Source organism: Nonomuraea sp. NPDC054003 (genome assembly GCF_055585125.1).
Genome location: NZ_JBVJKR010000013.1, coordinates 214,283 through 267,689 on the forward strand (window position 1 = coordinate 214,283; position 53,407 = coordinate 267,689).

Annotated in this window: 63 protein-coding genes, 1 tRNA gene and 1 pseudogene (2 of these 65 cut by a window edge); 41 read left to right on the forward strand and 24 right to left on the reverse strand. The window is 70.5% G+C overall.

What is annotated here, in order from left to right:
* Both ACZ6YG_RS31730 and ACZ6YG_RS31735 read left to right on the forward strand, forming a co-directional pair.
* Window positions 1-338 carry the 3' end of a sensor histidine kinase gene (locus ACZ6YG_RS31730; RefSeq protein WP_246640229.1) on the forward strand. It extends 841 nt beyond the left edge of the window, so only the last 338 of its 1,179 coding nucleotides appear in the window; its start codon lies beyond the left edge, outside the window; the stop codon is at window positions 336-338.
* The gene (locus tag ACZ6YG_RS31735) at window positions 335-1,027 is read left to right on the forward strand and encodes a response regulator transcription factor (RefSeq protein ID WP_148036687.1); all 693 of its coding nucleotides are present in this window, start codon (window positions 335-337) and stop codon (window positions 1,025-1,027) included. The genes ACZ6YG_RS31730 and ACZ6YG_RS31735 overlap by 4 nt, the downstream gene beginning before the upstream one ends.
* Window positions 1,028-1,090: 63 nt before the next feature.
* On the opposite strand, the gene ACZ6YG_RS31740 is transcribed toward ACZ6YG_RS31735, so the two are convergent.
* Window positions 1,091-1,672: a copper chaperone PCu(A)C domain-containing protein gene (locus tag ACZ6YG_RS31740; protein ID WP_261809065.1), complete on the reverse strand. Its 582-nt coding sequence runs from the start codon at window positions 1,670-1,672 to the stop codon at window positions 1,091-1,093.
* 238 nt (window positions 1,673-1,910) lie between these two features.
* Between ACZ6YG_RS31740 and ACZ6YG_RS31745 the strand changes: the two genes are divergently transcribed.
* From ACZ6YG_RS31745 to ACZ6YG_RS31760, 4 genes are all read left to right on the forward strand, one after another.
* On the forward strand, window positions 1,911-2,393 hold the full coding sequence (locus ACZ6YG_RS31745) for a CarD family transcriptional regulator (protein WP_043624891.1): 483 nt from the start codon (window positions 1,911-1,913) through the stop codon (window positions 2,391-2,393).
* A gap of 17 nt (window positions 2,394-2,410) precedes the next feature.
* Window positions 2,411-2,890, forward strand: a complete 480-nt coding sequence (gene ispF / locus ACZ6YG_RS31750; protein WP_466020030.1) for a 2-C-methyl-D-erythritol 2,4-cyclodiphosphate synthase — start codon at window positions 2,411-2,413, stop codon at window positions 2,888-2,890.
* Window positions 2,891-3,029: 139 nt separating this feature from the next.
* The gene (locus ACZ6YG_RS31755; protein WP_271279252.1) at window positions 3,030-3,317 is read left to right on the forward strand and encodes a GlsB/YeaQ/YmgE family stress response membrane protein; all 288 of its coding nucleotides are present in this window, start codon (window positions 3,030-3,032) and stop codon (window positions 3,315-3,317) included.
* 97 nt (window positions 3,318-3,414) lie between these two features.
* Complete coding sequence (locus tag ACZ6YG_RS31760; protein WP_271279251.1) at window positions 3,415-3,693, forward strand: GlsB/YeaQ/YmgE family stress response membrane protein; 279 nt, start codon at window positions 3,415-3,417, stop codon at window positions 3,691-3,693.
* A gap of 112 nt (window positions 3,694-3,805) precedes the next feature.
* Here ACZ6YG_RS31760 and ACZ6YG_RS31765 read toward each other — a convergent pair whose 3' ends face one another.
* On the reverse strand, window positions 3,806-4,927 hold the full coding sequence (locus tag ACZ6YG_RS31765) for a DUF2637 domain-containing protein (RefSeq protein WP_466020031.1): 1,122 nt from the start codon (window positions 4,925-4,927) through the stop codon (window positions 3,806-3,808).
* 115 nt (window positions 4,928-5,042) lie between these two features.
* Between ACZ6YG_RS31765 and cysS the strand changes: the two genes are divergently transcribed.
* A complete protein-coding gene (gene cysS / locus ACZ6YG_RS31770) occupies window positions 5,043-6,434 on the forward strand; it encodes a cysteine--tRNA ligase (protein WP_148036692.1) in 1,392 nt (463 codons plus the stop codon).
* Here cysS and ACZ6YG_RS31775 read toward each other — a convergent pair.
* Window positions 6,431-6,853, reverse strand: a complete 423-nt coding sequence (locus tag ACZ6YG_RS31775) for a DUF6157 family protein (protein WP_466020032.1) — start codon at window positions 6,851-6,853, stop codon at window positions 6,431-6,433. The genes cysS and ACZ6YG_RS31775 overlap by 4 nt on opposite strands.
* Window positions 6,854-6,907: 54 nt before the next feature.
* Between ACZ6YG_RS31775 and rlmB the strand changes: the two genes are divergently transcribed.
* From rlmB to ACZ6YG_RS31800, 5 genes and pseudogenes are all read left to right on the forward strand, one after another.
* Entirely contained in the window at window positions 6,908-7,867 is a 960-nt protein-coding gene (gene rlmB, locus ACZ6YG_RS31780) for a 23S rRNA (guanosine(2251)-2'-O)-methyltransferase RlmB (protein ID WP_271279248.1), read from the forward strand.
* A gap of 21 nt (window positions 7,868-7,888) precedes the next feature.
* Window positions 7,889-7,961: transfer RNA gene (locus ACZ6YG_RS31785), tRNA-Thr, on the forward strand.
* Window positions 7,962-8,051: 90 nt separating this feature from the next.
* Window positions 8,052-8,249, forward strand: coding sequence for a DUF2283 domain-containing protein (locus tag ACZ6YG_RS31790; protein ID WP_397199616.1), 198 nt, complete (start codon window positions 8,052-8,054; stop codon window positions 8,247-8,249).
* A 204-nt stretch (window positions 8,250-8,453) separates the two neighbouring features.
* Window positions 8,454-9,476: a hypothetical protein gene (locus ACZ6YG_RS31795; RefSeq protein WP_466020033.1), complete on the forward strand. Its 1,023-nt coding sequence runs from the start codon at window positions 8,454-8,456 to the stop codon at window positions 9,474-9,476.
* 175 nt (window positions 9,477-9,651) lie between these two features.
* Window positions 9,652-9,840: pseudogene (locus ACZ6YG_RS31800) on the forward strand (Imm8 family immunity protein); the annotation flags it as partial.
* 85 nt (window positions 9,841-9,925) lie between these two features.
* On the opposite strand, the gene ACZ6YG_RS31805 reads toward ACZ6YG_RS31800, so the two are convergent.
* Window positions 9,926-10,747, reverse strand: a complete 822-nt coding sequence (locus tag ACZ6YG_RS31805) for a class I SAM-dependent methyltransferase (protein ID WP_364233084.1) — start codon at window positions 10,745-10,747, stop codon at window positions 9,926-9,928.
* Between the two features lie 97 nt (window positions 10,748-10,844).
* Between ACZ6YG_RS31805 and ACZ6YG_RS31810 the strand changes: the two genes are divergently transcribed.
* Window positions 10,845-11,447, forward strand: coding sequence for a TetR/AcrR family transcriptional regulator (locus tag ACZ6YG_RS31810; protein WP_364233086.1), 603 nt, complete (start codon window positions 10,845-10,847; stop codon window positions 11,445-11,447).
* Between the two features lie 41 nt (window positions 11,448-11,488).
* On the opposite strand, the gene ACZ6YG_RS31815 is transcribed toward ACZ6YG_RS31810, so the two are convergent.
* Entirely contained in the window at window positions 11,489-12,460 is a 972-nt protein-coding gene (locus ACZ6YG_RS31815) for a hypothetical protein (RefSeq protein WP_397199610.1), read from the reverse strand.
* Window positions 12,461-12,555: 95 nt separating this feature from the next.
* Entirely contained in the window at window positions 12,556-12,966 is a 411-nt protein-coding gene (locus ACZ6YG_RS31820) for a DUF6463 family protein (RefSeq protein ID WP_345483093.1), read from the reverse strand.
* A gap of 123 nt (window positions 12,967-13,089) precedes the next feature.
* On the opposite strand from ACZ6YG_RS31820, the gene cpt reads away from it, so the two are divergent.
* The 4 genes from cpt to ACZ6YG_RS31840 all read left to right on the forward strand — a co-directional run bounded on the left by cpt (window position 13,090) and on the right by ACZ6YG_RS31840 (window position 16,534).
* On the forward strand, window positions 13,090-13,626 hold the full coding sequence (gene cpt / locus ACZ6YG_RS31825) for a chloramphenicol phosphotransferase CPT (RefSeq protein WP_466020034.1): 537 nt from the start codon (window positions 13,090-13,092) through the stop codon (window positions 13,624-13,626).
* A 38-nt stretch (window positions 13,627-13,664) separates the two neighbouring features.
* Window positions 13,665-13,946, forward strand: a complete 282-nt coding sequence (locus tag ACZ6YG_RS31830; RefSeq protein ID WP_397199608.1) for a hypothetical protein — start codon at window positions 13,665-13,667, stop codon at window positions 13,944-13,946.
* A gap of 500 nt (window positions 13,947-14,446) precedes the next feature.
* Complete coding sequence (locus ACZ6YG_RS31835; protein WP_466020035.1) at window positions 14,447-16,039, forward strand: hypothetical protein; 1,593 nt, start codon at window positions 14,447-14,449, stop codon at window positions 16,037-16,039.
* Window positions 16,040-16,129: 90 nt separating this feature from the next.
* On the forward strand, window positions 16,130-16,534 hold the full coding sequence (locus ACZ6YG_RS31840) for a VOC family protein (RefSeq protein ID WP_148036709.1): 405 nt from the start codon (window positions 16,130-16,132) through the stop codon (window positions 16,532-16,534).
* A gap of 118 nt (window positions 16,535-16,652) precedes the next feature.
* Here ACZ6YG_RS31840 and ACZ6YG_RS31845 read toward each other — a convergent pair whose 3' ends face one another.
* Entirely contained in the window at window positions 16,653-18,110 is a 1,458-nt protein-coding gene (locus tag ACZ6YG_RS31845) for a sigma-70 family RNA polymerase sigma factor (RefSeq protein WP_466020036.1), read from the reverse strand.
* On the reverse strand, window positions 18,111-19,844 hold the full coding sequence (locus ACZ6YG_RS31850) for an RICIN domain-containing protein (RefSeq protein ID WP_466020037.1): 1,734 nt from the start codon (window positions 19,842-19,844) through the stop codon (window positions 18,111-18,113).
* A 132-nt stretch (window positions 19,845-19,976) separates the two neighbouring features.
* Between ACZ6YG_RS31850 and ACZ6YG_RS31855 the strand changes: the two genes are divergently transcribed.
* Both ACZ6YG_RS31855 and ACZ6YG_RS31860 read left to right on the forward strand, forming a co-directional pair.
* A complete protein-coding gene (locus tag ACZ6YG_RS31855; RefSeq protein ID WP_271280038.1) occupies window positions 19,977-20,546 on the forward strand; it encodes an RNA polymerase sigma factor in 570 nt (189 codons plus the stop codon).
* A complete protein-coding gene (locus ACZ6YG_RS31860) occupies window positions 20,543-21,400 on the forward strand; it encodes a hypothetical protein (RefSeq protein ID WP_466020038.1) in 858 nt (285 codons plus the stop codon). Before ACZ6YG_RS31855 ends, ACZ6YG_RS31860 begins: the two co-directional genes overlap by 4 nt.
* Here ACZ6YG_RS31860 and ACZ6YG_RS31865 read toward each other — a convergent pair.
* Together ACZ6YG_RS31865 and ACZ6YG_RS31870 are read right to left on the reverse strand one after the other, a co-directional pair.
* Entirely contained in the window at window positions 21,373-22,416 is a 1,044-nt protein-coding gene (locus ACZ6YG_RS31865) for an alpha/beta hydrolase (RefSeq protein ID WP_466020039.1), read from the reverse strand. The two genes, ACZ6YG_RS31860 and ACZ6YG_RS31865, sit on opposite strands and share 28 nt — an antisense overlap.
* A gap of 83 nt (window positions 22,417-22,499) precedes the next feature.
* A complete protein-coding gene (locus ACZ6YG_RS31870; RefSeq protein ID WP_148036715.1) occupies window positions 22,500-23,252 on the reverse strand; it encodes a class I SAM-dependent methyltransferase in 753 nt (250 codons plus the stop codon).
* Between the two features lie 73 nt (window positions 23,253-23,325).
* Here ACZ6YG_RS31870 and ACZ6YG_RS31875 point away from each other — a divergent pair, with 73 nt between their 5' ends.
* Entirely contained in the window at window positions 23,326-23,895 is a 570-nt protein-coding gene (locus ACZ6YG_RS31875) for a CGNR zinc finger domain-containing protein (protein WP_148036716.1), read from the forward strand.
* Between the two features lie 71 nt (window positions 23,896-23,966).
* Window positions 23,967-24,158: a hypothetical protein gene (locus ACZ6YG_RS31880; RefSeq protein ID WP_148036717.1), complete on the forward strand. Its 192-nt coding sequence runs from the start codon at window positions 23,967-23,969 to the stop codon at window positions 24,156-24,158.
* 118 nt (window positions 24,159-24,276) lie between these two features.
* Here the strand turns inward: ACZ6YG_RS31880 and ACZ6YG_RS31885 are convergent, their stop codons facing one another.
* Complete coding sequence (locus ACZ6YG_RS31885; RefSeq protein WP_148036718.1) at window positions 24,277-24,594, reverse strand: hypothetical protein; 318 nt, start codon at window positions 24,592-24,594, stop codon at window positions 24,277-24,279.
* Window positions 24,595-24,965: 371 nt separating this feature from the next.
* Here ACZ6YG_RS31885 and ACZ6YG_RS31890 point away from each other — a divergent pair, with 371 nt between their 5' ends.
* The 4 genes from ACZ6YG_RS31890 (at window position 24,966) to ACZ6YG_RS31905 (ending at window position 29,384) form a co-directional block, all read left to right on the forward strand.
* Entirely contained in the window at window positions 24,966-26,774 is a 1,809-nt protein-coding gene (locus tag ACZ6YG_RS31890) for a glycosyltransferase (RefSeq protein ID WP_466020040.1), read from the forward strand.
* 73 nt (window positions 26,775-26,847) lie between these two features.
* The gene (locus tag ACZ6YG_RS31895) at window positions 26,848-27,867 is read left to right on the forward strand and encodes an energy-coupling factor ABC transporter permease (RefSeq protein WP_466020041.1); all 1,020 of its coding nucleotides are present in this window, start codon (window positions 26,848-26,850) and stop codon (window positions 27,865-27,867) included.
* Between the two features lie 9 nt (window positions 27,868-27,876).
* Window positions 27,877-28,635: a cobalt ECF transporter T component CbiQ gene (cbiQ, locus tag ACZ6YG_RS31900; RefSeq protein ID WP_466020042.1), complete on the forward strand. Its 759-nt coding sequence runs from the start codon at window positions 27,877-27,879 to the stop codon at window positions 28,633-28,635.
* The gene (locus ACZ6YG_RS31905; protein WP_271278941.1) at window positions 28,632-29,384 is read left to right on the forward strand and encodes an energy-coupling factor ABC transporter ATP-binding protein; all 753 of its coding nucleotides are present in this window, start codon (window positions 28,632-28,634) and stop codon (window positions 29,382-29,384) included. Before cbiQ ends, ACZ6YG_RS31905 begins: the two co-directional genes overlap by 4 nt.
* Here ACZ6YG_RS31905 and ACZ6YG_RS31910 read toward each other — a convergent pair.
* Window positions 29,356-30,378 (reverse strand): potassium channel family protein, encoded by a 1,023-nt coding sequence (locus ACZ6YG_RS31910; protein WP_466020043.1) that lies wholly within the window; start codon window positions 30,376-30,378, stop codon window positions 29,356-29,358. The genes ACZ6YG_RS31905 and ACZ6YG_RS31910 overlap by 29 nt on opposite strands.
* Window positions 30,379-30,451: 73 nt before the next feature.
* Here ACZ6YG_RS31910 and ACZ6YG_RS31915 point away from each other — a divergent pair, with 73 nt between their 5' ends.
* The 4 genes from ACZ6YG_RS31915 (at window position 30,452) to ACZ6YG_RS31930 (ending at window position 33,110) form a co-directional block, all read left to right on the forward strand.
* Window positions 30,452-30,790, forward strand: coding sequence for an STAS domain-containing protein (locus tag ACZ6YG_RS31915; protein ID WP_148036724.1), 339 nt, complete (start codon window positions 30,452-30,454; stop codon window positions 30,788-30,790).
* Between the two features lie 48 nt (window positions 30,791-30,838).
* Window positions 30,839-31,612, forward strand: a complete 774-nt coding sequence (locus ACZ6YG_RS31920; RefSeq protein WP_466020044.1) for an SDR family NAD(P)-dependent oxidoreductase — start codon at window positions 30,839-30,841, stop codon at window positions 31,610-31,612.
* A gap of 10 nt (window positions 31,613-31,622) precedes the next feature.
* Window positions 31,623-32,387 (forward strand): crotonase/enoyl-CoA hydratase family protein, encoded by a 765-nt coding sequence (locus ACZ6YG_RS31925; protein WP_148036726.1) that lies wholly within the window; start codon window positions 31,623-31,625, stop codon window positions 32,385-32,387.
* Between the two features lie 102 nt (window positions 32,388-32,489).
* On the forward strand, window positions 32,490-33,110 hold the full coding sequence (locus ACZ6YG_RS31930) for a rhomboid family intramembrane serine protease (RefSeq protein WP_466020045.1): 621 nt from the start codon (window positions 32,490-32,492) through the stop codon (window positions 33,108-33,110).
* Between the two features lie 19 nt (window positions 33,111-33,129).
* Here ACZ6YG_RS31930 and serC read toward each other — a convergent pair whose 3' ends face one another.
* Window positions 33,130-34,239: a phosphoserine transaminase gene (gene serC, locus ACZ6YG_RS31935; protein ID WP_148036728.1), complete on the reverse strand. Its 1,110-nt coding sequence runs from the start codon at window positions 34,237-34,239 to the stop codon at window positions 33,130-33,132.
* A 153-nt stretch (window positions 34,240-34,392) separates the two neighbouring features.
* Window positions 34,393-35,499 carry a citrate synthase 2 gene (locus tag ACZ6YG_RS31940; protein WP_148036729.1) on the reverse strand — a complete coding sequence of 369 codons (1,107 nt, stop codon included), beginning with the start codon at window positions 35,497-35,499 and terminating at the stop codon, window positions 34,393-34,395.
* A 175-nt stretch (window positions 35,500-35,674) separates the two neighbouring features.
* Here ACZ6YG_RS31940 and pdxH point away from each other — a divergent pair, with 175 nt between their 5' ends.
* Complete coding sequence (gene pdxH / locus ACZ6YG_RS31945) at window positions 35,675-36,328, forward strand: pyridoxamine 5'-phosphate oxidase (protein ID WP_148036730.1); 654 nt, start codon at window positions 35,675-35,677, stop codon at window positions 36,326-36,328.
* An 11-nt stretch (window positions 36,329-36,339) separates the two neighbouring features.
* A complete protein-coding gene (locus ACZ6YG_RS31950) occupies window positions 36,340-37,575 on the forward strand; it encodes an MFS transporter (RefSeq protein WP_219546192.1) in 1,236 nt (411 codons plus the stop codon).
* A gap of 14 nt (window positions 37,576-37,589) precedes the next feature.
* Here the strand turns inward: ACZ6YG_RS31950 and ACZ6YG_RS31955 are convergent, their stop codons facing one another.
* Window positions 37,590-38,219 carry a UdgX family uracil-DNA binding protein gene (locus tag ACZ6YG_RS31955; RefSeq protein ID WP_466020046.1) on the reverse strand — a complete coding sequence of 210 codons (630 nt, stop codon included), beginning with the start codon at window positions 38,217-38,219 and terminating at the stop codon, window positions 37,590-37,592.
* Between the two features lie 100 nt (window positions 38,220-38,319).
* On the opposite strand from ACZ6YG_RS31955, the gene ACZ6YG_RS31960 reads away from it, so the two are divergent.
* The 3 genes from ACZ6YG_RS31960 to ACZ6YG_RS31970 all read left to right on the forward strand — a co-directional run bounded on the left by ACZ6YG_RS31960 (window position 38,320) and on the right by ACZ6YG_RS31970 (window position 42,142).
* Complete coding sequence (locus tag ACZ6YG_RS31960) at window positions 38,320-39,024, forward strand: metal-dependent transcriptional regulator (protein ID WP_148036733.1); 705 nt, start codon at window positions 38,320-38,322, stop codon at window positions 39,022-39,024.
* A gap of 96 nt (window positions 39,025-39,120) precedes the next feature.
* Window positions 39,121-41,349, forward strand: a complete 2,229-nt coding sequence (locus ACZ6YG_RS31965; RefSeq protein WP_148036734.1) for an ATP-binding SpoIIE family protein phosphatase — start codon at window positions 39,121-39,123, stop codon at window positions 41,347-41,349.
* Window positions 41,350-41,365: 16 nt separating this feature from the next.
* Window positions 41,366-42,142, forward strand: coding sequence for an alpha/beta fold hydrolase (locus tag ACZ6YG_RS31970; protein ID WP_148036735.1), 777 nt, complete (start codon window positions 41,366-41,368; stop codon window positions 42,140-42,142).
* Here ACZ6YG_RS31970 and ACZ6YG_RS31975 read toward each other — a convergent pair.
* Together ACZ6YG_RS31975 and ACZ6YG_RS31980 are read right to left on the reverse strand one after the other, a co-directional pair.
* Window positions 42,139-42,300: a hypothetical protein gene (locus tag ACZ6YG_RS31975; RefSeq protein ID WP_187281611.1), complete on the reverse strand. Its 162-nt coding sequence runs from the start codon at window positions 42,298-42,300 to the stop codon at window positions 42,139-42,141. The genes ACZ6YG_RS31970 and ACZ6YG_RS31975 overlap by 4 nt on opposite strands.
* A gap of 39 nt (window positions 42,301-42,339) precedes the next feature.
* Entirely contained in the window at window positions 42,340-43,485 is a 1,146-nt protein-coding gene (locus tag ACZ6YG_RS31980) for an acyl-CoA dehydrogenase family protein (RefSeq protein ID WP_466020047.1), read from the reverse strand.
* A 221-nt stretch (window positions 43,486-43,706) separates the two neighbouring features.
* Between ACZ6YG_RS31980 and ACZ6YG_RS31985 the strand changes: the two genes are divergently transcribed.
* The 6 genes from ACZ6YG_RS31985 (at window position 43,707) to ACZ6YG_RS32010 (ending at window position 49,840) form a co-directional block, all read left to right on the forward strand.
* Complete coding sequence (locus ACZ6YG_RS31985) at window positions 43,707-45,002, forward strand: hypothetical protein (protein WP_397199602.1); 1,296 nt, start codon at window positions 43,707-43,709, stop codon at window positions 45,000-45,002.
* Window positions 44,999-45,784 (forward strand): class F sortase, encoded by a 786-nt coding sequence (locus ACZ6YG_RS31990; RefSeq protein WP_466020048.1) that lies wholly within the window; start codon window positions 44,999-45,001, stop codon window positions 45,782-45,784. Before ACZ6YG_RS31985 ends, ACZ6YG_RS31990 begins: the two co-directional genes overlap by 4 nt.
* Window positions 45,785-45,846: 62 nt before the next feature.
* The gene (locus ACZ6YG_RS31995) at window positions 45,847-47,166 is read left to right on the forward strand and encodes a hypothetical protein (protein WP_466020049.1); all 1,320 of its coding nucleotides are present in this window, start codon (window positions 45,847-45,849) and stop codon (window positions 47,164-47,166) included.
* Window positions 47,167-47,172: 6 nt separating this feature from the next.
* Window positions 47,173-47,934: a class F sortase gene (locus tag ACZ6YG_RS32000; RefSeq protein ID WP_364233130.1), complete on the forward strand. Its 762-nt coding sequence runs from the start codon at window positions 47,173-47,175 to the stop codon at window positions 47,932-47,934.
* Window positions 47,935-47,959: 25 nt separating this feature from the next.
* Window positions 47,960-48,625, forward strand: coding sequence for a hypothetical protein (locus tag ACZ6YG_RS32005; RefSeq protein WP_148036741.1), 666 nt, complete (start codon window positions 47,960-47,962; stop codon window positions 48,623-48,625).
* A gap of 69 nt (window positions 48,626-48,694) precedes the next feature.
* Entirely contained in the window at window positions 48,695-49,840 is a 1,146-nt protein-coding gene (locus ACZ6YG_RS32010) for an acetyl-CoA C-acetyltransferase (RefSeq protein ID WP_397199600.1), read from the forward strand.
* A gap of 105 nt (window positions 49,841-49,945) precedes the next feature.
* Here the strand turns inward: ACZ6YG_RS32010 and ACZ6YG_RS32015 are convergent, their stop codons facing one another.
* The 6 genes from ACZ6YG_RS32015 to ACZ6YG_RS32040 form a co-directional block, all read right to left on the reverse strand.
* A complete protein-coding gene (locus ACZ6YG_RS32015) occupies window positions 49,946-50,182 on the reverse strand; it encodes a hypothetical protein (protein WP_219552276.1) in 237 nt (78 codons plus the stop codon).
* A 2-nt stretch (window positions 50,183-50,184) separates the two neighbouring features.
* On the reverse strand, window positions 50,185-51,042 hold the full coding sequence (locus ACZ6YG_RS32020) for a hypothetical protein (protein ID WP_148036744.1): 858 nt from the start codon (window positions 51,040-51,042) through the stop codon (window positions 50,185-50,187).
* Complete coding sequence (locus tag ACZ6YG_RS32025) at window positions 51,033-51,338, reverse strand: hypothetical protein (RefSeq protein WP_148036745.1); 306 nt, start codon at window positions 51,336-51,338, stop codon at window positions 51,033-51,035. The genes ACZ6YG_RS32020 and ACZ6YG_RS32025 overlap by 10 nt, the downstream gene beginning before the upstream one ends.
* A 58-nt stretch (window positions 51,339-51,396) precedes the next feature.
* The gene (locus tag ACZ6YG_RS32030; protein WP_466020050.1) at window positions 51,397-51,774 is read right to left on the reverse strand and encodes a YbaB/EbfC family nucleoid-associated protein; all 378 of its coding nucleotides are present in this window, start codon (window positions 51,772-51,774) and stop codon (window positions 51,397-51,399) included.
* Complete coding sequence (locus ACZ6YG_RS32035) at window positions 51,774-52,178, reverse strand: YbaB/EbfC family nucleoid-associated protein (RefSeq protein ID WP_148036747.1); 405 nt, start codon at window positions 52,176-52,178, stop codon at window positions 51,774-51,776. The genes ACZ6YG_RS32030 and ACZ6YG_RS32035 overlap by 1 nt, the downstream gene beginning before the upstream one ends.
* A 111-nt stretch (window positions 52,179-52,289) precedes the next feature.
* Window positions 52,290-52,415: a hypothetical protein gene (locus tag ACZ6YG_RS32040; protein WP_271279655.1), complete on the reverse strand. Its 126-nt coding sequence runs from the start codon at window positions 52,413-52,415 to the stop codon at window positions 52,290-52,292.
* 145 nt (window positions 52,416-52,560) lie between these two features.
* Between ACZ6YG_RS32040 and ACZ6YG_RS32045 the strand changes: the two genes are divergently transcribed.
* A complete protein-coding gene (locus ACZ6YG_RS32045) occupies window positions 52,561-53,121 on the forward strand; it encodes an RNA 2'-phosphotransferase (protein WP_466020051.1) in 561 nt (186 codons plus the stop codon).
* Here ACZ6YG_RS32045 and ACZ6YG_RS32050 read toward each other — a convergent pair.
* On the reverse strand, window positions 53,098-53,407 hold the final stretch of the coding sequence (locus ACZ6YG_RS32050) for a response regulator transcription factor (RefSeq protein WP_466020052.1). It continues 365 nt past the right edge of the window; 310 of the gene's 675 nt are visible here — the last part of the coding sequence; the start codon falls outside the window, past its right edge; the stop codon is at window positions 53,098-53,100. The genes ACZ6YG_RS32045 and ACZ6YG_RS32050 overlap by 24 nt on opposite strands.

Genomic DNA, 53,407 nt, shown 5'->3' on the forward strand with positions numbered 1-53,407 from the left:
TCGCCTACAGCCCGGAGCACACCCGCGTGGTGGTCAGCACCCGCCCCGCCGGGGAGAGCGTCGAGATCAGCATCAGCGACCAGGGCATCGGCATCCCGGAGGAGGCGCAGGAGCGCATCTTCGAGCGCTTCTTCCGCGTCGACACCGCCCGCTCGCGCGCGACCGGCGGCACCGGTCTCGGCCTGGCCATCGTCAAGCACGTGGCCGCCTCGCACGCGGGCGAGGTCTCCGTCTGGAGCAAGGAAGGCTCCGGTTCGACCTTCACTTTGCGCCTGCCCGCCTTCGGTGGGACGGCCATTCCGGCACAACCTGCAATCCCTCTGGAGGCCGCCCCGTGACCCGTGTACTCGTCGTGGAAGACGAGGAGTCCTTCTCCGACGCCCTTTCCTACATGCTGCGCAAGGAGGGTTTCGAGGTCTCGGTCGCGGCGACCGGGCCCGAGGCCCTCGACACCTTCGACCGCAACGGCGCCGACCTGGTGCTGCTCGACCTGATGCTGCCGGGCCTGCCGGGCACCGAGGTCTGCCGCTCGCTGCGGCAGCGCTCCAAGGTCCCGGTGATCATGCTGACCGCTAAGGACAGCGAGGTCGACAAGGTCGTGGGCCTGGAGCTGGGCGCCGACGACTACGTGACCAAGCCGTTCTCCTCGCGCGAGCTGGTGGCGCGCATCCGCGCGGTGCTGCGCCGGCAGGGCGACGCCCCTGAGGAACTGGAGACCGCGGTGCTCGCCGTCGGCCCGGTGCGCATGGACGTCGACCGGCACGTGGTGGCGGTGCGCGGCGAGCCGGTGCAGCTCCCGCTGAAGGAGTTCGAGCTGCTGGAGGTGCTGCTGCGCAACGCCGGCCGGGTGCTCACCCGCGGCCAGCTCATCGACCGCGTGTGGGGCGCCGACTACGTCGGTGACACCAAGACCCTGGACGTGCACGTCAAGCGGCTGCGCGCGAAGATCGAGGCCGACCCGTCGAGCCCGCGCTGCATCCTGACCGTGCGCGGGCTCGGCTACAAGTTCGACACCGCCGAAGACTGACAGAACCCCTCCGTCCCGTACGAGTGCGCGTACGGGACGAAGGGGTTCTGGCGTGTCCTGGGGTCAGTGGGCCTCTTCCTCGGCCGCCTCGGTCGGCGTGGGCGAGGGGGTCGGCGCGGGGACGGCGCCCTCGACCGCCGGGTAGGACGCGTACTCGCGGCTGTGCGGCATCACGGGGACGTCCAGGGTGATCGTGCCGGCGTTGGCGAACTGGAGGTCCAGCCGGAGCGCCTCACCGCCTCTGAGGGCCTTGCTGAGGCCTTCCAGGGTGATCTGCGGCGTGGCGGCCTCCGCCTTGACGAGCTGGCCCACCGGGAGCTGCACGGGCGCGGCCAGCTTGGCGCTCGCGGCGTCACCGGCGCTGACGGACTGCAGCGTGTCGGGGGAGTCGCCGTTGTTGAGCATCGTCAGGTAGACGGGGACGGAGCCGCGCCACGGGATGCTGCCGCCGGGCTCGGGGCCGAGGATGAACGCCTGGGGCACGTGGATGCTCTGCTTGCCGTAGGCGCCCTGGTCGATCAGGGCCGCCGCCTCCACCGGAGCGTACGGCTTGGTGGTGTTGGCGTCGAAACCAACAGAACAGCCGGCGAGTACGGGGGCTGCCAGGAACGCGGCGGCGGCGACAATCCAGCGACGGCTGGTCACGAGCGGGTTCTCCTTGGTTCGCACATGGGGATGGGCAGCGCCTACCATATCCACCTGTTTCCAAGGTCATTTCCACACCCCCGCAGGTCATTCGGTATGTCCGGATATGCGATTCACAGAGTTGACCTCTTGTCAATCCCCAATATGCGGCTTTGACCTGCAGTTATGATGATTTCACTGTTCCGGGACCCTGTGGATGCGTGGTACTCTGGAGTACAGCGGAAGGGGTACTTGTCACATGACTTTCCAGGTCGGCGACACTGTCGTCTACCCCCACCATGGGGCTGCTCGGATCGAAGCAATCACGAAGCGATCCATCAAGGGTGAGGAAAAGACCTACCTGGTGCTCAAGGTCGACAAGGGCGACCTTACCGTCCAGGTGCCAGCTGAAAACGCAGAACTCGTCGGGGTGCGCGATGTTGTCGGCCAGGAGGGCCTGGAGCGCGTTTTCGACGTGCTGCGCATGCCGCACACCGAGGAGCCGACGAACTGGTCGCGGCGCTACAAGGCCAACTTGGAGAAGCTCGCGTCCGGTGATGTGAACAAGGTCGCCGAGGTCGTCCGCGACCTGTGGCGCCGAGACCGCGAGCGCGGCCTGTCCGCGGGCGAGAAGCGCATGCTCGCCAAGGCTCGCCAGATCCTCGTCAGCGAGCTCGCGCTCGCCGAGAAGACCAACGAGGACAAGGCGGAGGCCCTGCTCGACGAGGTCCTGAACTCCTGAGCGCGATCGTTCCACGGGTGGGCGTCGGAGTCGACGTCCACCCGTTCGCATCGGGCCGGGAGCTGCATCTCGCCGGCCTGCACTGGCCGGGCGAGACCGGCCTGACCGGCCACTCGGACGGCGACGCCGCCGCGCACGCGGCCTGCGACGCCTTGCTGTCCGCCGCGAGCCTGGGCGATCTGGGCGGCCTGTTCGGCACTGCCGACCCGCGCTGGGCGGGCGCGTCCGGCGCCGCATTGCTGGAGGAGACCGCGCGCAAGGTGCGGGCGGCCGGCTTCGAGATCGGCAACGTGGCCGTCCAGGTGATCGGTAACCGCCCGAAACTGGCTCCCCGGCGCCTGGAGGCGGAGAAGGCGCTCAGCGCCGCTCTGGGGGCTCCTGTGAGCCTCAGCGCCACCACCACCGACGGGCTCGGGCTGACCGGACGCGGCGAAGGGATCGCCGCGGTCGCGACCGCGCTCGTCGTCAACCTCACGCCGGGATCAGCCGTCCTTTAACCGGTGGGCAACCTGCCGCCCGCCTGTTCCATGGCCGACGGCGGTCCGCTCTGGCGCGGTGCGGATCGCCGTCTACCAGGGGTAACTTGCTGAAATGCCGGGTATGTCCCTCTGAAGACGCTTTCGGGGGGAGCTATACATGATCGGCGCGATCGTTTCCGCGGTAATCATCGGCGCCATCGTCGGCGCGCTGGCCCGGCTGATCCTGCCGGGAAAGCAGAACATGTCCATCGGCCTGACACTGATCGTCGGCATCGTGGCGGCTCTGCTCGGCACGCTGATCGCTCAGCTGTTCGGTTGGGCCGACACCAGGGGCATCGACTGGCTCGAACACATCCTCCAACTCGTGCTGGCGGTGATCGGAGTGTCGATCGTGGCCGGATCGGCCAGGGGGAAGGGTGGCGGAAGAGGGCGAACCACCACCTGAGCTGCAAATTTGTAAATCTCCGGCATAAAGGCTGGAGATCGGGTATCCCACTCCCCGTGCAGGATGAACCGCTCATCCTCACGGGGAGGTTTGTGTCATGACAATCCAGTCCATCCTGGGCGCCATCGTGATCGGCGCCGTCATCGGCGCCATCGGGCGTCTGCTGCTTCCGGGCCGGCAGGCCATCGGGTGGATCCTCACCATCGTCGTCGGCATCGTCGCCGCCCTCGTCGGCACGATGATCGCTCAGGTCATCGGCGTGGAGACGACCCCCGGCATCGATTGGATAGAACTGGTGCTGCAGGTCGTCCTGGCGGTCGTGGGCGTCGGCATCGTCGCCGGCCTACGCCGTGGACCTCGCGGTACAAGCATCTAGCCGGGGCCTGTGACCCCGGGAACCGTGCCTGATCCCGAGAGCACGGAGCAACACGCGCAAAGCCCGCCCGGCACTGATGCCGGGCGGGCTTCGCGCATGTCAGGCGGCGTTCTCAGTCCTCCGGCGGCAGGGGCGTGCTGCGCAGCCGCCCCGACGGCGCCTCCCCGGGGGACGGCCGGCCGTTCTCCTCGACGATGGGGTGAGGGGCGGTGTCCTCCAGGGCGTCCGCGGCCCGGCCGTCCTGCCCGCGCTCACCGGCGTCGGCGGCCTCCCGGCCGTGCCCCGGGTCCGGCTCGTCGTCCCGCACCACGGGCACGGGCTGCGTGTCGGCGCCCTTCTCGGCGCCCGTGGCCGCGCGGGGATGCACCAGGACGTCTCTCGGCTTGACCCGATCACCCCACCGCACGGGCCGCTCAGGCTCGGGCTCCGGTTCCGGCTCCGGGGCTCCCTCAGGGGCCGGTTCCGATAAGGACGCGGATCGTTCAGAAGCCGAATCCGGTACGGGCGAGGCCGCGGACGGTTCGGGGGCCGAATCCGGTGCGGGCGAGGGGGCCGTCTCCTCTTCGGGACGGTGGGCCGGCCAGCGGGTGACCTGCTCCGAGACCGGCGGGGTCTCCGGGGCGGGAGTGGGGCCGACGACCGGCGTCGTCTCCAGCGCGGCCGGGGCGGCGGCGGCCAGGGGCGGCGGCTCCTCGGACGGCCGCGGCCCGGCGGCCGGGCGCGGCAGCTCGACCGTCCTGTCCGCCTCGACGCCCCGGTGGAACGGCACGATGTCGTGCTCCCCCGTACCGTCGTGGTCGCGCGCGGACCCCCGGCCGTCCTGCACGTGCTTGATCAGCAGCATCCAGAGCCACAGCCCCAGGGCGAGCATCACCCACGGCGCGACGGCCACGCCGACGGCCGTCGGTGAGGCCGGGAACGCGTGGCCGAGCGCCGTGGCCACGTTCACCGCGGCGGCCGCCAGGATGAGCAGGACCAGCACCACCGCGGCCTGGGCGCGCACCAGCGCGCGGGCGGAGCGCAGCAGCAGCACGCAGATCAGCGTGACCGCGAGCAGCGCGTCGAACCCCGCCGGATAGAGGTAGGCGAGGTCGGGACGGGCGCCGCCGTGCACGGCCAGCGCCCGCAGATCGTCGAACGAGAGCACGCACGCGGCGCCCGTCAGCGCGGCGACGGCGAGTCCGGCCAGGGCGATGCCCAGGCGGCGGAGCGTAGAGGGGGGAGTCACGTCCATGGCGGTTCGAGCCTACAGAACAATGCACTCCCGGGCCGATCAACGCGACCGTCATCGCACATGGTGGCGCGGTAATCGCATCCACGACGGTGGCTGAGGCGTTAGCCTTGCTTTTGTGAGCCTGCGCCTTTACGACACCGCCACTCGCGACATTCGCGCATTCGTCCCGCTCGAAGCCGGCCGGGCGTCGATCTACCTGTGTGGCGCCACCGTGCAGGCCCCTCCGCACATCGGCCACATCCGCTCGGGCGTCAACTTCGACGTGCTGCGGCGCTGGCTCATGCGTTCCGGCTACGACGTGCTGTTCTGCCGCAACGTCACCGACATCGACGACAAGATCATCAGGGTGTCCGCCGAGGAGCGGGTGCCGTGGTTCGTCGTCGCCGAGCGCAACCAGCGCGCCTTCACCTGGGCCTACGACACGCTCGGCTGCCTGCCGCCGACCGTCGAGCCGCGCGCCACCGGCCATGTGCCGGAGATGATCGAGCTCATGCGGCGGCTCATCGACCGCGGCCACGCCTACGCCTCCGGCGGCGACGTCTACTTCGACGTGCGCTCCTGGGAGGACGAGTACGGCAAGCTCTCCAACCAGAAGCTGGACAACATGCGCGCGGCCGGCGACACCGACGACGAGTCGTGCAAGCGCGACCCGCGCGACTTCGCCCTGTGGAAGGGCGAGAAGCCCGGCGAGCCCACCTGGCCGACCCCGTGGGGCCCCGGCCGTCCCGGCTGGCACCTCGAGTGCTCGGCGATGGCCACCAAATACCTGGGCCCGACGTTCGACATCCACGGCGGCGGCCTCGACCTGATCTTCCCGCACCACGAGAACGAGATCGCCCAGTCCCAGGCGGCGGGCGACGGCTTCGCCCGCTACTGGATGCACAACGGCCTGGTCAAGATCGGCGCCGAGAAGATGGCCAAGTCGCGGGGCAACTCGCTGCTGGTCCCCGACATGGTGCAGAAGGTCCGCCCGGTCGAGCTGCGCTACTACCTCGCCGCGCCCCACTACCGCTCCTCCATCGACTACTCCGAAGAGGCGCTGCGGGAGGCCGCGACCGCCTACCAGCGGATCGAGGGGTTCGTGACCCGCGCCGCCGAGGTCATCCACGACGTCGACGCCGACGCGCCGCTCCCGCAGGCGTTCGCCGACGCGCTCGACGACGACCTCGGCACGCCTCAGGCGCTCGCGGTCGTGCACGAGGTGGTCCGCGAGGGCAACGTCGCGCTGTCCAAGGGCGACAAGGAGGCGGTGGCCCGGCTGCTCGCCGAGACCCAGAACATGCTCGACGTGCTGGGCCTCGACCCGCGCTCGCCGCAGTGGCGCACGGCGGGCTCCGACCTCAAGCCGGTGGTCGACGCGCTGGTCGTGGTCGCTCTGGAGCAGCGCAAGGCGGCCAGGGCCCGTAAGGACTACGCGGCCGCCGACGCGATCAGAGACCAGCTCGCCGAGGCGGGCGTCACCGTCGAGGACACCCCGCACGGCGCCCGCTGGGAGCTGCGCGGCTAACGGCGGCGGGTGCGCATCGCCTTCAGCACACGGACACCCGCCACCTCGCCGGCGACGATGCGCTGATACTCGTCCGACTCCATCGGACACAACGTGATGCGGCCCGCCCCGTCGAAGAGCAGGCCCCAGCCGTGCTTCTTCGGCAGGGGCGAGGCCCGCAGGCAGGCCTGCGACCTGCTGAAGAACCGGTCGCGCAGCTCGGCCCGCACGTCCTGCGGCGGCTCCGGGTCGTCCTGGCGCCGCAGCCAGCTCTCGAACAGCACGTCCTCCTGGGTGAGGGCGCCCGGATCGGCCGCGAGCAACTCGTACTGGACGCTCGCGACCGTCGGCTTGCCACCCCTCGGCAGCGGAACCTCGGCCCGGATGACCTGGGTGTCCTCGGCGACCGCGATGAGCGTGTCGTAGTAATTCAGATCCACGTCCGCCAACCTAGGCGGGCCAAGGGACTTGGCGGCGCAAGTACCCTTGATTCCATGGCAGCAGGGGGTAAGCCGGGCAGGCCCGCGAAGAAGAAGAGCCCGACCAAGGGCACCGGCGGCCAGCGTCGCCGCGGCCTCGAAGGCAGGGGCGCGACCCCGCCCGCCGAGATGCGCCACTGGTACAAGGACAAGGCCAGGGCAGAGCGCGTCGCCCGCGAGGAGCAGGGAGGCGGCACCCGCCGCGCCCCCGCGCGCACCAGGCGCTCCGACGACGCCCCCGAATACATCGGCGGCCGCAACCCCGTCCTGGAGGCCCTCCAGGCCGGCGTCCCGGCCAGTGCCCTCTACGTCGCCCACCGCGTCGACAACGACGACCGCGTACGAGACAGCGTCAAAATCGCCGCCGACCGCGGGATCGCCCTCATGGAGGTCACCCGCGACAAGCTCGACAGGCTGACCGAGGGCGCCGTCCACCAGGGCGTGGCCCTCCAGATCCCGGCCTACGACTACGCCCACCCGGCGGAGCTGGTCGAGCTGGCCCGCGACGCGGCCGAGACCCCGCTCATCGTCGCCCTCGACGGCGTCACCGACCCCCGCAACCTGGGCGCCATCGCCCGCTCCGCCACCGCCTTCGGCGCCCACGGCCTGCTCGTCCCGTCCCGCCGCTCAGCCGGCGTGACAGGCGGCGCCTGGAAGACCTCCGCCGGCACCCTGGCCACCCTCCGCGTCGCCCGCGCCGCCAACCTCACCGCCGCCCTCCGCGAATACCGCGACGAAGGGCTCTTCGTCATCGGTCTCGACGGCGCGGGCGACGCGGAGATCGGCGACGTCGACCTCCTGGCGGAGCCCCTGGTCGTGGTGGTCGGCTCCGAAGGGAAGGGGCTGTCGCGGCTGGTCCGCGAGCAGTGCGACGTGGTCGCCCGCATCCCGATGCGCGCGGCTGCGGAGTCGCTCAACGCGGGGGTGGCGGCAGGGGTGACCTTGTACGAAGTGGCTCGTCATCGACGGCGGTGACCGTCTACACTGATAGGCCGTGCCGACGTAGCTCAATCGGCAGAGCATCTGTCTTGTAAACAGAAGGTTTGGGGTTCGATTCCCCACGTCGGCTCTTCACGACGAAGCCTCTGAACTGGTGTCTCCGGTTCAGGGGCTTTGTGTTTGTCAGGACAATTCTCGCGATCTTGCTACAGGAGACTCCGTGACTCTGGAAGAGCATTCCGGTACGTGGACCTACGATCCCCAGGCGGAGGCCGCGTACATCTACCTGCGGGGTCCCATCACGCCCGGTGGCGTGGCGCGGACGGTCACGGTGGACGGTCCCATGGTGAACTTCGACCTGGACGAGAGCGGCCGGGTGATCGGTATCGAGATCCTGGCCGCGTGGCCAGGAGAATAGGAAAAGGGCCGTACCGAGCTGGGAGGGCTGCTTGACAGTGCCACTACCAGCGCAAATCCGACCCTATGATCGCGAACTGTCACCGGAGTATTAGGGTGGTCCCCGACCTAACGGGGGTTGCAGAGGACCACGGAAACGACGGGAGTCGCAGTGCAGCGCGTCAGCCGACGGGTCAGTACCATCGCCGGGGCGGGCGTTCTCGCTTTGCTCCTGACAGGCTGCGGAGGTTCCGATACCAGCAAGAACGTCAGCGGTGACAAGCCGGAGGCGGACCAGACCGCGTCCACGGGTACGCCGCTGACACTCGACACCGCACCGCGGCGAGCGCACTACACCGACCGCGGCAAGAAGGCGCACGAGCTGACGCTCCACCCGACCCTGCTCGAGCTCGGCTCGGCCGAAGACCTCAAGGACGTGCGGCTCGACGACGACGTACGTGGGATGGTGCCGCACTACCTCACCGTGTCGATCACCAACACCGGATCCGGTGAGGTCAAGAGCGCTCAGGTGGTCAACAACTTCCGTCTGGCGCTCGCGGACGGCACCGCCGGCGAGCGCGTCTCGTTCTTCAGCAGCAACCCCCTGGCCTCGCCCGGCAGCGGCCCGCTGGAGACGTGCAACGGCACGAAGGCTCCGAGTGCCTTGGCGGCAGGCCAGGCGGCGACCGAGTGCCGGGTCGTGATGCTTCCCAAGGACACCCAGCCCGCCACCGTCTCCTACAGCGACGAGTCCGGCATCCAGATGTGGAAGGTCGAGGGCGGCGACACCGGCAGCAGCGTGCTGCCCTCGGACAAGCCGGCCGAGGTGACGTGGAAGGACGCGCGGGACAAGGAGGTGCCGCTGACCGTCACGCCGAAGAGCGTGCGCAAGGCCGGTCCCGACGCGCTCGCCGATTACAACCTGAACGCCAGGCAGAAGGCCGCCACGGCGTACTTCGTCACGCTCCAGTACCGCAACAACGGCACCTCCAAGCTGTACCCGAGCATGGACAGGGCGGTTTTCCTGCGCACCGCGAGCGGCCAGACCCTGCGCCCGCTCACCCTCATCGCGATCGGCAGCAACGGCCCCAAGGGCTGCGAATCATCCGTGCCCTACGGCATGGTTCAGCCCGGCAAGAGTGTCCGGCAGTGCGGCGTCTACCTCGTCAGCAAGGGCGACAAGCCCGTCGCCGTCACCTTCTCCTCCACCGCCGACGGAGCCGAGCCCGTGACCTGGAAGGCCTCCTGACGTCGACGATCCGTGCTTCGTTCCTCAGCCGTAGGTCAAGGCCTCTTTGAGTCAAGATCCCTGCTACTCCCAAGGTGACGGCCCACTTGTTAGGCGATCATGGGACTGTGAGAGTACGACTAGGAGAGTTCCGTTGGGTAGATCTTGAGGCGGGGCGGAGGCCCCGTCGGCCCTCACAGAGCAACTCCGTCATCGCCCCTTTCTCATCAGTCGGCACCGGCTCTTCGTTGCCGAACTTCATCCCGACAAGGTGACCGAGTGGCTGAGCGATCGCACTGCCGCACTGGAGGCCCCTACATGGGGTGAGCTGGCAGAGAAGATCGCCCGGATCGGAGAGTGGGAGTACGAGAATTACACCGGCTGAGGAGTGGCGTTCCAGCTCAGTCTTGGGAGCCACCGGGGTCGCGTGTGCTGCTCCCGGCCCACGCGTCCTCGGAGTGGTGGGCGACTCAGGTGTTCAGTGACGCGGTGATCGCCATCGTGGTATAGGCCATGGTGAAGCTGCCACCGATCGCGTCGATGGCGGCCCCGACGCCCTCCAGCACCTCGGCCAGCTTGTCTGGCGGGAGTCGGGTGAGCGCGCCGGTGGTGGGCAGCAGGTCGAGCCAATCGTCGCGGCTGTAGTACTGCTCCCAGTCGAATCGCCACTGCTCCGGCTCGCCGAACCCGGCCGTCTTGCGGATGCCGTCGGCGAACGTGGCGAACATCGCCTGGTAGATGTCCTGGGCCGGCCTCGGCGATCCGGCGCTGAGCGGCGAGTCGGGCGCCACCTTCTGGAAGACGGTGGCGAACGCCTCCGCGACGAAGGGCGGCGGGTCGTACGCGTGCGCGAACACCGCCAGCAGGCCGCCGGGACGCAGCACCTGCGCCGCCTTGGCCGGGCCCGCGACGGGGTCCACCCAGTGCCAGGACTGCCCGGCGACCACCGCGTCGAAGGTGCGACCGGCGGCGTCCCAGTCCTCGAACGTCGCCGTCTCGACCTCGACCCCGGTGCGGCGGGCGAACTCGGCCATCCGGACGTCCGGCTCGACACCCAGCACCTTGCACCCGGCCGCCAGGAACTGGCGGGCTTCTATACCGGTGCCGCAGCCGACGTCGACGATGTCGGGGCCGGGGCTGGCGGTGATGATTCGCTGCACCAGGGCGTCGGGATAGTCGGGCCGGGCCCGGTCGTAGCGTTCGGTGTCGACCCCGAAGGACTCCGCCATCTGCCTGGCCTTATGGGGCTCGTTCCGCGGAGGCTCCGGTTGCTCCTGCGCTAGAGTGGGCATGTGCCCACAATAGTGGGCGCATGCCCACTCATCAACCCGCGCACGGTTCGCGGTGAGCGAAGGGCGGGCGGAGGCGGGTAAGAAGGAGGAACGGGCGATGCCGACTGGAGTGGCCCTCCGGGATGTGCGGCAGCAGTTGTTCGACGCCGCCGAACGCGTCCTGCTCCGGGACGGGGCGAACGACCTGACCAGCCGGGCGGTCACGGCGGAGGCGGGCGTCGCCAAGGGCGTCCTGCACCGGCACTTCGAGGACTTCGACGCCTTCCTTGCCGAACTCGTGCGGGACCGCATCGCCCGGCTCGAGAGCCAGGCCGACGCCCTTCGCGGCTCCGCCGGGACCGGCGACGTCGCCGGCAACCTGACCGGGGCGCTTGTCGACCTGTTCGACTCGGTCGCCGTGGCGATCGTCGCTCTCGTCATCTTCCGGGACGAGTTGCGTGCCCGGCTGCGTCAGGCCCGTTCGGCTCCCGGTGTTCCGGTCTTGACGGATGCTGCAGCCATGATCGCCGCCTACCTGAACGAGGAGTGCGAACTGGGCCGCATCGCGGCGGACGCCGATGTGGAGGCGCTGGCGCTTTCCCTGATCGGGGCAGGGCACATGTTGTTCGCCGGCCGGGAGGGGGTCCCGCCGGAGCCTGAGGAAGTCGGCAAGGTCGTGAACGCCGTCATCGCCGATGTCGTGCAAAGACGACTGCTATGAGCTGATGTCCTGCGAAGACGGACTTCACGTTGGCTCCGGTGTTAGATCCTCCGATCAGGGCCTGGCCGCGTTGCCAGGACCGTGGCGGTGGCCAGGGCGGTGAGCGCTGCCAGGAGGGCGGCGGCGGTCAGGGTCAGGGCGTCGGGGTGGATCAGGGGCTGGGCGCGTAGGGCCTGCCAGGTGACCAGGGCGATCAGGCCGGTGTAGCTCGTGGCGAGCACGGCGATCAGGCGGGCGCGGGTCCGGTCGTCGCGTAAGCGGGGATAGCGAGCCGCCAGTGCCGCCAGGAGCAGGGCGGCGATCAGCATGACCTGCAGGCCGTGCATGCCGACGAAATGAGGGACCCGCAGGTCGCCGCCGGTGGTGCTCCACTGCGTCAGGGGGAGGCCGGGGCCGCCGTCGGGGACGCCCACGCTGTGACCGCTGCTCAGGGATACTCGCTGGCCGCTGGTGGTCAGGGCGGTCTCCGCCTTGCCCTGGATGGGGATGAGGAAGCCCAGGGCCATGCCGGCGACGGCCAGGGCCAGGCCTGTGTGGATCGCCCGGCTCATGGCGCGGTCGGCGTGGACGCGCTGGAAGGCCAGGATGATCGCGAGCGCGAGGTTGGCCAGCATGATGAGGAGCACGGCATTGCCGAAGACGACCAGCATGATCTTCTCGGCCGGTGCGGTGGACTTGTGGAAGTGGCTGAAGGTGCCGCGGGCGGCCTGGACGGCGACGATGACGGTGTCGACGAACCCGGTGACGGCGAAGACGGTGGCCAGGCCGGAGGTCCACTTCCTGCCCCGGTGAGGCAGGGACAGCATCCAGGCCAGGGTGGTTCCGTAGACGGCCATCGACACGGCGAACTTGAACGGCTTGAGCCAGACGGGGGCGCCGAGAAGCACCCGGTCGTCGAGCACGAGCCCGATCGTCGAGACGACCAGCAGAAGCAGCATCGAGGCGACCATCAGCATCAGCGGTCGATGCCACTGCATCACCCGGCGAAGCGGCGTACCAAGGACCGTGGACACGGAACCTCCTGGGGGGCGACGGATTCATGGCCAGAGTCCCGGTCGCCGGCCGCGGCCACATTGCCGCGCACCCCCGTCTTGCGGTAGGGCCGGCCCTACCGCCTGGCGGTGAGGTTCGCCGTGATGAGCAGGCCGGCGGGGACGGCCGTGAGCAGGAAACCGCTCGGTCCGATCAGGGTGACGGCCAGGGCTCCCCAGGCGAGGCTCGCCCAGCCGACATATCCGGGTACGTGTTGTCCCTGCCGTCCCAGCCGTGCCACCAGGAGTCCCAGCAGGGCGAGGACCACGACGAATCCGCCCGGCAGTGCCCAGAAGATCGCCAGGGAGTCGGCGTCGGCGACCCCGTCGCGGAGGTCTCCGGCGAGCCAGCTGGACCAGGGGGCGAGGAGGGCGAAGACGGCGGTGTGCGCCACGGCGATCATGATCATGCTTCGGCCGGCCCAGATGGTGAGCCGGCTGGGGGGTGCGGACAACGCGGGCTGGTAGGTCGCAGGTGTGGTGCTCATGGGTACGAGCTTTCCGGGGACGAGGTCCGGCGCCCTCCCCCGTGCGAGGGAGGCGGCTCCCTCGCCAGTGGGGGAACGGGAAAACCGGTTGGGGCGTGCGGGGCGGGCCCCTAGGGTGGCGCGATGACAACTCAGGTGATCGTGCTGAACGGTGGCTCCAGTTCGGGAAAGTCCGGGATCGCCCGGTGCTTGCAGGCGGTGCTGCCGGATCCTTGGCTCGCTTTCTCGGTGGACGACCTGGTCGACGCGATGCCCGCGGCCATGCGGGCGTCGGAGGAGGGGATCGAGTTCGCTCCCGACGGCCAGGTGATCGTGGGGCCGGAGTTCCGGGCGCTGGACGAGGCGTGGACCGCGGGGATCGCGGCGATGGCCCGCGCGGGTGCCCGGATCGTCGTGGATGACGTGTTCCTCGGCGGGGCGGGGTCCCAGCAGCGGTGGGAGAAGGCTCTCGCCGGGCTGGACGTGCTGTGGGTCGGGGTGCGGTGCGACAGCGAGGTCGCCGCGGGGCGCGAGATCGCCCGGGGCGACCGGACCGAGGGGATGGCCGCGTTGCAGGCTGAGGTGGTTCACGAGGGCGTGGTCTACGACCTGGTGGTGGACACCACGCATACCGAGTCGCTGGAGTGCGCGCGGCGGATCGCCGGGCGGGTGCGCCAGTAAGACCGACGTTGTACGGTGCGGTTGGAGGTGGGGAGCCCATGGCGGACGAGCAGATCAGGACGATCGGCGGATGCCACATGTGCAAGCGCACCTTCGGCTTCGTTCCCGCGCAGGTCATGACGGTCATGATGGATCCCGAGACCCGCCTGCCGCTGGGCATGACGGTGTCGGGCGCCTTCCGTGAGCCGACGCCGGAGGCGACCGCGAGAGCGGTCGAGGCGTACGTCTGCCCCGACTGCGTCGACAAGGTGAAGCAGCTGAAGGAGTTCATGGACAGGCCCGTCCCTCCCTTCGGCACCTGGCAGAGGGGCAATCCCTGATCACACCAGGGTGATGCGCTGGTCGGCGGAGTCGGTGTGAGCGCCGCAGAGGAGGTTGCCATCCTGTCCGTTCAATTCCAGGACATGACCACCGGTTCGGATGGGACCTCTCCAGTCAGTAGGCATTCCAGCAGCAGGGAGCACGCATTCATCCGTGGCGCGCAGGTCGGTCAACGTCCACCAGGTGACGGACCCAGTCGCCGACGCTGGTGTAGCAGGACGCGGGCCGAGGAACGCAGGATCGGGTGAGGAACGGGCACGATGACGGCCGTAGAGTCACTGGGCGCGGGCGCGGGCGCGATCGATGCGGACTTGCGTGATCGGAGTAGGTGCGGAAGGACCGCCGCGGTCGGCGATCAACTACAGGGCTGCACCGGGTCCGCGTTCACGACCTTCCGGGCAGTGAGCACGTACTACGATCAAGCCTCATCGTGCCCCTATACCGTTTGGCGGCTTGTGCCTCTTTAGTCCTCACCATTGGTTCGATCATTCTCGGCCTGGTGATCGGCACCGCGACGCCCGCATGGCTGGTCACCATGTGGTATCCACCCGACGAGATCGTCGGGAGGTCTCCTCTGGTGCCGGTGCTGGCCTGGTTGCTGCTGCTCGGGCTGGTGAACGCGTGGATGCTGTGGCAGGTGCTGCGGGTGCCCGCGCCGATGGCTCTGCCGATGCGCTCGGCGGCCACGTGGCTGAGGCTGCTGCTGTACGCCAACGTGGTGTGGTTGCTGATCCCCTCGTTCCTTCCGGATCTGGTCGAGACGGTCGTCGGAGTGGCGCTCCGGTTGTCCTTGCTCGTGCTGTTCACGGTGGTGTTCACCCGCTCAGGTCTGCCCTTCCGGCTGGCTCTGCTCCTCTTCGGGCTGGTGGAACCCGTCGCGTTGCTCGCGAGCGGCCTGGTGAGCGATGCGAGGCCCCAGCTCTTCCTGGGGCCGGCCGCGAAAGCGACCGTCATGGCCGTGGGTGCGGCGGCGCTCGTCGTGATGGCGCTGCTCCTGCTCGCCCAGTGGCGCGATGGACGCTGGAGCCGGGTGACGCTCCTCATCGGGTGGGGCACGTTCGTGAGCCCGTTCCTGGTGGAGCTCGTGGACAGCCTGACGAGCGGCAGCGCGATCGAGTCGATCGCCGAGGCGATGGATGTGCTCCACATCGTCTGGATGGCGCGTACGGCACATGAACTGAACCATGAGCCGAGGCGGAGGGCGCCCCTGCGCGTGCCCGCGGCGGTCGCGCCCGTGGCCGCGGTCCTCCTGCTGATGGTCGTCGGACCCGAGGGCGCTCCGCGTCTCACCTACGCCTGGCGGAACGGTGACCTCACGGACTGTTGGGTCAGGCAGCCGCCACGTGTCGCCGATGTCCCGGCCCACCAGCGTGATCGAGCCTACCTGTGCGCCGTGCGGAAGCCTGATCGGGAGGTTTCGGACCAGGAACTGCTCAGCAGGGGCAGAGGCGCGTGCGTCAGGTTCGCGGCAGGGGAGCCGGTCAAGGCTCGTCCTGCGCTGCTGGCGCTGATCTGCCCGGACGTGATTGGAGGGAAATATCCTGACCTGTTGCTGTCGTCCGCTCAGATCGAACAGCAGCAGGCCGAGAAGGAGAAGCTCCGGCGCGAACAGTCGGCGCGCGAGGCGCGCGAGGAGGACGCCCTGTGCCGCGACCCGTGGCCCGCGCTACGCACCCGCTTCCAGGCGACCGCGTCCTATTACGACTGGGACAGTCAGCCGTACGGGATCTACGACGCGGAAGCGGACACCGGAGAAGATATCGAGGCGATGTGGAGTGCGGGGTCGTCCAGCCCTCTGGTGACTCATGGCCAGCTGGCACTGATCTTCACGCCCGCTCAGGACTGGGCGACCTGCGTCACGGCGAAGGCGTTGCGCTCGGCCCCGCCGCCCCTGCGACGCAAGGGCTGGGACAAGGTGGTCGAGGCGGACATCCTTAGCGAATCTGGTCGCTTGGTGATGCAGACACTGTCGGCGAGCAAGGTGCGCTTCCCCAACCTCGCGCGCAGTGGTCCCGGCCGTTACCGGTTGCGCCTGTACACACGCCCAGGAGTGGATCTCATTCTCGTCTATCCGGCGGGGAAAGCGTCGTAGCGAGAGTCGGCCGCTCCTGGCACCAGGCGCCGTCCTCGATCGTCCCGGCCGTCCCCCCCGGACCCGCGGCCGGCCACTAATCTGCCGGGCATGCGGATGTTGCACCTCGGGTTGCGGGTGACCGACCTGGAGCGCTCGCTCGCCTTCTACACCGCGCTCGGGTACGCCAAGCTCGGGTTCGTCCCCGAGACGGACTTCGGCAGCCTGACCATGCTGCAGTTGCCCGACGATCCGTTCGTCAGCCTTGAGCTCGTGTACGACCCCGCGCGGCCGGTCGAGGACACCGGGGCCGTCAACCACCTCGTGGTGCAGGTGGACGATCTGGACGCGACGGTCGCCGATCTCGCGGCCAAGGGCGTCACGGCCGAGCCGCCCGCGGAGCTCGGGCCGGGGTTCCGGACGTCCTGGCTGACCGACCCCGACGGTTACAGGATCGAGCTCGTGCAGTGGCCGCCGGGCCATCCGCCCGGGATGACGGCGGCCGATTTCGTCTGACGGGTCCGTACGTCGGTCGACCCCGACGCCATGGTGAGCGGGTCGCCGCCGGAGACACCGAGGAGGCACGCACGTGGCTGCGGAGCGTCCGCGTCACCGGTGGGGAGCCGGTCCAGGATCATGAGCCGGTGCGGAAGATGATCCGCTGGTCGGCGGAGTCGGTGTACGCGCCGTAGAGGATGAACGCGGTGGGCGGGCGTCTGCCGCCGAACTCCTTGCCGATCGACAGGGCCATGCCGGTGGAGACGTTGACCAGGCGGGGCACGCCGTCGCTGAAGGTGGGTCTGTTCCAGCGCTGGGCCGGGGCGGCCGAGCAGGGGGTGAGCTGGACGGTACGGATGCCGCCGCCGTTGAAGGAGACCGTGTCGTACTTGGCGCCGGCTGTCAGGCATCGCCCGGTCACGGCGTTGACGAGCTGGAACCGGGACGCGTCGCCCTTGACCCGCCAGGCCGTCCCCGGGTCGGTGCAGCTCAGTGCCGCGACCTGGGTCCCTTTCGTGCCGACGCACCGGCCCACGTAGCTGATCCGGGTGCCGGCGACCGCTGCCGGGGTGGGCTTACGGGTCTTCGAAGGCGAAGGCGAAGGTGAAGGCGAAAGCGAGGACGAAGGCGAGGGCGAACGCGAAGGCGAAGGGGAGCCGGAGGGCGAGGCAGAGGGGGAGCCGGAGGGCGAGCGCGTGGGAGTGGAGGAGGTGGGCGGGGCGGCCGCGGGCGGGGGTGCGGGCTCCGGTGGCAGGGTGAAGACGATCGCGGCGGTGATCACGGTCGCCGCCGTCGCCGGGATCGCCCACCCCAGCATCCCCACGGAGGCGCTCTTCGAGGCGGCGGCCTTGCCCAGCCCTTCCACGGCGAACGGCAGCAGCGCGATGGGCAGCGCGGCCCGCAGCGTGGCGTTGAGGTCGAGCAACCGGCTGTGGGCACGCGCGCAGCTCGGGCAGGAGTCGAGGTGCGCGCGCAGGGCCCGGGGGAGGCGGCCGCTCTTCTTGCGTACGGCCGCCGCCAGCGGGTCGGCGTACTTGCGGCAGTCGCCCGAGGCACCCGCGACGTGGGCGGCCAGGTACGCCTTGCGCAGGCCCTCGCGGGCGCGGAAGGCGAGCACGCCTACGTTGCCGGGGGTGGTGCCGAGGATCTCCGCGACCTGCTCGGGCCGCTCGTCCTCGATCACGGTGTGCCACAGCACGGTCTGCCAGCGCGGCGGCAGCGACCGGTACGCGCGGGTGACGAGATCGTCGGGCGGCTCGGGCTCGGCCACGGTCAGCTCGTCGTCCCGGAACTCGGGGGTGAGGACGCGCCGCTGATCGGTGCGCGCCCATTCGGCCGCGGTGTTGCGGGCGACCGCGTACAGGTAGGGACGCCACGCGCCGGACGGGCCGGCCTCGCCGCCGCGGACGGTCCGCAGAGTGCGGGTGAACGCCTCGCTGGCCAGGTCCTCGGCGATGTGGGGGTCCTGGCACAGGCGGCGGGCGAAGGCGAGGACGGCGGCGTGGTGCCGCTCGTACAGCTCGGCCACGGCACGGCTGTCTCCGGCCCTGACCAACTTGGTCAGGGCCGCGTCCTCGCGCTGCGAATCTTCCACTTACCTGATCGTGAACGTGAGCGACCTGCTCGGGTGCGCGGTCTTGGCGTGCACGCGGGTGTGCCCGGCGCCGACGAGCCGGGTGGCCCTGGTGGCGGCGATCTTCAGGGTAATGGTCCCGTTCTGCTGGGTTTCAACCACCCACTGCTGCCTCGTGCTCGTCTTGCCGCACCTGGTCAGGACGACCGAGCGCAGGCCCCTGCGGGCCGAGCCGAGGGTCAGGCAACGGCCCTGGCTACGGATCTGCACGGCCTCGCCGGTGGTCGGTACCAGCCGCCAGTTCGCCGCCCGGCACGAGCCCAGGCGCACGTTCGTACGGAAGGAGGTCAGGCAGCGACCCGACGCGCTCTCGATGCGGATGTTGCGCGACACCGGCAGCGACGTCCGCGTCGGGTGAGGGGTGGGGTTCGCGGTCGCGCTCTTGGTCGGGGTCGGGGTCGGGGTCGCGGTCGGGGCAGCCGTCTTGGTCGGGGCCGGGGCGGGTGAGGAGCCGGTGCGCAGGTACTCGGCCACCATCGGGGTGCCGCCGCCGCGGACCACCTTCGCTCCGGCGCCGTCCTTCACACCCTGGACGGTGAGCTTCGCGCCCGACTTCCCGCCGGAGCGGTTGAAGAAGTTGGTCTTGTCCTGGTCGGCGTCCGGGATCCACTGCTGCGACTTCTGCATCGCCACGCACGGCGCGGTGATCACCGGGACGGCGTCCTTGTCCTTGGCGGTGAGCTGCAGGCAGCGGCCGGTTCCGGCGTTGCGGATCGTCAGGTAGCCCTGGGTGTCGATGCTGCGCCGCCAGACCTGCTTGTCACTGTTCGAGCACTCCGCCTGCGTCACCTGCTGGGCGCCGCCGTCGAGGCACAGCCCGCTCTCCACGACGCGCATCCGGAAGTCCGCCGCCGGGGTCGGCTGGTCCTTGATCAGGTACGGGCTGAACGCGACGTTCCTGTTCTCGGCCAGCGGCTCCCCGGCCGGCTGAGAGGCCCTGGTCGGCTCGAAGTAGCGGAACTTGTCCGTACGGCACGAGTCGAGGTGGTAGTTGGACGCGGTGTCGGCGGTGCACTCGGGCCTGCTGCCCATGTTGCGGCAGACCGGGTCGTCGCCGTTGCCTTCTGACGTGCCGTCCACGTTGCAGTGGCCGAGCCCGAAGCCGTGGATCATCTCGTGGGTGAACCCGGCCTCGCTCCAGCACCAGCGCGGCAGGATGACGCCGCCGGTGCTGAGCCCGGCGTCCGCGCCGCCGCCGGTGCAGGAGTTGGTGATCTCGTTGTCGCGGACGAAGAACATGAGCTTCACCCGCTTGGTCGCCACGAGCTCACGCACCCGCGCGGGCTGGCCGTCGAGGTTCTCCGAGAACGCCGTGCCCAGTTCGGCCCGGTTGCGGCCCTTCACGAAGGGGATCTGGGCCACGATCGGACGGCAGTCGCCGTCCTGGACGTACCTGATCCGCAGCGAGCCCCCGAACCGGCGGGCGCTCGCGTCGAAGGTCTGGTCGGTCTCCCACAGCGTCCGCTCGACCGATGCGAGCTCGGTGGCGTACTGGCTCTGGCCCGGCTGGTGGGCGTAGACCGGAAGCACCCATCCCTTCCCCGCGGCGTCCGTGGCATCACAGGCGAACCCGGGCGTGGCGGCCTTGGGCGCCGCCTGCGTGGTCGCGGACGCGACCGGCGCCGTCCCGACCAGGACGCTCGCGGCCACCGTGGCTATGAGTGACAACGCGAGCGTCAGTCTGTTCCTGCTCATAAGAGCTCCTCTCGTTCACTAGAGAGGAGTGGGTGCACCGCTGTGGATTACGCGGTTTCGGAAATCCCGATGTAATGCCGGGCGGCCCTCATGCACAAGAAGGGGAAAACCCCGACAAGAAGGCGCACCTGGATGGCAGGCACTACCGATGACCTCCGGCGGATCGCGCGTGATCCGGCCGCGTTCGAGGTCTTCTACCGAAGACACGCCGAGTCCGTCAGCCGGTTCGTGGCCAGGAGAGTCACGGATCCGCACACGGTGGACGACGTGACGACCGAGGTCTTCCTGGCGGCGATCGACACGGCGGGCAGCTACCGGCCGGATCGGGGCAGCGAGGTGGCCTGGCTGTTCGGGATCGCCAGGAACGTGGTGGCGATCGAGCAGCGCAGGGCCGCGCGCGAGCTGCACAAGACCGGGCGGGCGGCGGGCCGGAGGGACCTGGACGCCGACGACATCGCCAGGCTGGAGGAGCGGATCGACGCGGAGCGGGCCGCGCGCCCGCTGGTGGCGGCCATCGCGGCCCTGCCGAAGAGCCTGCGGGCCATCGCCGAGCTGGTGGACGCCGACGGGATCCCGGTGGCCGACGCCGCCGCCGCGCTGGGCATCCGGCCCGGCACGGCGCGGGTCCGGCTGCATCGCGCGCGCCGCCTGCTCAGGGACGCCACCCTCCCGGATCTCGCCACGAGCATGGAAGGATCATGATGAGCGCACCACTCGCCGGTTTCGAGGAGCGGCGGCTCGCCGAGCTCAAGGAGTACGTGGCGGCGCGGGCGAGGCGGCGGCCACGCCCACGCCTCCTGCTGGCGGCGGCCGCCGCGGTGACCATGATGACGGCCGGCGGTGTCGCGGTGATGACGGCGGGCGGCGGCGACCCCGCGTACGCCGTCACCATGGGCTCCGACGGCGTCGTGGACGTGGTGGTCCGGGATTTCCGGGACACCGGCGGCCTGACCGAGCAGCTGCACGAGCTCGGGGTGCCGGCCATCGTGGACTATGTCCCGTACGGGATGATGTGCCGCGAGCCGCGGGCGCAGGTCGTCGAGCAGGTCCCCCCAGGGCTGTATCACGCGCCGACCACCATCCCGGGCGAGCGCGAGGGCTGGCAGATGCGGATCGACACCAAGCGGTTCGAGCCCGGCCAGACCTTCGTGTGGACGATGACCGTAAACCCGCGCGGTGCCAGCAGCACCAGCACCATCCTCATGCGCGATCCGGTCGCTCCGTGCGAGCTCGTCCCCGACGACAGGCGGGTCGAGCTCGACCCCGGGAAGCCGGCGACGGGGAAGGGCGGGCCGCTGGAGGGCGTGCGGGTCGAGGGGAGGACCGTGGCCGAACTCGATCGTGAGCTGTGGAAGCACGGGCTGCCCGTGATGGTCAACGTCATCCGGCCCGACCCCGACGCCCCGGAGGGCTTCGTCGTGTACGCGTACGAGCAGTCGGCGTACGAGGAGGACTACGTGGTCTGGGCGGCGGACGTGGTCCGTCACGGTGACGAGCAGGTGATCCGGCTGCTCGTCACCGAGAAGCGTTATCCGGAGAATCCGGTCAGACGGTGACACAGCCAGGCGAGGGCGAGCGGGTAGCGGTACTCGATGGCCATGTGGCCGGCGTCGAACAGCTCGAAGCGCACCCGGTCGTCGGGCACCCCCGCCGCCGCCACCGCCTCGCGGAAGGCGGTCGCGCCCAGGTCCAGGTACCACTCATCGCGGGTGCCCGCGTCGATCCAGACGGCCCGCATCGAGCGCAGCGCCTCGGCGTACTCGGGGCGCCGCGCCATCCGGACCGGGTCCAGGGCCAGCCAGCGCTCCCACACCTCGGGGACGAGCGCGCCGTTGGCGTCGAACGGGATGCGCACCGTGCCGTCGTCGTCCGCCGAGTAGGCGCTCGCGTACGCGTAGATCTCCATGAGCTGCATGTCGCTGCTCCTGGTGCCGGGGATCCGGCCGCGGAAGTCGGCGAGGAACCGGTCGTACGAGCCCTCGTACAGGTCGCGCAGCTCGCGGGCGCGGGCCGGGAACGTGGGCTGGTGGGCGGCCTCGAACAGGGCGTCGCCCGCGTGGGTGGCGAGCGCGCCGAACACGTCGGGCCGCAGCATGGCGTTGACCATGGCGCCATAGCCGCCGCTGGACTTGCCGGTGATGGCCCGCGCGTCGCGTGCGGGGATCGTGCGGTAGCGGGCGTCGACCCAGCCGACCACGTCCTCGCACAGGTAGGTGTGGTAGCGGCCGGTGCCGGGCGAGTCCAGATACTGGCTGCCGCCGACGGACGTCCACGCGTCCACGTACACGACGATCGCGGGCGGCGCCTCGCCGCGCGCGAACATGGCGTCCGCCATCTCCGGGTACGGCCGGCGGAACGGGGTCCGGCCGGCCCACATCGTGAGCTGGCCGGTGTAGCCCTGGATCACGTAGACGGACGGGTAGCGCCTGTCGGTGTCGTCGTCGTACCCCGGAGGCAGGTAGACCCAGATCGGTCGTTCGTGCGGGTCGCCGAGCGGGTTGCCGCGCAGCGCCGGGCTGTCGATGACGGCGTGGTCCATCCGGCCGGCGAAATCGGGTGACCAGGGCAGCATGTGCGTCCTTCCGTGGGTGTCACAGAGTGAGCTCCACGAGGCCGGGATCGGACCCGGCCCCGGCCGTGCGGACTTCCGAGAGGTCAACGCACCGCGCAGAGCAGGCGGTTGTGGCCGCGCTGCCAGAGGGTGCCGACCTCGGCGAAGCCGGCCGCGCGCAGGGCGTCGGCGTGATGGGACAGCAGGTGGGACTCCGAGCCGCGGTGGTCTGGCCCGGCGGTGGCGCGGGCGGTGTTCAGCTCCGCCAGGGCGGGGTCGGCGGCCACGGCGTCCCACCAGGTGCGCCAGTCCTCCGGCCGGTCGTCGCCGAAGACGCGGGCGGTCTGCTTGTCGTGCACGGCGCGCTCCAGGGCGGCCAGCGCGGGGGTGGCGTCGTCGGTGTCGAGGTGGTCGCCGTTGAGCAGCAGGCCGCCCGGGCGCAGGATGGACGCGACGTCCGCGTACATCGCCTTCAGCTCTTCCGGGTCGATCCAGTGCAGGGCGGTCGTGCTGACCGCGGCGTCGGCGGGGCCGTCCAGGCCGAGCGCGGCCGTCCAGCCGGGCTTGCGCAGGTCGGCGGAGACGAGGGTGAGGTGCGGGTAGGCGGCCCGGCCGAGGCCGAGCAGCAGCGGGTCGGCGTCCACACCGACCACCCGCGCGCCGGGCAGACGCTCGACCAGGCGGGCCGCCAGCGAGCCGGGGCCGCAGCCGAGGTCGACGACCAGCGGGTCGGGGCGGCCCAGCGCCTCGACGGCGTCGATCATCGCGGTGAAGCGCTCCTCGCGGTCGGGCAGGTAGCCCTCCTGCTGGCGATCCCAGCGCGCCATCCAGGCGAGTGCGGCATCGTGGTCCAACACGACGATCCCCCTTGTGACTGTCTTGTAAGCTTTGGGCAGTTACAAACTAGAACGTAAAGGCGTAACTGGTCAAGTGGACTTCAACAGTCACGGCGATGCGGTGATCCGCGTGGCGGTGGGGCTGGTCAACAGCCTCACGCCGGGCGAGCGGCGCGGGCGGCCGGCCCCGCCGCCCGCCGGCCTGGCCGAGGCCGCGACCGAGGGCCTGCGTACGGGCTATCCGGGCCACAAGCCGGTCACCGAGGCCGAGGGGTCGGAACTGGCCGAGGTCGCGCAGCGGCTGCGCGCGGTGTTCGAGGCCGTGGCGGCCGGCGACGTCGACGCCGCCGCGGAGCGGATCAACGCCCTGCTGGCGGAGACCGGCGCGCGGCCGATGCTGATGCGTCACGACGGCGAGCCGTGGCACCTGCACTACCACGGCCCCGGCGGCACCCTCGCGGGCGACTGGGCCGCGAGCTGCGCCACCGGGCTCGCGCACGTGCTCGGCAGCGAGTTCCACGACCGGCTCGGGGTCTGCACCGCGCCGCACTGCGATCGGGTGTACGTGGACGTCTCGCGCAACGGGACCCGGCGGTTCTGTTCCACGGCGTGCCAGAACCGGGTGAAGACGGCGGCCTTCAGAGCGCGGAGCAAGACCCCATAAGTCGGTAAATGTCGCCCTGACCTGCAAGATCTCCGGGAGTACCAGGATGCGAACCCAGCTCGCGGAGCCCGATGACGTGCCAGAATGTCAGCACTGTGATCTCCTCCCCGTCATTCCCCGTCGAGTTCGTCGGCCTCTCCAACGGCGACGTGCTGATGCTGCCCGCGGTCTGGCCCGTGCGCCTCACCCCGGAGCAGCAGGGTCAGCTCGTCGAGCGTCTGCAAGAGGCCGCCCGCCCCGACCTGCCCCGCGTCGAGGCATGAAAGCGCCCCCTACTCCAGCTCCCCGGGAGAGAACACCGGGGAGCTGGAGCCCGTTCATGCGGCGGCTAGCCGTTATGTCCTTTTGACGTCTCTCATCCCAGGAAAGTTCACAAGAAAATCAGGCCACACCGGTGAGGCCGGCGTGCCGGTCGGCTTCCATCTGCGCCTGGAGGATCGCCTGGCGCTCGGTGGTGATCCGGCGGCTGATGACCATGTACGCGTTCAGCACCTGGCAGTAGGAGCGGCGCGCCTGGTCGAGCTGCACGGTCAGCTCCAGCACCCGCTCGCCGTCGCCCGCCTGCTCGGCCTCCGACAGCAGCGTGCGCGCCTCGTCCACGATCTCCTCCGCCCGTTGCCGGGTGTGGCGGAGCAGCGCCGAGCATTCGTGGAGCTCCGTCAGCCTTGCCGAGGAGACGATGAATTCCGCTGTGTGCACGATCGACCCCTTGCCTGCCGTCCGCCTGCGCAGATCCGATCCCATCCCCGCCACCTCCACGTCAAGATTGCCTCACTGTAGACGCGCGCTCGGGCCCCGCCGATCATCCGGGAGGACCTGGAGGTACGGCACTGCTCCTCCGGGGAAGTTCTCTTCTCCCGCGGGGGATAACTGCGTCCCTGAAGCTGATTCGGTGCGGGTTATATGCCGTAATCGGTGACCTTACCTGCACAATTCTCAGAATGTGTCGGAATAGGCGCACTCTGCAAAAGGAAGGCATGAAGACCGCCGAATCCACCCACCCGCACCGCGCGATGGTCACATACTGATACCGGTCAGGAGCACACGGTGACGACCCGCGGGAGGTTTCCATGGAGGTCGGAGGCGAAGTTCCGGTCGACGTCAGCATCGTGATCCCGGCCCGCGACTGCCGGCCCTATCTCGACCGGTGCCTCACGTCCGTGCTCGTCCAGCGGGTCGCCAAGGAGATCGTGGTCGTCGACGACGGCTCCACCGACGGCACCGCCGAGCTGCTCGGCCTCTACGCCGCCCACCACCGGGGCACGGTCAAGGTGGTCCGGGTGGAGAGCTCCGGCGGCGCCGGACGGCCGCGCAACGTCGGCCTCGGCCACGCGACCGGCCGTTACGTCTTCTTCTGCGACGCCGACGACTATCTAGGGCCCGGCGCGCTGGAGCACATGCTGTCCGCGGCCGACAGGAACGACGCCGACATCGTGCTCGGCAAGATCGTCGGACACGGGCGGCGGGTCCCGGAGTCGATGTTCCAGCGCAACGCCGATCGGGCCGAGCTGGGCGAGAGCGCCGTCTACAACAGCCTGAGCTGTTTCAAGCTGTTCCGCCGGGACATGCTGGAGCGCCACCGCATCCGGTTCCGCGAGGGCGTGTTCGTCGGCGAGGACATCTACTTCACCGTGCACGCCTACTGCCACGCAGGGACGATCTCGGTGGTCGCCGACCACGACTGCTACCACCTGGTCGCCAGGCCCGACGGCAGCAGCGTCATGCAGCGTCCCGCCAGCCGCGACCCGCTCGCCTGGCTGGCCATGATCCACGAGCCGATCCGGCTCATGACCGACCACGTCCCGCCCGGCCCGCTCCGCGACCACCTGCTGGCCCGTCACTTCAAGCTCGACATCCTCGCCCAGCTCGGCCGGCCCTTCCTGGAGGCCGACGAGGTCAAGCGCAAGGATGTCGCCGTGGCGGTGGCCGCCCTGTGCGACCGGTGGCTCACGGACGGCGTGCGCGAGCGTCTGGGGAGCGCCGACCGGCAGCGGCTGGCCGCGCTCGGCGACGTGGAGCGGCTGGCCCTGCTGGCCGTCATCGAGGCGGCGCCCGTCGAGCGCCGGCTGACCGGGCTGTGCTGGGACGGCCGGACGCTGGTGGTGGCCTGCGAGGCCGCGCTGACGGGATGCGCCGAGCCCGACGGCGTCGCGCTGGTGCTGCGCACCCGGCACGAACCCCGGCGGGAGCTGGTCGTGCCGGCCGTCCGGTCCGGCGGCCGGTGGGTCGCCAGGGTCGACCCGGCGCTGCTGGATTCGGGCATCTGGGACCTGCGCGTGTCGGTCGAGCTGGCCGGGGTGACCCGCACGGCCAGGCTGGGCGCCGACCGCGACACCGCCCTGGCCCGCCCGCCTGCCCGGCTGGTCGGCGAGGTCGCCGTGCTGCCGTACTTCACCCGCGATCACGACAACCTCAGCCTGGACGTCGGCGGGCACGCGGTCGGCGTGCCAGGCAGCGCACGCCTGGTCGGCACCCGCTGGTCGCTCGGGCGGCGGCTGGTGCTCGACGGCGAGATCGCGGTGGCCGGGGCCGCGCCGCCGCCCGAGGCCGTGCGGCGGCTGGTGTGGCGCGAGCGCGGCAGCGGGAGCGAGCGGGCCGACCGGGTGGTCGGGCTGGCGGGCGGCGGCTTCGTGGCCAGGCCGGCGGTGGGGCGGTTCGGCCCCGGGGTCTGGGACGCCTATCTGGAGCTCGACCTGGGCGGGCCGCCCGCCAGGTTCAGGATCGAGGCCGGCGCGGAGTCGGTCGCCGGGCCCCGTCGCTGGCTGCTGGGCACCGAGCCGTGCGTCGCGCGCCCGTACGCGACCTCGAACAGGGGGCGGCTCAGCGCGGTCGTGCGGCGGCTGTCCGCGCGGGCACTCCTGAAAAGAATCATGCGCTAATGCAATCCATATGCAACTGCACATCGATGACCTAAAGTGGGGGGTGTCCGGCCCCTCTGCTTGGAGGCTCGTCGTGCACGTACCCGATGGCTTTTTCACCGCCGCGGTGTCCGTCTCCGCGGGCGTGGTCGCGGCGGCCGGAGTGGCGGTCTGCCTGCGCGGCGCCCGCCGGGAGCTCGACGACCGGACGGCCCCGATGGCCGGGCTGGTCGCCGCCTTCGTCTTCGCCGTCCAGATGCTGAACTTCCCGGTCGCCGGCGGCACCAGCGGCCACCTGCTGGGCGGGGCGCTGGCGGCCATCCTGGCCGGGCCCTTCACCGGGGTGCTCGCCATAGCCGTGGTCCTGCTGGTGCAGGCGCTGTTCTTCGCCGACGGCGGGCTGACCGCGCTGGGGGTCAACATCATCCTGATGGGCCTGGTCACGGTGCTGGTCGGCTGGGGAGTCTTCCGGCTGGTCACGCGGGTCGTGCCGGGGCGGGGCGGGGTGACCGCGGCGTCCTTCGCGGCGGCGCTGCTGTCGGTGCCCGCCTCCGCGCTGGTGTTCACGCTGCTGTTCTGGATCGGCGGCACCGCGCCGATCGACCTGGCGACCGTGGCCGCCGCGATGACCGGCGTGCACGTGCTGATCGGCGTCGGCGAGGGCCTGATCACCGCGCTGACCGTGGCCGCGGTGCTGTCCGTCCGTCCCGACCTGGTGTACGGGGCGCGCGAGCTGGCCGCGCCGCTGGTGCTGCGCGGCGCCGACGGGACTAGCACGGTCACCGGACGGGCGCCGGAGCCCGCGGCAGGGGTCGGAAGGCTGCCGTTCCTGCTCGGCGGGCTCGGGGTGTCGCTGCTGCTGGCCGGGATCGTGTCGTTCTTCGCCTCGCCGCACCCCGACGGGCTGGAGTCGGTCGCCGAGGAACAGGGCTTCCTGGGGCAGGCGACCGACCACGTGTTCGGCGGGTTCGCGCTGGCCGACTACGGCGAGGTGGGCGGCATCCCGGTGGGCGTCGCGGGCATCGTCGGCGTCGCGCTGACGCTGATCGTGGCGGGCGTGATCGCCTACGCGGCACGGGCGCGCGGCCGGGCCTCGTCCGGCGAGAGGGTCTGAGCGGCCCCGATGGGCGTGGGGCGCCGGCTCTATCTCCCGGGCGGCTCGCCGGTCCACCGGCTGCCGCCGCAGTGCAAGCTGCTCGCCGTCCTGGCGTTCGCGATCGTGATGGTGGCCACGCCGCGCGAGTGGTTCTGGGCCTTCGGGCTGTACGCGGGCATGCTCGCGGCGGTGGCGGCCGTGGCCCGGATCCCGCCGGGGCACATCCTGCGGCGCATGGTCGTCGAGCTGCCGTTCGTGCTGTTCGCGTTCCTCATCCCGGTCATCGGGCTGGGGGAGCGGACGGAGGTGCTCGGGCTGTCGCTGAGCGTCCCAGGGCTCTGGGCGGCCTGGAACATCCTGGCCAAGGCGACGCTCGGGGTCACGGCCTCGATCCTGCTGGCGTCCACCACCGAGCCGCGTGACGTGCTCGTGGGGGCCCGGCGGCTGCGGGTGCCCGACCTGCTGGTGCAGATCGCCATGTTCATGCTCCGCTACCTGGACGTGATCCTGGACGAGATGCGGCGGATGCGCGTCGCCAGGGAGTCGCGGGGTTTCCAGGCGCGCGACCTCCGGCACGCGCCGGTGATCGCGCGCTCGGCGGGGGCGCTGTTCATCCGTTCGTACGAGCGCGGTGAGCGGGTTCACCTGGCCATGCTCAGCCGCGGATATTCAGGCCAGATGCCGATGATTCATGATTTGTCGGCCACGGCGCGACAATGGGGGACAGCGCTCGCTCTCCCGCTCGCGGCTCTGGCCGTGCTCCTGCTGGGGGGACTCGCCGTATGATCCCGAACTCGCTCGAAGTCAGCCGGCTCGCCTACGCCTACCCCGACGGGACGCAGGCGCTGTTCGGCGTCGACCTGACCATCCGGCGCGGCGAGCGGGTGGCGCTGCTCGGCCCCAACGGCGCCGGCAAGACCACGCTCGTCATGCATCTCAACGGCATACTCACCCCCGGCCACGGCACCGTGACGGTGGCCGGCACCCCGGTGCGCCGCGACACGCTCAAGGAGATCAGGCAGCGCGTCGGCCTGGTCTTCCAGGACCCCGACGACCAGCTCTTCATGCCCACCGTCCGCGACGACGTGGCCTTCGGCCCGGCCAACGCGGGCGTGCGCGGCGAGGAGCTCGCGGCCGTGGTCAAGAACGCGCTGGACCGGGTCGGCATGCTCGACGTCGCCGACCGCCCGCCGCACCACCTGTCGTTCGGCCAGCGCCGCCGGGTGGCGGTGGCCACCGTGCTGGCGATGGAGCCGGAGATCCTGGTGCTCGACGAGCCCTCGTCCAACCTGGATCCGGCGGCCCGCAGGGAGCTGGCGGAGATCCTGCGCTCCCTGGACGTGACGGTGCTCATGGTCACCCACGACCTGCCGTACGCGCTGGAGCTGTGCGAGCGGGCGATGATCCTGTCGGACGGGGTCGTCGTGGCCGACGGGCCGACGCGGGAGCTGCTCGGCGACGCCGAGCTGCTCGCCAGACACCGGCTGGAACTGCCCTACGGGTTCGCTATCCCGGCTGCGGCGGAACGTGGATGACCACCAGTTTGTCGCCCTGGCGCAGCTCGGCGGCGCGCGGGTCGGCGTAGGTGAACATGTGGCCGTCCCTGACGACCGCGACGGGCAGCTCCTCGCCCTTGACCGGCGGGCCGCCCACCTCCTCGGGACGTACGAGACGCTCGCGCAGGTCGACGCCCTTGCCGTAGGTGAGCAGATCCTGGATCAGGGCGCTGACCGCGGGGCTCTGCGTGGCCACGCCCAGCATCCGCCCGGCCGCCTCGGCCGAGGTGATGACCACGTCGGCGCCGCTCTGGCGGACCAGCGGGTCGTTCTCCGCCTCGCGGACCGCGGCCACGATCGTCGCTCCCGGGTTGAGGCTGCGCGCGGTGAGCGTGACCAGGGCGGTGGTGTCGTCGCGCCGGGTGGCGATGATGACCTGGCCCGCGGTCCTGATCCGGGCCCGGCCCAGGACGTGGCTGCGGGTGCCGTCGCCCAGGACGCCGGCGAAGCCGTCGGACGCGGCCTCGTCCACCACCGCCGGGTCCGGGTCCACCACCACGATGGACTCCTTGGGGCTGCCGTTGTCGAGCAGCGTGCGGGCGGCGGCCCTGCCCTTGGTGCCGTAGCCGACGATCACGGTGTGGTCCTGCAACCTGGCCCTCCAGCGTTCGGTCAGGATGGCGTCCCTGGTGCGCCGGGTGAGCACCTCCAGCGTGGTGCCCACGAGCACGACCAGGAAGGCGATGCGCAGCGGCGTCACGGCCACGATGTTGACGACCCTGGCCGCCGTGGTGACGGGGGTGATGTCGCCGTACCCGGTGGTGGAGATGGAGACGGTCACGTAGTAGAGCGCGTCGAGCAGCGACACGCGGCCGTCGACGTTGTCGCGGTAGCCGTCGAGATCCATGGCGACCAGCGCGAACATGGCCAGCAGCATCGCCAGCGCGATGGCCATCCTCCGCAACACCGCGCGCAGCGGGCTCAGACGGACGGACGGCAGGCGAACGCCCAGCGCCGTCTCGTCCTCATTCATACTGCTGATCGTAGTTTGTGGGTGCCCTCTACCCGGGCAAGTCGAAGTACAGTGGCTCATCGAGGAGGGGCCAATGAAGCTGCGGCTTGCGCGACATTCCCTCGGTGACGCCGTGGTGGTGGCCGTTGCGGGAGAGCTGGATCTGTTCACCGCGCCGGTCCTCCGCGACGAGGTACGTGATGCCATCAAGCAAGACGGCGCCCGGCTCGTCCTCGACCTCCAGCAACTCTCGTTCATGGACTCCAGCGGCCTGTCGGTGCTGATCGAGGCCTGGCGGCTGGCCACCGGCGAGGGCGGCGGGGTGTCGCTGGCGGCGCCCCAGGCCCCGGTGGCGCGCATCCTGCGGACCACCGGTCTCGACCGGCGCATCAAGGTCTACTCCGACGTCGACAGCGCCGTGGGGGGAATTTGACCCCACCCCGAGTAGAACTTCATTCGGTTGGGGGTTAGGGTCCGTGCTATGGACGTGAACGGATCCTCAGCAATCATTTCCGGCGGCGCCAGCGGCCTCGGTGAGGCCACGGCCCGCGAGCTGGCCCGCGCCGGCGCCACCGTGGTCATCGCCGACCTCAACGAGGAGCGCGGCAAGGCCGTCGCCGACGAGCTCGGCGGTGTCTTCGCCAGGACGGACGTGTCGGACGACGCCCAGGTGCAGGCCGCCGTGGACGCCGCCGTCGCCACCGGCAAGCCGCTCCGGGTGCTGGTCAACAGCGCCGGCATCGGCTGGGCCGAGCGCACCGTCAACCGCAACGGCGAGCCGCACAACCCGGCCACCTACCGCAAGGTCATCGAGGTCAACCTGATCGGCACGTTCAACCTCATGCGCATCGGCGCGGCGGCCATCGCCAAGACCGAGCCGGTCGACGACGACGGGCAGCGCGGCGTGGTGATCAACACCGCGTCCGTGGCCGCGCTGGAGGGCCAGACCGGGCAGCTCGCCTACAGCGCCTCCAAGGGCGGCATCGTCGGCATGACCGTCCCGGCCGCCCGCGACCTGGCCGCCGTGGGCATCCGGGTGAACACGATCTGCCCGGGCATCATCGACACCCCCATCTACGGCTTCTCGGCCAACGCCGACGAGTTCAAGGCCAAGCTGGTGGCGCCGGTGGTGTTCCCCAAGCGGATGGGCCGTGCCGACGAGTTCGCCCACCTGGTTCACTCGCTGATCCAGAACGACTACATGAACGCCGAGGTCATCCGCTTCGACGGCGGCATCCGATTCCAGCCCAAGTAAATGAGGTCCCGTGTCTGACGAAGTGCTCGTCGAGGAGTCCGACGGCGTCGCCGTGATCACCATCAACCGTCCGAAGGCCCGCAACGCGGTCAACGGGGCGGTGGCCAGGGGCGTCGCCGAGGCGCTGGACGCGCTCGACGCCCGCCCGGAGGTCTCCGCCTACGTGCTGACCGGCGCCGGCGGCACGTTCTGCGCGGGCATGGACCTCAAGGGGTTCCTGTCCGGCGACTTCCCTGTCGTGGAAGGACGCGGGTTCGGGGGCATGACCGAGGCGCCGCCCAAGAAGCCGATCGTGGCCGCCGTCGAGGGGTACGCGCTGGCGGGCGGCTTCGAGCTGGCCCTGTCCTGCGACCTCATCGTGGCCTCCTCGGAGTCCAAGTTCGGCCTGCCGGAGCCCAAGCGGGGCCTGGTGGCCGGCGCGGGCGGCATCATGCGGCTGCCGCGGCGCATCCCGTACCACGTGGCCATGGAGATCGCCCTCACCGGCGACCACTACCCGGCCGCGCGCCTGTACGAGCTGGGCCTGGTCAACCGGGTCACCGAGCCCGGCGAGGCGCTGGCGGGGGCGATCGAGCTGGCCCGCAGGATCGCCGCGAACGCGCCGCTCGCGCTGGCCGCGACCAAGCGGGTGGTCATCGAGTCGCAGGACTGGTCGCTGGAGGAGATGTTCCGCAAGCAGGGGGCGATCGTCCAGCCGGTGTTCGGCTCCAAGGACGCCATGGAGGGCGCCGCGGCCTTCGCCGAGAAGCGCGCGCCCCAGTGGAAGGGCGAATAACCCGACTCCGCACCCCCTCCCGGACACCGGGAGGGGGTTCTTTTATGCGCGCTTGCGGTAGTTCCTGCGTACGGTAAAAGGACGACGTCATCTGGGAGAGGCATGAGCGACTACTCGCGGCCGCGTTTCGAGTCAGCCAAGAGCGGGCTGGCCTCGCTGCTCTCTGGCGCCCTGGCTTCGCTGCTGACGATGCTCGCGATCGTGGGCGTCATGTGGGCCGTCGAGATCTTCGACTACCTGACACCGGGCACTCCCGACCTCGCCTACGGCATCAGGGGCTGGGACCCGCAAGGGCTGATCGGCATCTTCACGGCGCCGTTCCTGCACGGCGGCTTCGGCCACCTGATGGCCAACTCGCTGCCGCTGCTCGTGCTCGGGTTCCTGGCAGGGCTGCGCGGCATCGGCAAGTTTCTGGCGGCGAGCCTGCTGATCATCGTCATCGGCGGCATCGGCACCTGGTTCGCCAGCGGCCCCGGCACCGTCACGGTGGGGGCCAGCGGGCTGGTGTTCGGCTACTTCGGGTACGTCGTCGCGCGCGGCCTGTTCGACCGGCGGGCGCTCGACATCGTCATCGGCATCGGCGTGGTCATCGCGTACTGGTCGATCCTGGCCGGCGTGCTGCCGAGCGACCCGTACATCTCCTGGCAGGGCCACCTGTTCGGGCTCATCGGCGGCCTGGTGGCCGCGTGGGTCCTGCGCCGGCCGGCCGGGGCCATCCGCTAGCGGACGGCCCCGGGGCGGGTCAGAGGCGTCCGACCACGTGGTCGACGCAGGCCGTCAGCGCCTCGACGTCGGCCGGGTCGATGGCCGGGAACATCGCGATGCGCAGCTGGTTGCGGCCGAGCTTGCGGTAGGGCTCGGTGTCGACGATGCCGTTGGCGCGCAGCACCTTGGCCACCGCCGCCGCGTCGACGTCGTCGGAGAAGTCGATCGTGCCGACCACCTGGGAGCGGAACTCCGGGGCGGCGAACGGGGTGGCGAAGGACGACTTCTCGGCCCAGGTGTAGAGCCGCTGCGCCGAGTCGGCGGTGCGGGCCGTGGTCCAGGCCAGGCCGCCGTTGCCGTTCATCCAGTCGAGCTGGTCGGCCAGCAGGAACAGCGTGGCCACCGCCGGGGTGTTGTAGGTCTGGTCCTTGGCGGAGTTGTCGATCGCGACCGGCAGGCTGAAGAACTCCGGCACGAACCGGCCGCTCGCCGCGATCTCCTCGACGCGGGCCAGGGCGCGCGGCGACATCAGCGCGATCCACAGGCCGCCGTCGGAGGCGAAGCTCTTCTGCGGGGCGAAGTAGTAGACGTCGGTCTCGGACACGTCGACGGGCAGGCCGCCCGCGCCGGAGGTGGCGTCGACCAGCACCAGCGCGTCGTCGCCGCCGACCCGCCTGATCGGCATGGCGACGCCGGTCGAGGTCTCGTTGTGGGTGAGCGCGTAGACGTCGACGCCGTCCTCGGCGACCGCCTCGGGGTGGGTGCCGACCTCGGACTTGATCACCGAGGGGTCGGAGAGCCACGGCGCCTTCTTGGCGACCGTCGCGAACTTCGAGGAGAACTCGCCGAACGACAGGTGCTGTGACCGGTCGCGGATGAGCCCGAAGGCGGCGATGTCCCAGAACGCGGTGGTGCCGCCGTTGCCGAGCACGACCTGGTAGCCCTCGGGCAGCGAGAACAGGTCGGCCAGGCCGGAGCGGACGCGGCCGACCAGGCTCTTGACCGGCTTCTGGCGGTGGGAGGTGCCCATGACGCTCGCGCCGGACGAGGCGAGCGCGGCCAGCTGCTCGGTACGAACCTTCGAGGGCCCGCAGCCGAAGCGGCCGTCGGCGGGCTTGATGTCAGCGGGAATCACGATGTCAGCCACCTCACCAGGTTACTGACGTGCGAGGACTGGCTCGTCCAGGGTCCGGATTGTGAGACGTCGGGCGCGGCGCGCGTGAAAGTGCCCGGTCACCCGGGTCGTACGGCCGTACGAGAACGGCCCGCCGGGGGCCGGCGGGCCGTTGTCGTCATCAGGTCAGATCGTGCCGGCGACCTCGGAGGCGCCGGGGACGTCGGACAGCGGGCGGGACGTCGGGCCGGTGTAGTTGGCGCTCGGGCGGACCAGCCTGCCGGTGCGCTTCTGCTCCAGGACGTGCGCGGCCCAGCCGGCCGTGCGGGCGCAGGTGAACATCGAGGTGAACATGTGCGAGGGAACCTCGGCGAAGTCGAGCACCACAGCGGCCCAGTACTCGACGTTGGTGGCGAGCACCCGGTCGGGCTTGCGGGCGTGCAGCTCCTCCAGGGCCGCCTTCTCCAGGGCCGCCGCGACCTCGTACCGCGGCGCGTCCAGCTCCTTGGCCGTGCGGCGCAGCACCCTGGCGCGCGGGTCCTCCGCGCGGTAGACGCGGTGGCCGAAGCCCATCAGCCGCTGGCCCTTGTCGAGCTCGCTCTGCACGTACTTCTTGGCGTCGCCCATCTGCTCCACACCTTCGATCATGTGGAGCACCCGGGCGGGAGCGCCGCCGTGGAGCGGGCCGGACATGGCGCCGACCGCTCCGGACAGCGCCGCCGCCACGTCGGCGCCGGTGGAGGCGATGACGCGGGCGGTGAACGTGGAAGCGTTCATGCCGTGCTCGGCCGCGGAGGTCCAATAGGCGTCGATGGCCTTGACGTGCTTGGGGTCGGGCTCACCGCGCCAGCGGATCATGAAACGCTCGACGATGGTCTTGGCCTCGTCGACGCGCTGCTCCGGCACCATCGGCAGGCCGAGGCCGCGCGCCGACTGGGCCACGAAGGACAGCGCCATCACCGAGGCGCGGGCGAGCTGGTCACGCGCCTCCTCGTCGGAGATGTCGAGCAGCGGCTTGAAGCCGTAGGCGGGGGCCAGCATGGCCAGCGCGCTCTGCACGTCTACGCGGATGTCGCCGGAGTGAACAGGAATGGGGTAAGGCTCCGCCGGGGGGAGGCCCGGTTGGAACTTGTTGTCGACCAGCAGGCCCCAAACGTGCCCGAAGGGGACACGGCCGACCAGCTCTTCGATGTCGACGCCCCGGTATCGAAGGGCGCCCCCTTCTTTGTCCGGTTCCGCGATCTCCGTCTCGAAAGCTACGACGCCCTCGAGGCCGGGTTTGAAGTCGGACACGTCGGCCGCCTCCCTTTCCTGCCATGTTCCGGCAATTGCTTGATGTCGAGATACCGGCGGGTCAATTTAACCCTCTCCCCTCTCGTGGCCGGTCGCCGGACCCGCCGATAGACCGAAACCGCAGGTAGGGGGCCTAGTATGGGCTTCTCCACCAAGCGCGCAAGAATACCTTCTCGTGGATGCCACCTCGCGACCGCCCTCACTGGCGGGGCTTCGCCGCTCGTACGTGGGCGAACCGCTGCTCGAAACCGCTGTCGCCGCCGATCCCATAGCCCAGTTCACCACGTGGTTCCAGGAGGCCCTCGACGCCGGCCTGCCGGAGCCGAACGCCATGGTGCTCGCCACCGCCTCCGCCGGCGCCCGGCCGAGCGCCAGGACCGTCCTGCTCAAGGAGTACGACCAGCGCGGGTTCGTCTTCTACACCAACTACGAGTCCCGCAAGGGCCGCGACCTGGCCGAGAACCCGTGGGCCTCGCTGCTGTTCCCGTGGCATCCGATCCGCCGCCAGGTGCGCGTGGAGGGCACGGTGACGCGGTTGCCGCAGGAGGAGTCGGCTGCCTACTTCGCCTCCCGGCCGTACGGGTCGCGCATCGGGGCGTGGGCCTCGCGCCAGTCCGCCGTGGTGCGCTCGCGGGAGGACCTGGACGCCCGTTACGAGGAGCTCGCGAGCCGCTGGCCGGAGGATCCGCCGGTGCCCGACTTCTGGGGCGGTTTCCTGGTGACGCCGCGCGAGGTGGAGTTCTGGCAGGGGCGGCTGGACCGGATGCACGACCGGCTCCGGTACCGCCGGAGCCCGGCCGGGTGGGTGCTTGACAGGCTTGCGCCCTAATCTGACCGCTTGTGTCACTCGGGGAGTTCGTCAAACGTCATCTGGTAGACACCCGGCCACTGAAGGTGCCCGCCTACCGGCGGCTCTGGATGGGACAGGCGGTCTCGCACGTCGGGCTCGCGGTCACGGTGGTCGCGGTCAGCCAGCAGGTCTACGAGCTGACGGACTCCTCGTTCTGGGTCGGCATGCTCGGCCTGGCGAACCTGCTCCCGCTGGTGGTGTTCGGGCTGTGGGGCGGGGCCGTGGCCGACGCGGTCGACCGGCGCAAGCTGCTCGTCGCCGGGTCGCTGGTCGCCTGGGCGGGCACCGTACTCCTGCTGGTGCAGTCGATCGTCGGCGTGCCGAGCGTGTACGCGCTGCTCGCCACGGTGGCCTTGAGCGCGGCCGGGTTCGCGGTCAGCTCGTCCACCAGGGGCGCGATCATCCCCAGGCTGCTGCCTCCGGAGCTGGTGCCGTCGGCCAACGCGCTCAACTCGCTCGTCTACAGCCTCGGGGCCGTCGGCGGGCCCATGGTCGGTGGCGTGCTGCTGACGCAGGGCGGGTTCGCGGCCGCGTACGCGGTGGACGCGGTGCTGTTCACGGCCGGCCTGTACGCGGCCTTCCGGCTGCCGTCGCTGGCCCCGCTCGGCGAGGTGTCCAGGCCGGGCTGGCGGTCGGTGGCGGAGGGGCTGAGCTTCATCGTCACCAGCCCGATCCTGCTGATGTCGTTCGCCGTGGACATCATCGCCATGGTGTTCGCGCTGCCCAGAGCGCTCTTCCCGGAGCTGGCCGACCAGCGCTTCGGCGGCTCGCTCATCGCGCTGGCCTGGCTCAACTCCTCGATGGCCATCGGCGCGGTGCTCGGCGGGCTGTTCTCCGGCTGGGTCACCCGCGTCAAGCGCCAGGGGCTGGCGCTCACCTTCGTCATCGCGCTGTGGGGGCTGGCGGTGGCGGCGGCGGGGCTGGCCGACCAGCTCTGGCTCGTCCTGGTGTTCATGGCCGTCGGGGGAGCGGCCGACGTGGTGTCGTCGGTGTGGCGGCAGTCGATCCTGCAGCTCTACGCGCCTGACGAGATGCGCGGGCGGCTGCAGGGCGTCTTCATGGTGGTGGTCGCGGGCGGGCCGCGGCTGGGCGACGTGCGCGCCGGGGCCACCGCGACCGCGTTCGGGCTGACGACCGCGTGGGTCGGCGGCGGGCTCGCGTGCGCCGCCGCGGTGCTGGTCGTCGGGCTGTCGGTGGCGAGCTTCAGGAACTACCGGTCACGCTGACCGTACGTCCGGGGTCAGCGGGTGTGCCCGCCCGTTCCGGCGGCGACGCGCAGGTCAGCGAGGAAGCCCGCGTACGCCGCGTCACGGTCGGGGGCGCGCAGCACCGCCGACGGATGGATGGTGGCGACCGCGAGCGCGTCGCCCATCGGCACCGGCTCGCCGCGCTGCCTGGTCACCCGGAACGTCCTCCCGAGCAGCGACCGCGCGGCCGTGGCGCCCATCACCACGACCACCCCTGGGCGCACCGCGGCCAGCTCGGCGTCCAGCCACGGCCGGCAGGCCTCGATCTCGGCCGCCGTCGGCTTCTGGTGGATCCGCCGCTTGCCGCGTTCGGTGAAGGAGAAGTGTTTGACCGCGTTCGTGACGTACACCTCGTCGCGGTCGATCCCCGCCTCCTCCAGGCCGCGGTCCAGGATGCGCCCGGCGGGGCCGACGAACGGGTGGCCCTGCCGGTCCTCCTGGTCGCCCGGTTGCTCGCCGACGAGCATGTAGCGGGCGCGTCCCGGCCCCTCGCCGAACACCGTCTGGGTGGCGTTCCTGAACAGATCGCATCCTTCACAGCCGGCCGCCGCGCTACGCAACGATCCCAGATCGTGACTCTCGGGAAGGAAGCGGGCTGCGGAATTGTTGACGTTGGTTGTCATCGCCGGTCGTTCTCCCCATAGGCTTCGAGCCTGATCCTGTGCCCGAAGCGGAAGGGCTCAGTCCCGAGACGACCGGCTAGCATGGCATGAGGGAGGAGCCTTGACCGCACACGGCCTGATCGACACCACGGAGATGTATCTCCGGACGATTTACGAGCTCGAGGAGGAGGGCATCATCCCCCTCCGCGCCCGCATCGCCGAGCGCCTGCAGCAGAGCGGCCCGACCGTGAGCCAGACCGTCGGCCGCATGGAGCGCGACGGTCTCGTCCGCGTCGAGGGCGACCGTCACCTGGCGATGACCGACCTGGGCCGCGCCCTCGCCACGCGGGTGATGCGCAAGCACCGCCTCGCCGAGTGCCTGCTGATCGACGTGATCGGCATGCCCTGGGAGGAGGTGCACATCGAGGCCTGCCGCTGGGAGCACGTGATGTCCGAGTCGGTGGAGCAGCGCCTCGTCAAGCTGCTGGGCAACCCCACCTTCTGCCCCCACGGCAACCCCATTCCCGGCCTGGCCGAGCTGGGCGCCGAGGAGGCCGCCGACGCGACCGAGTCCCAGCTGACCCCCATGACCGAACTCGCCGGTTCTCAGGGTGTGTCCGTGACCGTGCGCCGAATTAGCGAACAAGTGCAAAGCGATCCCGCTCTCATGCTTAAACTCAAGCAAGTTGGGATACAACCCGGACGCGAGGTGACGCTCGCGGCGAGCGACGACGGTGTGCGGGTGACAGGTGACGGTGACGCGAACGACTCTCTCGCGGAGATCCCGCGTGATGTGGCGGTGCACGTCTTCGTGTCCAGACGCTGATCCCATCCGGGAGATCCTCCACTCCCCCCCGGCCAACACTGTTGCAGGAGCGCCCGTGGTCTTTTCCCGCACGCTTCCCCGAGGAGTGGTCTCCGGATGACACGCTGGGGGGATCTGTCTCACGACGCGGCTGATCGCCTTGCCGCCGAGTCCGTTCTCGACCATGCCGACATGGCCGTGGTGGTGACGGACCGGTTCAGCAATCTCCTCTACTGGAACCCCTTCGCCGAGAAGCTGTTCGGCCGGCCCGGCAAGTCGGCGCGCGACTCCTCCGTGCTGTCGTTCGGCATCATGGAGAAGGACCACCCGCAGGCGATCGAGCTGGCCAAACACGTGCTCAAGGGCAACGTCTGGGAGGGCACGTTCGACGTGCGCCGCGGCGACGGCGCCATCCTCTACGTCCGCGCCCAGGCCGTGCCGCTGCGCCACCCGTCGGGCTCGGTGACCGGCGTCGTCATCACCGCCCGCGAGGCGCTCCGCAGCAACGAGCGCGAGAAGGACCGCTTCGGCCTGCTGGAACGCATCGGCGAGCGGCTGGCCGGCTCGCTGTACGTCGAGGAGACGCTCAAGCGGGTGGCCGAGATGCTCGTCCCACAGTTCGCCGACCACTGCTTCATCGAGCTGATGGAGGGCGACCGGCTGGTGCGCCGGATCTCCCAGCACGTGCAGGGCTGGGAGCCGCCGGCCGGCACCTGGAAGCCCGTCGGCGCGGAGATCCGCTACCCCGCCGGCCACTACGCCGACGCCGCGCTGCGCCGCCAGGAGACCATCCTGGTCGACGACTTCTCCGGCAACAGCTTCCCGTCCCCGAGCGAGGGCAGCGCGCGGCTGTGCGGCGAGATCGGCATGACCTCCGCGATCGTCGCGCCGCTGACCGTGCGCGGCGAGACGCTGGGCCTGATGTACCTCGGGCTGTCCAACCTCACCGACCGCCGCAGCCCTCACTACGACGCCTTCGACCGCGACTTCGTCGGCGCCATCGCGACCCGCGTGGCGGTCGCGATCGACAACGCGCTGCTGTTCGAGGAGGAGCGCCACACCGCCGAGTCGTTCCAGAAGCACCTGCTGCCGCGGGCGCTGCCGCAGCTCGACGGGCTCCAGATCGCGGTCCGCTACTACCCCGCCGCGCCGCTCGCCTCCCACGGTCAGGGCATCCAGACCCAGGTCGGTGGCGACTGGTACGACGTGATCCCGCTCTCTGCAGGCCGGGTCGGCATCGTGATCGGCGACGTCGAGGGCCGGGGCGCCAAGGCCGCGGCCATCATGGGCCAGCTTCGCGCCGCGCTGCGGGCCTTCGCCCAGGACGACAAGTCGCCCGCCGACATCCTGGCCAGGCTCGACGAGTGGACCCGCATCATCGCCACCCCGGAGAAGGACGACTCCGGCGCCGACATCAGCATCCCGCCCATCGTCACCTGCCAGTACCTCGTCTACGACGCCTGGTCGCGCCAGCTGTCGTTCGCCAACGCCGGCCACGCGCCGCCGCTGCTGCTGAGCGACGGCGAGTGCGTCGAGCTCGACATAGAGGAGGTCGGCCAGCCGCTGGGGGTGCGCGCCAAGGGCCTGCACGCCGACCTGGTCTACAAGGAAGAGACCCGCACGCTCCCGCCCGGCGCCGCGCTGCTGCTCTACACCGACGGCCTGGTCGACCGCCGCCCCACCCGCACCGGTCCGGCGCAGGACGAGGAGGAGACGCTCGGCCTGCTCTGCGAGAAGCTCGCCACGATGACCAAGGCCGAGGTCGAGCGCATCGCCGAGGCCGCCACGGTCGCCGTGCCCGGTGAGATCGACGACGACATGGCCATCCTGGTCATCCGCTCCAGCGACGAGGACCTCGACGTCGAGGAGCGCACGTTCCCGGCTCAGCCGATCATGGTGGGGGAGGCGCGGCGGATGGCCTCCGACGCCTTCGCCGACTGGAACGTCCCCGAGGAGCGGGCCGAGCTGGCCTGCCTGCTGGTCTCGGAGGTCGTCACCAACGTCGTGCTGCACGCCTCGACCGCCACCGTGCCGCGCAGGGAGCTGGTCGTCGACGGGCCGCCGCTGCCCTTCGAGGAGTCGTGGGACGTGCCCGGCTTCGACAGCTTCGACGACGATGTGGTCGGCGACAAGGAGTTCACGCTCCGGCTGCGCCGCGGCGACGAGTCCGTCTGGGTCGAGGTCTTCGACCAGGACCTGCGGCTGCCGCGCATCCGCAGCGCGGGCGAGAACGACGAGGGCGGCCGCGGCCTCTACCTCGTCGACCAGTTGGCCAAGCGCTGGGGCTCGCGTCCTACCAGGGAAGGCAAAGCGGTCTGGTTCGAGATTCCCACCAGGGGCCGGTGAGTGGTTCACTGCCTGCATGGAGCTGGCCTTCGAACGCCGCGGCACGGGCGAGCCGCTGATCCTCGTCCACGGCATCGGTCACCACTGGCAGGGATGGCTGCCGGTGATGGACCGGCTGGCCGCCTCGCGCGACGTGATCGCCGTCGACCTGCCCGGGTTCGGGCGCTCGCCCGGACTGCCTGACGGCGTCCCGTACACCCCGGAGTCGCTGGCCGACGCGGTCGAGTCGTTCTGCGCGCTGCTGGGCGTCCGCGAGCCGCACGTCGCGGGCAACTCGCTCGGCGGCTACCTGGCGCTGGAGCTGGCCTCGCGCGGCACCGTGCGCACGGCGACGGCGCTCTCGCCCGCCGGGTTCTGGTCCCGCTCGGAGCTGCTCTACTGCCAGGCGGTGCTCAGGGCGACCCGGAAGACGGCGCGCTCGCTGCCGCCCGAGCAGGCCGCCGAACTGGCGGAGAACCCCGTCGGCCGGGCGCTGTCGGTCGGCCTGATGGTCGCGCACCCGTCGCGGATGACGCCGACCGCGCTGCTCGCCGCCACCCAGGCGCTCGCCTCGGCGAGCGGGTTCGACCAGACGCTGGAGTCGTTCACGAACGTGATGCCGCCCGCGCCGCCCAAGTCGCCGATCACCATCGCCTGGGGCGAGCACGACCGGCTGCTGCCGCGCCGCCAGGCCGTGCGCGCCGCCAAGTGGTCGGGTCAGCGGGTCAAGCTGCTCAAGGGCTGCGGCCACCTGCCGATGACCGACGACCCGGCGCTGGTGACGCGGGTGCTGCTGGAGGGCAGCGGCGGTTAGCGCATCGTCTGCCCCCACAGCAGCAGCATGACGATGATGAAGACGATCACCACCCCGGCGTAGCCGACGGGTCCGAGCCGGATCGCCCGGCGCACCCGGTTGAGGCCCCAGGCGAACAACAGGGCCAGGAAGACCAGGAGGATCAGGCCGCTGTCCATGCAGTCCAGTATGCGCCGCCGGCCCGGGTTCCGCGCGGGTCAGAAGCCGAAGGACCGGCCGATGATCTCCTTCATGATCTCGGTGGTGCCGCCGTAGATGGTCTGCACCCGGCTGTCCAGCCAGGCCTTGGCCACCGGATACTCCATCATGTAGCCGTAGCCGCCGTGCAGCTGGAGACACCGGTCGATGACCTTGGTCTGCAGCTCGGTCGTCCACCACTTGGCCTTGGCCGCGTCGACCGCGGTGAGCGTGCCGGCGTTGAGCGCCAGGACGCACTTGTCCACGTAGTGGCGCGCGATCTCCGTCTCGGTGGCCAGCTCGGCCAGGACGAACCGGGTGTTCTGGAACGAGCCGAGGTTGCGGCCGAACGCCTGGCGGTTCTTGCAGTACTCGATCGTCTCGGCCAGCACCGTCTCCGCCGCCGCCACGGCCGCCACCGCGATCGACATCCGCTCCTGCGGCAGGTTGTTCATCAGCTGGAAGAAGCCCTGGCCGTCCTCGGGGCCCAGGCGGTTGGCGACCGGCACCCGCACGTTCTCGAAGAACAGCTCGGCGGTGTCCTGCGCCTTCATGCCGATCTTGTCGAGGTTGCGGCCCCGGCCGAAGCCCTCCATGCCCCGCTCCACCACCAGCAGCGTCACGCCCCTGGCCCCGGCCGACGGGTCGGTCTTGGCGACCACCACCACGAGGTCGGCGTTGATGCCGTTGGTGATGAACGTCTTCTGCCCGTCCACCACGTAGTGATCGCCCTCGCGGACCGCGGTCGTCCTGATGCCCTGCAGGTCGCTGCCCGCGCCCGGCTCGGTCATCGCGATCGCGGTGATCAGCTCCCCGCTGACGAACCCGGGCAGCCAGCGCTGCTTCTGCCCGTCATCGGTCAGATCCACCAGGTACGGGGCCATGACGTCGTTGTGCAGCGAGAAGCCCAGGCCGGAGGCGCCCTTCCCGATGAGCTCCTCGACGATGACCGCGTTGTAGCGGAAGTCCTTGATGCCGGCGCCGCCGTACTCCTCCGGCACCGAGAACCCGAACATGCCGACCTCTCCGGCCTTCTTCCAGACGTCCCGTGGCACGATGCCGTCCTTCTCCCACTGGTCGTGGTGGGGGGCGACCTCGCGGGTCATGAACTCGCGCACGGTCTCCCGGAAGAGCAGGTGTTCCTCGTCGAAGAGGTCTCGCTCCATGACGCCTCCTAGGTGGGTTCTCCGGACACCAGAATACGATTCTGGAGACCTGGACACGGGTTCATCACAAGTGCAATGAGATGCACCTGTTGTCTGGCTTGCCGCCCCTAAGATCTAGCTTCGGTTTCGTGTGTGCGTGATCGGAGAACGCCGTGAGTCGGTGGCGTAGGGCATGGATAGCCGCATCAGTCGGCTTAACGGCTTCGGCCGGGCTGCTGACGATGCCCGCGGAGGCGCAGACCTTCAATCTGGTCGTCGACTACAGCTGCACCAATGGGGTCGCGGGCAGTGCTCCGGTGACGCTCAGGGCTCGTGTGCAGATCCCGACGACCATGCAGACGGGCAGCATGCTGTCGCTCGGCTGGACGGTCGAGTACACCGGCACCCGCCGGTTCATGTCGCCCGACTACTTCCCGGCCGGGGCCAAGGTCTCGCTCGTCGGCAACGTCAAGCTCGAAGGCGCCTGGAACGGCGTCCTGCAGCCGCGCGGGGTCGAGGAGCAGGGCGACCTGCAGCCCAACATGCGGCTGGAAGTGCCCGAGGGCATGTCCTCCGAGGCGCATATGACCGAGGAAGGCGTCATCCAGCTGACGCCCCAGGGGCTCACCGTGGACTTCGTCCCGCCTGAGGGCGAGGAGATCGTCAACGACGACGAGGTCAGCCGGATCACGTACAAGGGCGGCTGGTACCACCAGGGCTCCCTGCCGATGCAGTACGGCGACTACGGGCGTGACCTGCACACGACCGCGAACCGCACCGACGAGGCCGTCATCAAGTTCCACGGCACCGGGTTCGAGGTCATCGGCCGCCGGATGCCGGACGTCGGCAGGATCCGGGTGATCATCGACGACGACCAGTCGGCGATCGTGGACACCTCGAAGACCGAGAGCGGTGAGCCCACCAACGTCATCGAGGGCAACTCCACTCTGTGGCGGCGCGACGACCTCCCCTACGGGTTCCACAGGCTGGCGGTGCGGGCCCTCGACGACGGCAAGGACGTGCACCTCGACGCGTTCAAGCTGCTCACCGCGGATCTGATCAACCCGCCGACGCTGCACCGGTCGACCTGCACGATCACCAACAACCCGGGCACGGTCGAGATCAACGTCGGCGGAGCCAGCCCCGATCCGACGGACACGCATGACCCTGACCCGACGGACACGAACGACCCCGATCCCACGGACACCGGGACGCCGACCGTAACCCCCACCACGACCCCCAGCACCACGCCGCCCGGCCACCATGACCTGCCGAACGACGGCGGGCGTCACGTGAGCGTGGTGGTGCCGGGAAGCACCACCACGCCGACTCCGTCCGCCAACCCCACCGTCACGAACTACAAGGCGCAGGTCGTCGCGACTCCCACCGGCGGTGTGGACACGGGTGAGGCTCCGGAACGGGAGGCCGGCTCGCAAGCACTGCTGCTGAGCGGCAGCCTGCTCTTGATGGGCAGCGTCACCGGTGGCCTGCTGATGCGGCGCCGCCGGGCCGAGCATGCCGGAGGGATGGACCGATGACCCAGCCGCAGAAGTCCCCGACGAGCCGGGCGATGCCCGCGCTGCTGATCGCCGGTTCGCTCGGCGGCGTGGGCGTCATCATGGTCGGCCTGCTGTCGTTCATCCCGCCGGTGGACGACGGCTCGGGCTCGGTCCCGCTGGCGCAGGGCGAGCCCACGCCGGTGCAGTTCCAGAACGCGGGCGCCTTCCAGCTCGCGCCCACCGTCGGCCCCGGCGGCGACAACGTGCCGCTCACCCCGGCCCGCCTGGAGGCGCCGCCGCCCCTGGCCGCCGTGCCGACCGTGGCGGCGATCCCGCCGGTCAAGTCGAAGAAGGCCAAGGCCAAGACCCGGCCGACCCGGATCCGCATCCCCAAGATCAAGGTCAGCTCCCGGATCAACCCGGTCAAGCTGACCAAGACCGGCGCCCTCGGCACCCCGCCGCTCAGCAAGCCCAACGTGACGGGCTGGTACAACAAGAGCCCGCTCCCGGGCGAGCTGGGGCCCTCGATCATCAACGGCCATGTCAGCACCAAGAAGGGCGCGGCCGTCTTCAAGCGCCTCAGCGAGCTGGCCAAGGGCGACCACATCTACGTGTACCGCTCGGACGGCAAGGTCGCCCGCTACACCGTGAGCGGGATCGAGCAGGTCAGCAAGAAGACGTTCCCGACGAACCGGGTGTACGGCAACACCAACGACGCCCAGCTCCGGCTCATCACGTGTGGCGGAGTCTTCAACCAGAAGGCGCACAGCTACACGGACAACATCGTGGTGTACGCGACGTTGTCGAAGAAGAAGGGCTGACGGTCTGGTTTTGGTTGTTTACAGAAGCCTGACAGGATGAGTCCGTATGCTCTTCCCCAACTGTGACCGATGAGACCACGCTGTATTGGAGAAGGACAGTGCTGACGTCCCAGGCGAGGCGCCGCCTCGTCCAGAAGACCTCCTCGGCCTTAGGGCTGGTGGGCACATTCGTCCTTCTTGCCGGCTCGCTGGTCGTCAGCGCCGCCCCCGCGAGCGCGGCGGCCCTGGTGGTCGAGAAGAATTTCACTTACACCTGCAGTGGTGGCCCTTTCAGCAGCACACCGATCACCGTCAAGCTGAGCGCCCCTGATTCCGCGGCTGCAGCATCGTCCTTCAACCTGACGGTTGGCGTTCCGGCTCTCACACTGACCACCCCTGCGCCCAGCGCTACCAAAGTGTCTGCCAATCTCACGTCGACTGTGACGGGCGGTACGGTGACGCCGGGCGCGAAGGAGGGGGCTTCGATCGCGCAAGGGCAGACAGCGGTTCTCGCGGGCAACGTGACGTACCCCGTCACGGTGACGGCGGGCGCGACCGGCAAGGTCACCATCGATCCCGGGAACCTCACGCTGGCCCTCGCTTCGGCACCGACGACGGTGACGACCTGCACCACCACCTCCACCGATGTCCTCGAAGTCCCGATCGGCACGGGTGGCGGCGGCAACACCGAGGAGATCGTCAGCTACACGTGCACGGCCGGCACCGAGACGCCCGCCACCGTCGACATCAAGATCACGCCGACCATGCCGACGGGCGCCAAGGCCAACCAGGACGCCTCCATCACCTGGGCGGCAGCCGTCCAGACGACCGGTGACGAGCTGAAGGTGCCGACGACCGGGTTCCCGACCGGCAGCAAGTACTTCGCCACGGTCAAGGCCAGCGGCGCCGGGGCGCCCGCCACGGCGACGGGCGAGGCGGCCATCACCGGGACGGCGGGGCAGAGCCTGACGACCCTGCCCAACGTGACGATCAAGGTGAGGCCCACGACCACCGGCACCGTCACCATCACCCCAGGCGACCTGGCCTTCGGTACGAGCGCGACCGCGGCGGCCCTCAAGTGCACGGCTCCCACGACCGGTCTGCCCACCTTCACGTTCCAGGTCGCCGCCGGCACGCCGACCGACGATCCCACCGACGACCCGACCACGACCCCGACCGCGACCCCCACCAAGACGACCACGGTGATCGTCACCGAGACCCCCACCACGCGGACCACCAGCCCGACGGCGCGCTCGTCCAAGACGCCGAAGGACGGGGTCGCCACCGGGGCCGGTGGTGACGCCGGGCCCGACGGGCGGATGTTCGTCCTCGCCGGATCCATGCTGATCCTGGCCGCCGGGGGTGGCGGGCTGCTGATGCGCCGCCGCGCCGCCAGGGGGTGATCGGCCGTGGTCAACCAGTATCCGTACGGCTCACCCGTACCGCCGCCCCCGCAGCCGGACGACGGCGGGAAGGTGCTGCGCACGACGCTGCTGGTCGCGGCGATCGCGGGGGTGGTGACCGTGGTCGCGGGGATGCTGATCGTGCTGGGCGCGCCCGAGGAGTACGGGCTGGCGAGCGATCGTGACTCGCTGGCCCTGACCGCGCAGCCCGAGGGGAAGGCGGGGCAGCCGGAGCAGGCGATGTTCCAGGCCGCCCCGGATGTGCCGCCGCCGCTGCCGCAGATCCAGCCGGCCCCGGCGATGCTGCCGTCGAGCCCGGTGAAGCTGAAGATCAAGCGGCTCGGCATCGACGCGCCGATCAAGTCGGTGGGCCTGGCCAAGGACGGCACGATCCAGGTGCCGCCGTCGGACAACCCCAACCTGGTCGGCTGGTACCGGAACATGTCCACCCCGGGCGAGGCCGGCCCGGCGGTGGTGCTGGGCCACAAGGACACCCGGACGCGCAGCGCCGTGTTCGCCCGCCTGCCCGAGATCCGCAACGGCGACCAGATCGAGGTCAAGCGGCAGGACGGCGTCACGGCCGTGTTCACGGTCGGCGGCGTCGAGCAGGCGGACAAGAAGACGTTCCCGACGCAGCGGGTCTACGGCCCGCAGCAGAACGCCCAGCTCCACCTGATCACCTGCGGTGGCGTCTACAACCGCAACACCGGCCACTACACCGACAACGTCATCGTGTACGCGACGATGACGAGCTCCTATCGAAGCTGATCGCGGAGGGCGCGCAATGGGCTGGATGGCGAAGCGGAGACTGCGTACTGGCCCCACGGCGGCTCTGCCCGCCAGGCCGGACCGGTCGGAGCTGCTGCGGCTGGTGCGGCTGGCAGACCCGGGCGCGCGGGAGGACGGGGACGACGTCGTCGCCGTCGACGTCCGGGTGCACGCGCCGGTGGAGGCCGATCCCGGCCTGGTCGGCGGCGAGCTGGAGCAGGTGTGGGCGTGCCGGGTGACCGCGGAGGGCCCGCTGCCCGTCGACTACTTCGACCGCTTCCTGGCGGAAGGGCTGGCGTTCCGGCTGGGCGGGCTCGCCGTATGCCGGGGCGAGGTCACCGATCCCGCCGACGAGAGCCTGCCGGGCGGGCCCGCGGTCATCCTGCCGGTCAGGCCCGCCGCCGAGGAGCTGATGGAGCTGCTGGAGGGCGAGGTCGAGCAGGAGGAGGAGTTCGTCTTCACCGCCGGCGGCGTCCGGGTCCTGGTCGTGCCGGAGAAGGGGCAGCCGCCCGCGGCTCAGGAGCTGCTGCCGTTCGCGGCCGAGCTGACCGCCCTCGAACTGCGCGGCGACGACCAGGCGAAGCTGGCCACGCTGGCGCTGTCGCTGTCGGACGCGCTGAACGGGCTGGTCGTGGACCGGTGGCGGTTCCGCGTCGACCGGGCGGAGGATCTTCTGCCGCCTTCGTCATAGGCACCCGAGCAACGTTCTGCTGTACTCTCGGGGAGAGAACCGAATATTGCTCGGTTTACAGGAGGAACAGTGGCAGAGGCGTACATCGTCGGGGCCGTCCGGACCCCGGTCGGAAAGAAGAAGGGCGGCCTGTCCACCGTCCACCCCACCGATCTTGCCGCGCACACGCTCAAGGCACTGATCGACCGCACCGGTGTAGACCCCGCGGCGGTGGAGGACGTGATCATGGGGTGCGTCATGCAGTTCGGCCCCCAGTCCCTGGACATCGCCCGTAACGCCTGGCTGTCGGCCGGCCTGCCGGAGACCACTCCCGGCGTCACCATCGACCGCCAGTGCGGCTCCTCCCAGCAGTCGATCCACTTCGCCGCGCAGGGCGTCATGTCCGGCACCCAGGACCTGGTCGTGGCGGCCGGCGTGGAGTCGATGAGCATCGTGCCGATGGGCTCGCCGGTCTCCGCCGCGCTGGAGAAGGGCATGCCGTTCCCGTTCGGCGAGACCTGGGTCGAGCGCTACGGCAAGCAGGAGATCTCCCAGTTCCGCGGCGCGGAGCTGATGTGCGAGAAGTGGGGTCTGGAGCGCGCGGAGCTGGAGCGCTTCGCCCTGGAGTCGCACCAGCGGGCGGCCAAGGCCATCGCCAACGGCTACTTCAAGGAGCAGATCGCGCCGGTCAACGGCGTCGAGGACGACGAGGGCCCGCGCGCCGACACCACGCTGGAGAAGATGGGGTCGCTGAAGACGCTGAAGGAGGGCGGCCAGATCACCGCCGCCACCTCCTCGCAGATCTCCGACGGCTCCGGCGCCGTGCTGATCGCCTCCGAGCAGGCCGTCAGGGACCACAACCTGACCCCGCGCGCCCGCATCACCCAGCTCACGGTCGTGGGCGACGACCCGGTCTACATGCTGACCGCGCCGATCCCCGCCACGCAGAAGGCACTGAGCAAGGCCGGGCTGTCGATCGACGACATCGACGTGGTGGAGATCAACGAGGCGTTCGCGCCGGTGCCGCTCGCCTGGATCAAGGAGCTCGGCGCCGACCCGGCCAAGGTCAACCCCAACGGCGGCGCCATCGCCCTGGGCCACCCGCTGGGCGCCACGGGCTCGATCCTCATGACGAAGCTGCTGAACGAGCTGGAGCGCACCGGTGGCAGGTACGGCCTGCAGACGATGTGCGAGGGCGGCGGCCAGGCCAACGTCACCATCATCGAGCGCCTCTGAGGCCCGTCGGGGCAGGCGGCGGGGACCTTGGCGGGCGACCCCGCCCCCGGCCCTGACGCGAACGGCGCCCCGCTCCCCGCGAAGGGGGGCGGGGCGCCGTTCGCGTCAGGGGAGCTCGGCCCCGTCGTCGGGCAGGGGCGAGTAGTAGACGGTGACGTAGGGCCAGGGGTCGCCGTCGTCGTCGGTGTCGCTGTGCAGGATCAGGTCGCGGATCTCGATCCCGCCCATCTCCTCCAGCGTGCTGGCCAGCCGGCGCAGCAGCATGGGGACGTCGCCCTGCTCCTCGCCCCGCGGGTTGTTCAGCGAGAAGTGCTGCGACTCGAATCCGACCCGGTCTGCCATCGTTATTTCCCTCGCCCTCTCTTCTGCTTGTTCCTGTCGCCTTCGAACTTCTCGGCCTTGCGTATCTTGCCTGCGGCCCTGTTGAAGACGCTCCGGTCGTAGGGCTGACCGTTCTCCTTCGCCTCCACGGCCTCCAGTTCCTCTTTGTTGAGGTTGGCCTGCGACTCGGGACGGCCGCGCCCGCCTCCGCGCCCGCCCCGGGCCATCTGCATGATGCCGGGCATGTCGTCCATGCGGTTGCGGAACCCGGAGACCGGGATCCGCCCGGGCCCTCCGGCGCCCGCCAGGGCGGTGCCGCCGGGACCGCCGGGGCGGCGCAGGTTCTCCAGGATGCGCCGCATCGGGTCGGTGACGCGGCGCGCCATGCCGGGCGCGAGCTCCCTGGTCGCGCCCTCGAAGGCCTCGCGGTAGATCTTCGTGCCGGCCCGCCTGGTGGCGAGCAGCGTGGCGAGCGACATGACGCTGCCGTGGGGCGGGGGAGTGAGCCTGGACAGCGCCAGGCGCACAGTGGCGACGGCCGCGACCGTGCCGACCGCGACCTTGGTGGCGGTCACCACGTTCGCCATGCCGTCCAGCGCCACGGGCGCCACCCGCATCGCCGTCGCGGCCTGGGCCAGGTGGCCGGAGTCGGCGCCGGTCGCCTGCCAGAAGCCCTGTAACTGGGTGGCGCTGCCGCCCCGATAGACGGCTGAGGAGGACAGGACGGTCGCGTCCGCCTCCGATCCGGCCGTGGCCGTCCCGCTCTCGACGGTGCGCACCGCGTCGGCGTCGCCGCGGATCAGGTCCTCGTCGACGTTGGGGAACGGGACGCCGGCCAGATCGAGGGCGAAGTGGAGCTCCGGCGGCAGGACTATGCCCATCGGTCCGGCTCCGGTGCGGTGAGCGCGGTCTCCACGGCCCCGATGTTGGCGGACGCCGCCACCATGCCGTCGCCCACGCCGTTGATCGAGCCGGACAGGCCGGGCACGGCGGTGAGTATGACCTCACGGCACTCGGTCCAGGCCAGTTGCAGGGCGGCGAAGAGCCCGTCGTCGCCCCACTGGCCGCCGCCCTCGCGGAGCCGCGCCACCGCCGCCTCGTAATCTTCCCCGTGCTGGTGCACCCGCGTCGCCTGCAGCCGCAGGGACTCGGGCGCCATCTCGAACCCCGTACTCATAGATGTGACGATAGCGAGGAAAGGTGACTTATGTGGTTGTTGTGAGTCGTTGCGGTTGTCAGCCGGGCCTGTTCAGTTGTTCGTCCAGCGCGGCGAGGTCGAGGCCGGGGACGGCCTCCTGAACGGCCGCGCTCAGGAGCGCCTCGGCCTGACGCCGGGTGTCGTCCTGTGCGCGCCGCACGGCCAGGAGGATCTCCTCGGCGAGGACGTGGCTGCCCTCGCGGGCGGCCTGGGGGCCCAGGACGACCTCCAGCACGCGCCCGTCGACCGCCGCGGACGCCTTCACCTGGACGCGGTCGCCCGTGCCGGTGCCGACGATCCCGGCCAGCCTCTCCTCCTGCTCGGCGAGCAGCGCCTCCAGGCGCCCGGCCTGCTCGGCGGCCATGTCGACGTCCTGCTCGCGGATGTCGCCCGGGTCGAGGTCGAAACCGAACATCACAGCCCTCCCGAGTAGAGGTCGCGGGCGGCGGACTCCACCCGGTGGCGGACGAACGTCTCGTCGAGCGGCTCGGGGAGGACGCCGACGCGGGCGGTCGCCTCGGCGACGATCTCCTCGGTGCGCTCGGCGGCGGCCTCCTGCGCCTGCTGGATCGCCTTGGTGACCTCGGCGCCGAGGGTGCGCGGGTCGAGGCGGAGCGCCCGAGGGTCGATGTGCAGCCCGCGCATCGCGCCGTGCCCGCCGGCCCGGGCCCTGATCATGCCCTGGGCGGCCTCGCCGACGCCTTCGACCTCGGCGATCAGGCGCTCGGCCCGGCGCAGGTCGCGCACCGCGGCCTGGGTCCGCTCGACGACCTGATCCAGGTAGTGGGTGTCTTCACTGGGGTCCGATGGCCAAGACATGCCGTGGATCCTAACGTCCCGGGAAAGGCGCGTGCCCCGCCCCTGTCGGGAGAGGCGGGGCACGCGTGGGTCGCGGCGACGCCGCGGACCACCACCATCCTGGTAGTGGCTTCAGCGGCCCTTGGGCGGGATGCGGCGGGGCGGCGCGATGGGGCGCTGCGGCATGCGCGGCATCTGCTTGGGGGCCGGCGGGCGCTTGCCCGACTTATCGGATTTGCTGGAAATGTGGGCACGCATAAGAAGGCTCCTTTACGTAATGGCAGGGATCGGCTTCGTGGGCCGGGCCGTTCGACGGCCCCGGCGCATTACTGGTAAAGGCGCATGACTCGAAGGTAGATGTCCCGTAAGGTGCGGCACAACCGATTTATCGACGGGGGTGCCCATGGACGAGCGGCGACTCGTACGCGTCTCCAAGTACGTGGCCAAGCACCTGCGTCACCAGCCCGAGCGCATCGGCATCGCGCTCGACGAGCAGGGCTGGGTGGACGTCGAGACCTTCCTGCGGGCCGCCGCGGCGCACGGCTTCCCGATCGGCCGCGAGGAACTGGAACGGGTGGTACGGGACAACGACAAGCGGCGCTACGCCCTGGACGGCGACCGGATCCGCGCCAACCAGGGCCACTCCGTCACCGTCGACCTCGGCCTTCCGGTGACCGTGCCGCCCGCGTACCTCTATCACGGCACGGTGGCGCGGAACCTGGACGCGATCAGGGAGCAAGGGCTGCTGCCGATGGACCGCCACCACGTGCACCTGTCGGCCGACCGCGAGACCGCCACCCGGGTGGGCGCCCGCCGCGGCCGGCCGGTGGTGCTGCCGGTGGACGCGGGGGCGATGCACGAGGCCGGACACGAGTTCCGGGTCAGCGCCAACGGGGTGTGGCTGGCCGAGCGGGTGCCGCCGGAGTACATCGCGTGGCCGTCAGGAGCCCCCGGACGGCATTGATCCCGGGGTGGCCTGAAGGTAGGCCAGGACCGCCATGACCCGCCGGTTGTGGTCGTCGGACGGAGGCAGGCCGAGCTTGGCGAAGATGTTGTTGGTGTGCTTGCCGATCGCCTTGTCGGTCACCTGGAAGCGGGCCGCGATCGCCAGGTTGGACATGCCCTCCGCCATCAGCGCGAGCACCTCGCGCTCCCGTCGCGTCAGCGTGGCCAGCGGCTCGTCCCGGCCCCGGTGGGTCAGGAGCTGGGAGACGACCTCCGGGTCCATCGCGGTGCCGCCGCCCGCGACC

Bases quoted from the DNA above. Each gene is read 5' to 3' on its own strand.
- ACZ6YG_RS31745 (WP_043624891.1), top strand. From the start codon at position 1,911: ATGACTTTCCAGGTCGGCGACACTGTCGTCTACCCCCACCATGGGGCT.
- ACZ6YG_RS31755 (WP_271279252.1), top strand. From the start codon at position 3,030: ATGATCGGCGCGATCGTTTCCGCGGTAATCATCGGCGCCATCGTCGGC.
- ACZ6YG_RS31760 (WP_271279251.1), top strand. From the start codon at position 3,415: ATGACAATCCAGTCCATCCTGGGCGCCATCGTGATCGGCGCCGTCATC.
- ACZ6YG_RS31765 (WP_466020031.1), bottom strand. From the start codon at position 4,927: ATGGACGTGACTCCCCCCTCTACGCTCCGCCGCCTGGGCATCGCCCTG.
- rlmB (WP_271279248.1), top strand. From the start codon at position 6,908: ATGGCAGCAGGGGGTAAGCCGGGCAGGCCCGCGAAGAAGAAGAGCCCG.
- ACZ6YG_RS31805 (WP_364233084.1), bottom strand. From the start codon at position 10,747: ATGCCCACTCTAGCGCAGGAGCAACCGGAGCCTCCGCGGAACGAGCCC.
- ACZ6YG_RS31810 (WP_364233086.1), top strand. From the start codon at position 10,845: ATGCCGACTGGAGTGGCCCTCCGGGATGTGCGGCAGCAGTTGTTCGAC.
- ACZ6YG_RS31820 (WP_345483093.1), bottom strand. From the start codon at position 12,966: ATGAGCACCACACCTGCGACCTACCAGCCCGCGTTGTCCGCACCCCCC.
- cpt (WP_466020034.1), top strand. From the start codon at position 13,090: ATGACAACTCAGGTGATCGTGCTGAACGGTGGCTCCAGTTCGGGAAAG.
- ACZ6YG_RS31830 (WP_397199608.1), top strand. From the start codon at position 13,665: ATGGCGGACGAGCAGATCAGGACGATCGGCGGATGCCACATGTGCAAG.
- ACZ6YG_RS31840 (WP_148036709.1), top strand. From the start codon at position 16,130: ATGCGGATGTTGCACCTCGGGTTGCGGGTGACCGACCTGGAGCGCTCG.
- ACZ6YG_RS31850 (WP_466020037.1), bottom strand. From the start codon at position 19,844: ATGAGCAGGAACAGACTGACGCTCGCGTTGTCACTCATAGCCACGGTG.
- ACZ6YG_RS31855 (WP_271280038.1), top strand. From the start codon at position 19,977: ATGGCAGGCACTACCGATGACCTCCGGCGGATCGCGCGTGATCCGGCC.
- ACZ6YG_RS31860 (WP_466020038.1), top strand. From the start codon at position 20,543: ATGATGAGCGCACCACTCGCCGGTTTCGAGGAGCGGCGGCTCGCCGAG.
- ACZ6YG_RS31865 (WP_466020039.1), bottom strand. From the start codon at position 22,416: ATGCTGCCCTGGTCACCCGATTTCGCCGGCCGGATGGACCACGCCGTC.
- ACZ6YG_RS31880 (WP_148036717.1), top strand. From the start codon at position 23,967: ATGACGTGCCAGAATGTCAGCACTGTGATCTCCTCCCCGTCATTCCCC.
- ACZ6YG_RS31890 (WP_466020040.1), top strand. From the start codon at position 24,966: ATGGAGGTCGGAGGCGAAGTTCCGGTCGACGTCAGCATCGTGATCCCG.
- cbiQ (WP_466020042.1), top strand. From the start codon at position 27,877: ATGGGCGTGGGGCGCCGGCTCTATCTCCCGGGCGGCTCGCCGGTCCAC.
- ACZ6YG_RS31905 (WP_271278941.1), top strand. From the start codon at position 28,632: ATGATCCCGAACTCGCTCGAAGTCAGCCGGCTCGCCTACGCCTACCCC.
- ACZ6YG_RS31910 (WP_466020043.1), bottom strand. From the start codon at position 30,378: ATGAATGAGGACGAGACGGCGCTGGGCGTTCGCCTGCCGTCCGTCCGT.
- ACZ6YG_RS31915 (WP_148036724.1), top strand. From the start codon at position 30,452: ATGAAGCTGCGGCTTGCGCGACATTCCCTCGGTGACGCCGTGGTGGTG.
- ACZ6YG_RS31920 (WP_466020044.1), top strand. From the start codon at position 30,839: ATGGACGTGAACGGATCCTCAGCAATCATTTCCGGCGGCGCCAGCGGC.
- ACZ6YG_RS31930 (WP_466020045.1), top strand. From the start codon at position 32,490: ATGAGCGACTACTCGCGGCCGCGTTTCGAGTCAGCCAAGAGCGGGCTG.
- ACZ6YG_RS31955 (WP_466020046.1), bottom strand. From the start codon at position 38,219: ATGACAACCAACGTCAACAATTCCGCAGCCCGCTTCCTTCCCGAGAGT.
- ACZ6YG_RS31965 (WP_148036734.1), top strand. From the start codon at position 39,121: ATGACACGCTGGGGGGATCTGTCTCACGACGCGGCTGATCGCCTTGCC.
- ACZ6YG_RS31970 (WP_148036735.1), top strand. From the start codon at position 41,366: ATGGAGCTGGCCTTCGAACGCCGCGGCACGGGCGAGCCGCTGATCCTC.
- ACZ6YG_RS31975 (WP_187281611.1), bottom strand. From the start codon at position 42,300: ATGGACAGCGGCCTGATCCTCCTGGTCTTCCTGGCCCTGTTGTTCGCC.
- ACZ6YG_RS31980 (WP_466020047.1), bottom strand. From the start codon at position 43,485: ATGGAGCGAGACCTCTTCGACGAGGAACACCTGCTCTTCCGGGAGACC.
- ACZ6YG_RS31985 (WP_397199602.1), top strand. From the start codon at position 43,707: ATGCCCGCGGAGGCGCAGACCTTCAATCTGGTCGTCGACTACAGCTGC.
- ACZ6YG_RS31990 (WP_466020048.1), top strand. From the start codon at position 44,999: ATGACCCAGCCGCAGAAGTCCCCGACGAGCCGGGCGATGCCCGCGCTG.
- ACZ6YG_RS32005 (WP_148036741.1), top strand. From the start codon at position 47,960: ATGGCGAAGCGGAGACTGCGTACTGGCCCCACGGCGGCTCTGCCCGCC.
- ACZ6YG_RS32015 (WP_219552276.1), bottom strand. From the start codon at position 50,182: ATGGCAGACCGGGTCGGATTCGAGTCGCAGCACTTCTCGCTGAACAAC.
- ACZ6YG_RS32020 (WP_148036744.1), bottom strand. From the start codon at position 51,042: ATGGGCATAGTCCTGCCGCCGGAGCTCCACTTCGCCCTCGATCTGGCC.
- ACZ6YG_RS32025 (WP_148036745.1), bottom strand. From the start codon at position 51,338: ATGAGTACGGGGTTCGAGATGGCGCCCGAGTCCCTGCGGCTGCAGGCG.
- ACZ6YG_RS32030 (WP_466020050.1), bottom strand. From the start codon at position 51,774: ATGTTCGGTTTCGACCTCGACCCGGGCGACATCCGCGAGCAGGACGTC.
- ACZ6YG_RS32035 (WP_148036747.1), bottom strand. From the start codon at position 52,178: ATGTCTTGGCCATCGGACCCCAGTGAAGACACCCACTACCTGGATCAG.
- ACZ6YG_RS32040 (WP_271279655.1), bottom strand. From the start codon at position 52,415: ATGCGTGCCCACATTTCCAGCAAATCCGATAAGTCGGGCAAGCGCCCG.
- ACZ6YG_RS32045 (WP_466020051.1), top strand. From the start codon at position 52,561: ATGGACGAGCGGCGACTCGTACGCGTCTCCAAGTACGTGGCCAAGCAC.